We start from the raw sequence: 56,749 nt of genomic DNA, 5'->3' as shown, positions 1-56,749 counted from the left end.
GGCGGCGGCACCGCCCGCCGCGTGGCCGTCCGCGCCGTCGCCGACAGCGCCGTCACCGGCATCCGCCTCGTCGTCACCCGGCTTGCGGTAGGGGTCGGCGTCCCCCGCGTACGTCTTGCCGGTCGACACCTCGCGGACCTCGGCGTCCTTGGCGCGCGCCTTGTCGAGGAGGTCCTCGATGGTGCGCGCGTTGTCCGGCAGGGCGTCCGGCACGAACGCGAGCGTCGGGGTGAACCTGACGCCGGTCTGACGGCCCACCTCGGAGCGCAGGACGCCCTTCGCGCTCTCCAGGGCCGCCGCGGAGGCCGCGCGCTCCTCGTCGTCGCCGTAGACCGTGTAGAAGACCGTGGCCTCCCGCAGGTCGCCGGTGACGCGGGCGTCCGTGATGGTCACGAAGCCCAGCCGCGGATCCTTGATGCGCCGGTCCAGGGTCTCCGCGACCACGACCTGGATGCGATCGGCCAGCTTGCGGGCCCGCGCGTTGTCGGTCACCGGTCGTCACTCTCTTCTTCTCGGTTGAACGGTTGGTTCGGTCGGGCGGGGACGGCAGACGCGGGAGCCGGCGGACCGCGCGCGGCGCGCTCAGTCGTCGTCGCCGTGCAGCCGCCGCCGCACGGACAGCAGCTCCACCTCGGGACGGGCCGCCACCAGGCGCTCGCAGCGGTCCAGTACGTCCGTGAGGTGGGCCAAGTCCCCCGAGACGGCCGCGAGGCCGATCTCGGCCCTGCGGTGGAGGTCCTGGACGCCCGTCTCCGCGACGCTCACCGCGAACGTGCGGTGCAGCTCCGCGACGATCGGACGGACGACGGATCGCTTCTCCTTCAGCGACCGTACGTCGCCGAGCAGCAGATCGAAGGACAGGGTCCCCACATACATGCGCGTCCGGATGTCCCGCCGGTACGGGTTCGTGAGTGCCTGCCGCCGTGGCGACGGCGTCGGCCGCCGCGCCGGGCACGGCCGCGATCACCTGAACCGTACACGCGGCGGCCGGGGCCGTTCGACGGGGTTTCCCTCCGCCGGACGGCCCCGGACCTCAGGTGCCGCGGGATGCCCGGGTCAGCCGCGCGGCTTCTCGCGCATCTCGTAGGTGGCGATGACGTCGTCGATCTTGATGTCGTTGAAGTTTCCGAGGTTGATACCGCCCTCGAAGCCTTCGCGGATCTCGGTGACGTCGTCCTTGAAGCGGCGCAGGCCCTCGATGTTGAGGTTCTCCGCGATGACCTTGCCGTCGCGGATAACCCTCGCCTTCGTGTTCCTGCGGACCTCGCCGGACCGGATGATCACACCGGCGATGTTGCCCAGCTTGGACGACCGGAAGATCTCGCGGATCTCCGCCGTGCCGAGCTCGGCCTCCTCGTACTCCGGCTTGAGCATGCCCTTGAGGGCCGACTCGATCTCCTCGATCGCCTGGTAGATGACCGAGTAGTACCGGACGTCCACGCCCTCGCGCTCGGCCATCTGCGCGGCACGCCCGGCGGCGCGCACGTTGAAGCCGATCACGATGGCGTCGGAGCCCATCGCCAGGGAGATGTCGGACTCCGTGACCGCACCGACGCCGCGGTGCAGGACCCGGATGTCGACCTCCTCGCCGACGTCGAGCTGGAGCAGCGAGGACTCCAGGGCCTCGACAGAACCGGACGCGTCGCCCTTGATGATGAGGTTGAGTTCCTGCACGAGGCCCGCCTTGAGCGCCTCGTCCAGGTTCTCCAGGGAGAACCTGACACCCCTGCGGGCGAAGTTCGCGTTCCGCTCGCGGGCCGCGCGCTTCTCGGCGATCTGGCGTGCCGTGCGGTCCTCGTCGACGACGAGGAAGTTGTCGCCCGCACCCGGCACGTTGGTCAGACCGAGCACGAGGACCGGCGTCGACGGGGGCGCCTCCTCCACGTTGTTGCCGTTGTCGTCGAGCATCGCCCGGACACGGCCGTACGCGTCGCCCGCGACCATCGTGTCGCCGACGCGCAGCGTGCCGCGCTGGACGAGCACGGTGGCGACGGCGCCGCGGCCGCGGTCGAGGTGGGCCTCGATCGCGATGCCCTGCGCGTCCTGCTCCGGGTTGGCCCGCAGGTCGAGCGAGGCGTCCGCGGTCAGGACCACGGCCTCCAGCAGGCTGTCGATGTTCAGGCCCTGCTTGGCGGAGATGTCGACGAACATGGTGTCGCCGCCGTACTCCTCGGCCACCAGACCGAACTCGGTGAGCTGGCCGCGCACCTTGGTCGGGTCGGCGCCCTCGACGTCGATCTTGTTGACCGCGACCACGATCGGCACGTCGGCCGCCTTGGCGTGGTTCAGCGCCTCGATCGTCTGGGGCATCACGCCGTCGTTGGCCGCGACCACCAGGATCGCGATGTCCGTGGACTTCGCACCGCGGGCACGCATGGCGGTGAACGCCTCGTGGCCCGGGGTGTCGATGAAGGTGATCTTGCGGTCTTCACCGTTGACGTCCGTCGTGACCTGGTAGGCACCGATGTGCTGCGTGATGCCGCCGGCCTCGCCCGCGACCACGTTGGTCTTGCGGATGGTGTCGAGCAGGCGGGTCTTGCCGTGGTCGACGTGACCCATGACGGTGACCACCGGCGGGCGGGAGACCAGGGCCTCGTCGCCGCCCTCGTCCTCGCCGAACTCGATGTCGAAGGACTCCAGGAGCTCCCGGTCCTCCTCCTCCGGGCTGACGATCTCCAGCACGTAGTTCATCTCGTCGGCGAGCAGCTGGAGCGTCTCGTCGGAGACCGACTGGGTGGCCGTGACCATCTCGCCGAGGTTCATCATCACCGCGACGAGCGACGCCGGGTTGGCGTTGATCTTCTCGGCGAAGTCGGTGAGGGACGCACCGCGCGACAGGCGGACGCTCTGCCCGTTGCCGCGAGGCAGCATCACACCGCCGACCGACGGGGCCTGCATGGCCTCGTACTCCTGGCGCCTCTGCCGCTTCGACTTGCGGCCGCGCCGCGCGGGACCGCCGGGACGGCCGAACGCGCCCTGCGTGCCACCGCGGCCACCGGGGCCGCCGGGACGACCGCCGAAGCCGGGACGACCGCCGCCGAAGCCGCCGCCGCCCGGACGCCCGGGAGCGCCGCCGCCACCGCCGGGACGGCCGGCGAAGCCGCCGCCACCGCCACCGGGACGACCGGCGAAGCCGGGACGGCCACCCCGTCCACCGCGGCCGCGACGACCGCCCCGGCCGAGACCGCGGCCGCCGCCGGGGCCGCCGCTGGCCCGCGGGCCCGCTGCCGGACGCTGCGGCATCATGCCGGGGTTCGGACGGTTCCCGCCGCCGGGGCGGGGACCGCCGGCCGCGCCCTGGGGACGCGGCATGCCGCCTGGTGTGGGCCTGCCGCCCTGGCCGCCGGGGGCCTGGGGACGGGGACCGCCCTGACCCGCGCCCTGCGGACGGGGGCCGCCGCGAGGACCGGCGCCGCCGGGTCGCGGCGCGCCGCCGGGACGGGGCGCCTGCGGGCGCGCCATGCCGGTGGAGCCGCCGGACGTGAACGGGTTGTTGCCGGGACGCGGGCCCGCGGGCCGCGCACCGGGCCTGGGACCGCCCTGGCCGGGGCGCGGGGCGCCGGGACGGCCGCCCTGGCGCTGGTCGCCGCCCTGGCGCTGGTCGCGCTGGCCGGGGCGGGCGCCGGGGCGCGCACCCTGCGCAGGGGACGGCGCGCCCGGCCGCGGCCCGGAGGCCGGGGGCGCGGGCGGCGCGGTGAACTCGGGCGCGGCGGGCGCCGGCTTGGGGCCGGGGCGCGGGCCGGGAGTCGCGGGCCGAGGGGCCGCGGGGGCCGGTGCCTGGGGGGCAGGGGCGCTGCGCCGGGGGGCCTCGGCGGCGGCCGGCTTGGGGGCCGGGGCGCCGGGCTTCGGGGCGGCGGGCCGCTCCCCCGCCGGCTTGGCGCCGCCGGTCTGCGCCGGGGAGGGCGCTGCGGGCTTCGCCGGCGTGCTCTTGCGCGGCGCGGCGGGCTTGGCTGCGGACTTGCCGTTGCCGTTGCCCGACGGGCCCTGGAGCGCGTCGGTCAGTTTGCGTACTACGGGCGCCTCGATCGTCGACGACGCCGAACGGACGAATTCACCGAGTTCCTGGAGCTTGGCCATGACGACCTTGCTCTCCACACCGAACTCCTTGGCGAGTTCGTATACCCGGACCTTAGCCACTTCGCTCCTTTTAGGTCCGGGTTACCGCCGGACCGTCGCTACTTCATGGGCGTACTCATCGCGTACTCATCGAGTGCTCATCGCAATCTCGACCTACTTCCGACTCGCGAGGTACCTGAACCGCACGGGGTTCCGTGCCGTACTTCATTGCTTCTTCCCTGACGTGCCGTCCGTGCCGCCGACCGCTTCGACGGTCCCGCGCAGCCGCGCGGTGTCGAGCGGTCCCCGAACCCGGAAGGCCCGTGGGAAGGCCCGGCGGCGTACCGCCAGATCAAGGCATTCCGAAACGGGATGCACGTACGCACCCCGGCCGGGCAGCGTACCGCGAAGATCCGGGACGCAGTGTCCCTGGACCGCCACGATCCGCAGCAGATCGTCCTTGGCCGCTCGCTCCCGGCACCCCACGCAGGTTCGCTCGGGGCAGGATCGGGCGCTCGTCCGGCCAGACACAGTCAAGTCTACCTCCCCACACCGATCTCATCCCTACGGGGCGGCCTTGCGCACGGTGGCGGACCGCCGCAGGCCCGGAGCCGTTCAGCCGCGGTCCGCGGGCCCCGGCTCCGCGCCCTGCCCCGACGGGGTCCGTGCGCCCTCCGGCTGCTCGGTGTCCGGCCTGATGTCGATGCGCCAGCCGGTGAGGCGGGCGGCGAGGCGGGCGTTCTGGCCCTCCTTGCCGATCGCCAGCGAGAGCTGGTAGTCGGGGACGGTGACCCGGGCGCTGCGGGCGGCGAGGTCGACGATCTCGACCTTGCTGACCCGGGCGGGCGACAGGGCGTTGGCCACCATCTCCGCCGGGTCGTCCGACCAGTCCACGATGTCGATCTTCTCACCGTGCAGCTCGGCCATCACGTTGCGCACCCGGGTGCCCATCGGGCCGATGCAGGCGCCCTTGGCGTTGAGGCCCGAGCGGGTGGAGCGCACGGCGATCTTGGAGCGGTGGCCGGCCTCGCGGGCGATCGCGGTGATCTCGACCGAGCCGTCGGCGATCTCCGGGACCTCCAGCGCGAACAGCTTCTTGACCAGGTTCGGGTGGGTGCGGGAGAGCGTGACCGAGGGGCCGCGCACCCCCTTGGCGACCCGGACGACATAGGTGCGCAGCCGCAGGCCGTGGGTGTACTCCTCGTCGGGCACCTGCTCCTGCACCGGCAGGATGGCCTCCAGCTTGTCGTCCAGCTTGACCAGGACGTTCTTCGGGTCCTTGCCCTGCTGGACCTGGCCCGCGACGATGTCGCCCTCGCGGCGCGCGTACTCGCCGAAGGTGACGTCGTTCTCCGCGTCCTTCAGGCGCTGCTGGATGACCTGGCGCGCGGTGGTCGCGGCGATCCGCCCGAAGTTGGACGGCGTGTCGTCGAACTCCGCGGCCTCCTGGCCCTCCTCCAGGTCGGCCGGGTCCTCCGTCGCCCACACGGTCACATGGCCGGTGTCGCGGCTGAGCTCGACCCTGGCGTGCCTGCGGCTGCCCTCGGTGCGGTGGTACGCGATGAGGAGGGCCGACTCGATCGCCTCGACCAGCAGCTCGAAGGGGATCTCCTTCTCATGTGCCAAGCCCCTCAGGAGCTTCACATCGATGTCCACGGCTACGCCTCCTCTGTGCTCTTGTCCTTGCGGTTGAACTCGACCTCCACGCGCGCCTTCGCGATCTCGGCGAAGGCGAGGCGGCGGGCGGTGGCCTTGCGGCCCTTCACGCCCGGCACCTCGGTGTCGAGTCCCTCGTCGTCCACGGAGAGGATGCGGGCCACGACCTCGCCGCCCTCCTGGAGCCTGAACCGGGCGAGCCTGCCGACGGCGCGCTCGTAGTGGCGCCGCTCGGTCAGCGGGCGCTCGGCGCCCGGCGAGGTCACTTCCAGCTGGTACTGCTCGTCGCCCAGCGGGTCGGCCTCGTCGAGCCGGGCGGAGATGGCGCGCGTCAGCTCGGCGACCGTGTCCAGGTCCACGCCCTCGTCCGAGTCGACGACGACCCGCAGCACGCGGTACCGGCCGGCCCTGGAGAGTTCGATCTCCTCCAGGTCGAGGCCCTCGGCGCCGACGAGGGGTTCCAGCAGACCCCGCAGCCTGTCGCTCTGAGTGGTGCTCATCCGGGTGACTCCTCGGCCGCGTGTGCTGTTGTCGTACGTCCTGGGGCCGGAACCGTGCCGGACCTGTCCGTCCCAAAGGGTATCCGGTCCGCAAGGGTGTTGCTGCCCACCCGCCCCCTGCCGCGGGTACGCTCGCCTGCGAAGATCACCCGGGCCCGTGCGGCGGGGCGGTCGTCCGCGACCCTCCCCGCGGCCTCGGCGGGCCCGACGAGAGCGCCCGGACCGGGCACTGGAGGCATACGTGGGGCGTACGGGCACGACGCGCAGACGGGCCCTCACGGGCGCGGGAGCGGCCACCGCGGCCGCCCTGCTCGCGGGCTGCACCGGCCCGGGGGACGGGGACGGGTCCACCGGGACGGGGCGCGGAACGGGCGCGGCCGCCGCGCGGGCCGCGGCCCTGCGCACCCGCTCTGCGGCGACCAGCAGGTCGCTGCTCGACCAGTACGACGCGGTGCTGGCCCGCCACCCCGCCGAGTCCGCCCGGCTCGCGCCGCTGCGCGCGGCCGTGGCCGAGCATGTGAAGGCGCTGGCCCCGGGCTCGCCGTCGGCCGCGCCCTCCGCCTCCGGGACGGGCAGGCCGGCGGTGGCGGGCGCGGAGCACCCGGTCTCCGTGCCCGCGGACCCCGCGGCGGCGCTCAGCGGCCTCGCCACCGCGGAACGGCAGGCGGCCAAGGAGCAGTCAGCCGCCCTGTTCGAGGCGCCGCCCGAGCTGGCACGGCTGCTGGCGTCGATCGCCGCGGCCTGCGCCGTCCACCAGTACCTGCTGTCCACGGGAGCCCGCCGATGAGCCGTGCACGCGGCGCCGCCGCCCAGAAAAACCCCCAGGGCTCGGAGGACAAGGCCCTGCTCGACGCCACCCAGGCCGCGCTGGACGCCGAGCACGCGGCCGTGTACGGCTACGGCGTCGTGGGCGGCCGGGTGGCCGCGGACCGCAAGGCCGAGGCGAACGCCGCCTACACGGCGCACCGCGCCAGGCGGGACGCGCTCGTCAGGGCGGTGCGCGACCTCGGCGGCACGCCCCGGGCCGCGGCCGCCGCGTACGCGCTGCCGTTCCCTGTCACAGGCGCCGACTCCGCGGTGCGCCTCGCGGCGCAGCTGGAGGACAGGGTGGCGGACGTCTACGCGGACCTGGTCAGGGCGGGCCAGGGGGACGTACGGGCCGACGCGGCGGGCGCGCTGAGCGGGGCGGCCGTGCGCGCGGCCCGCTGGCGGGGCTCCGGCGTAGCCTTTCCGGGTCTCGCCGAACGGGCGTGACCGGCGCCGGCGCGGACCGGCAGGACTGCGGGGACGTATGGCTCTCGAACCGCCTCGGCGGCTGGTGGACACGCTCACCGAGCGGTACGGCGCGCCCCGCGCGAACGCCTGGCTGGGGCGGCTGCCCGGGCTCGCCGCCGACGCGGTGGCCGCGCGCGGCCTCACGGTGGAGCGGCCGGTGGCGCCGGGCGGCCGGGACAGCCTCCTGCTGCTCGTGCGGCGGCCCGACGGCGCGCCGGCCGCGCTGAAGATCGCCCCGCCGTTCGCCGGCCCCGGCGCCGAGCGGGCCGCGCTCGCCCACTGGAAGGGCTGGGGCGCGGTCGAGACGTACGACACCGCCGGTGGCGTGCAGGGGGCCGAGGACGGCTCCGTGCTCCTCGAGCGGCTGCGCCCCGAGGTGTCGCTGCGGTCCCTGCCGGACGCGAAGGCGCTCCTCGAAGCGGCGGGCACGATCCGCAGGCTCTGGGTCGACCCGCCCGGGGGCCACGGCTTCGAGACGGTCGAGGAGCGCACCGGGCGGCAGGCAGGGCCGATGCGCGCGGGCCGGGCGCCCGCGGTGCTCGTGGAGGCCGCGCTCGACGCGCGCGCCGCGATGGTCGCATCGGCCCGCGAGGAGGTGCTCCTGCACGGCGCGTTCCGGCAGGGCAAGGTCCTCGCGGGCGAGCGGGCGCCCTGGCTGGCCGTGGGTCCTGAGCCGCTGGTCGGCGAGCGCGCCTACGACCTGGCGCGGCCCGCGCGTGACCGAGTGGAGGACCTGGTCGCGTCGGAGTCGGGCGCGTCGTCGGCGCGGCGGCGGATGAACCGCCTCGCCGACTCGCTCGACGTGGACCGGGACAGGCTGCGGGCGTGGGCGCTGTTCCGCGCGGTGGAGTCGGCCACGCGGGCGCTGGACGCGGGCCGCGGGGCTGCGGCGGAGGTCCTGCTGGAGTTCGCGAGCTGGCTGTGACGCCCGCACCGGGCGACCCGACCGGGGCTCAGGCCGTCAGGGCGGCGACGGCCTCGGCGACCGTGAGCTCCTCGCGCTTCCCGGTGCGGCGGTCCTTGAGCTCGACGACGCCCTCCCCCGCGCGGCGGCCCGCGACCAGGATGGCGGGCACGCCGATCAGCTCGGCGTCGGTGAACTTCACGCCGGGCGAGACCCCGGCGCGTTCGTCCACCAGGACGCGCAGGCCCCGCGCGGCCAGCTGCTCGGCCGCGTCGAGCGCCAGCTCGGTCTGGGCCGCCTTGCCCGCCGCGACGACGTGGACGTCGGCGGGGGCGACCTCGCGCGGCCAGCACAGGCCCTGGGCGTCCGCGGTCTGCTCGGCGATCGCCGCGACGACGCGGGAGACCCCGAGGCCGTAGGAGCCCATGGTGACCCGCACGGGCTTGCCGTCCTGGCCGAGCACGTCGAGCTTGAAGACGTCGGCGTACTTGCGGCCGAGCTGGAAGATATGGCCGACCTCGATGGCCCGGTCGAGCGTGAGGCCCGCGCCGCAGTCGGGGCACGGGTCCCCGGGCTCGGCCACGACGACGTCCAGGTAGTCGTCGACCTCGAAGTCGCGGCCGCACACCACGTCGCGCGCGTGGGTGTCGGGCTTGTTGGCGCCGGTCACCCAGGCGGTGCCTGGCGCGACCCGGGGGTCGGCGATGTAGCGGATGCCGAGGCCCTGCGGCCCCACGTAGCCGCGCACCAGGTCGGGCCTGCCCGCGAAGTCCTCGGCGGTGACCAGCTCGACCCCGGCGGGGGCGAGGTGCTCGCCGAGCTTGCCGAGGTCGACTTCGCGGTCGCCCGGCACGCCCACCGCGACGATCTCCCCGTCGACCTTCACCAGCAGGTTCTTCAGCGTCGCCGAGGCGGGCACACCGAGGTGCGCGGCGAGCGCCTCGATGGTCGGGGTGCCGGGGGTGTCGAGTTCCTCGACGGGCCCCGGGGCCTCGGCCGCGGTCACGGCCGCGGTGAACCGCACGGCCTCGGTGTTGGCGGCGTAGTCGCAGGCGGGGCAGTCGGCGAAGGTGTCCTCGCCCGCGGCGGCGGGCGCGAGGAACTCCTCGGAGACGGAGCCGCCCATCGCGCCGGAGACGGCGGAGACGATCCGGTAGTCGAGGCCGAGGCGGGCGAAGATCGCCTGGTAGGCCCCGCGGTGCAGCGCGTACGAGGCGGCGAGGCCCTCGTCCGTGGTGTCGAAGGAGTACGAGTCCTTCATCAGGAACTCGCGGCCGCGCAGCACGCCGGAGCGGGGGCGGGCCTCGTCGCGGTACTTGGTCTGGATCTGGTAGAGCACGACCGGCAGGTCCTTGTAGGACGTGCACTGGTCCTGGACGACCTGGGTGAAGACCTCTTCGTGGGTCGGTGCGAGGAGGTACTCGCCGTCCCTGCGGTCCCTGAGGCGGAACAGCAGGTCGCCGTACTCCTCGTAGCGGCCGCTCGCCTCGTACGCCTCCTTGGGCAGCAGCGCGGGCAGCAGCACCTCCTGGGCGCCGAAGGCGTCCATCTCCTCGCGGACGATCCTGGTCACGTTCTCCAGGACCCGCTTGCCGAGCGGCAGCCAGGTCCAGATCCCGGCGGAGCTGCGGCGCACGTACCCGGCCCGCACCAGGAGCTTGTGGCTGAGCGTCTCGGCGTCGGCCGGCTCCTCGCGCAGTGTCTTGGCCATCAGACGGGACATGCGCTGGACCTGGGACCGGGACATGAGGGGTTCTCCTGCGGTGCGGGGTTGCGGGACTGCGTCGCCGTGGGACCCCGGCGGCCTGCCGGGCGTCCGGCAGGAGCCTAACCGCGCGCCGCCGCCCGGCGTTAATCCGATTCCACGGGCGGCTGGGGCCGTCTGCGCAGCGGGAGGTGGGCCCCCATCACCGCGTACGGGCGGGGCGCGCCGGGGAAGTGGACCTGGCGGGCGAGGTCGCGGTAGCCGAGCGAGCGGTAGAGGCGGCGCGCCGGGCTCTCGATGTCGATCGCGGAGAGGATGGAACGGGGCTGGGGTACCGCGTCGGTGATGGCGGTGATCAGTTCGCGGCCGATGCCGCGGGCCTGGAACGAGGGGTGGACGTGCAGCTCGGTGATGGTGAACGAGTCGTCGAGCCAGCCGTCGAGCCCCTCGCGGCGCAGGTACGGCTCGACCACGGTGGACCACCAGTGGGCGCGGTCGTTGGGCATGCCGTACACGAACCCGGCGAGCCGGCCCTCCGGGGTGGTGGCGCCGAGCGCGCGGCAGCCCGGGTACATCAGGTGGCGCAGCACGATGTGGTGCCGTACGCCGATCTCCTCCTCGCTGAGGCCGAAGGCGAGTGCCTGCACGGCCAGCGCGTCGTCGACCCGGGCGACGAGGTCGATGGGGCCCACCTGTGCGTCCGGGGTCCTGGGGGCGTCCCCTGGGGTGATCGGCATGGACGGAAACCTACCGTCAGAACAGCACGCTCATGAAGGCGCCCACCTCGCGGAAGCCGACCCGCCGGTAGGAGGCGCGCGCGGGGACGTTGAAGTCGTTGACGTAGAGGCTGACGACGGGGGCCACGTCCGCGAGGGCGTAGCGCACGACGGCGGCCATGCCGGTCTCGGACAGGCCGCGGCCCCGGTAGGCGGGGTCGACCCAGACGCCCTGGATCTGGCAGGCGCGGGGCGTGGCGGCGCCGATCTCGGCCTTGAAGATCACCCGGCCGTCCTCGACGCGGGCGAAGGCCCGTCCTGAGCCGACGAGTTCGGCGACGCGCGCCTGGTAGAGCAGGCCGCCGTCCCCGGCCAGCGGGGAGACGCCGACCTCCTCGGTGAACATGGCGACGCACGCGGGCATCAGCGTGTCCATCTCGTTCTTGCGGATCCTGCGCACGTACGGGTCGGGCGCGACCTCGGCCGGGAGTTCCTCGGTGAGCATCAGCGGCTGGTTCTCGCGGACCTCGCGCGCGGGGCCCCAGCTGGGTTCGAGCAGCCGCCAGAGCTGGGCGGTGGGCCCGGCGGGGCCGACGATGGAGGAGCAGCGGCGGCCCGCCCTGCGGGCGCGGTCCGCGAAGGCGCGCACGGCCTCGGGGGTGGCGCAGACCGGTACCAGGTTGGCGCCGGAGTAGCACAGGGAGCGGAGCCTGCCGCCCTGGTACCAGCCCCACATCTCGCCGCCGAGCCGCCACGGGTCGAGGCCCGCGACGAGCACGCGCGAGGTCACGAACGCGTTCTCGACGGGCTCGCTCTCCAGGAGCTCCAGGGCCTCGGGGAGTTCGCTGGGTTCGAGGACCCGGGTGGTGGTCTGCGTCAACACGTGGGGCCTCACCGTACGGTCTGCTTGTCTGCGCACTGTACCCGGCGGGCGGTGCGGCCGCCTCCCGCCGCCGGGGGCGGCCGTGACGCGGACGAGTCCCGCGACCGCCCTCGGCCGAGGGGGTGCACGGGACTCGCGGATGAGCGCCGCTGCGGGCGCCGCCGGGCGGGCGGTCAGCTCACGGAGACCTCGGGCTCGCCTGAGGCGACGCCGTCCTTCTCCATCTGCTCGGCCATCCTCATGGCCTCGTCGATCAGCGTCTCGACGATCTTGGACTCGGGCACGGTCTTGATGACCTCGCCCTTGACGAAGATCTGCCCCTTGCCGTTGCCCGAGGCGACGCCGAGGTCGGCCTCGCGGGCCTCGCCGGGGCCGTTGACGACGCAGCCCATGACGGCGACGCGCAGCGGCACCTCCATGCCTTCGAGGCCCGCGGTCACCTGGTCGGCGAGCTTGTACACGTCGACCTGGGCGCGGCCGCAGGACGGGCAGGACACGATCTCCAGGCGGCGCTGGCGCAGGCCGAGCGACTCCAGGATCTGCGTGCCGACCTTGACCTCCTCGACCGGCGGCGCGGACAGGGAGACGCGGATGGTGTCGCCGATGCCCTCGCTGAGCAGGGCGCCGAAGGCGACGGCGGACTTGATGGTGCCCTGGAAGGCGGGGCCCGCCTCGGTCACACCGAGGTGCAGCGGGTAGTCGCACTGCTGCGCGAGCAGCCGGTAGGCGTTGACCATGACGACCGGGTCGTTGTGCTTGACGGAGATCTTCAGGTCGCGGAAGTCGTGCTCCTCGAAGAGGGACGCCTCCCAGAGGGCGGATTCGGCGAGCGCCTCGGGCGTGGCCTTGCCGTACTTCTCCAGCAGCCGCTTGTCGAGGGAGCCGGCGTTGACGCCGATGCGGATCGGGGTGCCGGTCTCCTTCGCCGCCCTGGCGATCTCCTTGACCTTGTCGTCGAACTGCTTGATGTTGCCCGGGTTGACGCGGACCGCTGCGCATCCGGCGTCGATCGCCGCGAACACGTACTTCGGCTGGAAGTGGATGTCGGCGATGACGGGGATCTGGGACTTCTTCGCGATGGCGGGAAGCGCGTCCGCGTCGTCCTGCGTGGGGCAGGCGACCCGGACGATCTGGCAGCCGGACGCCGTGAGCTCCGCGATCTGCTGGAGCGTCGCGCCGATGTCCGAGGTACGGGTGGTGGTCATCGACTGGACGGACACCGGCGCGTCGCCGCCGACCGCGACAGAACCGACGTGGATCTGACGGCTGACCCTGCGGTCGGCGAGCTTGACAGGAACGGAGGGCATTCCGAGAGAAATCGCAGTCATCTGCTGTGCAACCCCAAGTGTGGACCTGGTCCCGAGATCGGCGGGCTCCAGCACCTGAGATTACGCCACCGGATCCTCGGCGGTCACACCGCAGGGAAGTGTCACGGCGGCGGTGCGGCGGCCGGGTGTACGGCCGCCGCACGGCGGGTGAACGGGCCCGCGGGCCCGTTCATCACGTGATCTTGACGGGGTTGACCACGTCGGCGATCAGGACGAGCGCGGTGAAGCAGACGAACACGCCCGCCACCACGTACGCCACCGGCATGAGCTTCGCCACGTCGAAGGGGCCCGGGTCGGGCCGGGAGAAGACGCGGGCGACGTTGCGCCGCAGTGCCTCCCACAGGGCGCCCGCGATGTGCCCGCCGTCGAGCGGCAGCAGCGGGACCATGTTGAACAGGAACAGCGAGAGGTTGAACCCGGCGAGCAGGAACAGCATCATCGCGATCTGGCTCTCGGCCGGGACGTGGAGCGTCATCACCTCGCCGCCGATGCGGGCGGCGCCGACGACGCCGACCGGCGAGTCCGCGTCGCGCTGCTTGCCCTCGAAGGCGGCGCCCCACAGGCCGGGGATCTTGCTCGGCAGGTCGACGAGGCGGTCGACGCTGTCGCCGATCATGCCGCCCATCCGGTCGACCGACTGCCCGAACGTGAGCGGGACGATCTTCGTCTGGGCGGCGAAGCCGAGGTAGCCGGCGGCCTGGAACTTGCCGGGGACGACGTCTCCGTTGGAGTCCTTCCGAGCCACTATGTTCTTCAGCAGGTCGGCGTGGAGCACCTGCTCGTGGCCGTCACGGCGGACCGTGACGGTGGCGGGGCCGATGGTCTTGCGGATCTTGTCGGAGAGGGTGTTCCAGTCGTCGACCTTCTGGCCGTTGAAGGCGACGATCGTGTCGCCCTTGCGCAGCCCGGCGGCGGCGGCGGGCGAGACCGGGTCGCCCTTCTGGCAGGTCTGGCGCTTCTCGCTCTGCGAGATCACGCACTTCTGGACGCCGCCGACCTCGGTGGTCTGGGTCTGGAAGCCGTAACTCATCGCGACACCGAAGAAGATCACCGCCGCGAGTACCAGGTTCATGAACGGACCCGCGAACATCACGATCACGCGCTTCCACGGCTTGCGGGTGTAGAAGAGGCGGTCCTCGTCGCCCTCCTCCAGCTCCTCGAAGGCTGCGGAGCGCGCGTCCTCGATCATGCTGCGCCAGGGCGAACTGGAGCGGGCCTCGATCCGCCCGTCGGGCCCCGGCGGGAACATCCCGATCATGCGGATGTAGCCGCCGAGCGGGATGGCCTTCACGCCGTACTCCGTGTCGCCCTTCTTGCGCGACCAGACGGTCGGGCCGAAGCCCACCATGTACTGGGGCACCCTGATGCCGAACATCTTCGCGGTGGACAGGTGCCCGAACTCGTGGAAGGCGATGGAGAACAGCAGGCCGACGGCGAACACCAGGATGCCGATGACCGTCAGAAGAATCGTCATGCGCGGGCCTCCGCCGTGGCCTTCCGTACGAGTTCCGTCGCCCGGGCGCGCGCCCAGGTCTCTGCTTCCAGGACGTCCGGGAGGGTCAGGTTCGTTCCGCCGCCGGCGCCGCCGTGTTCACCGACGACCGCGGTGACCGTGTCCATGATGCCGTTGAACGGCAGCCGTCCGGCGAGGAACGCGTCGACGCACTCCTCGTTGGCGGCGTTGAACACGGCGGGCGCGGTGCCGCCCAGGGCCCCGACGTGCCGGGCGAGGCCGACCGAGGGGAACGCCTCCGTGTCGAGCGGGAAGAACTCCCACGTCGACGCCGCGGTCCAGTCGAAGGCGGGGGCGGCGTCCGGGACGCGGGCGGGCCAGCCGAGGCCGATCGCGATGGGGCCGCGCATGTCGGGCGGGGTGGCCTGGGCGAGGGTGGAGCCGTCGGTGAACTCCACCATCGAGTGGACGTACGACTGGGGGTGCACGACGACCTCGATGCGCTCGAAGGGGATGTCGTACAGCAGGTGGGCCTCGATGACCTCGAGGCCCTTGTTGACGAGCGTCGCGGAGTTCACGGTGATGACCGGGCCCATGGCCCAGGTCGGGTGGGCGAGCGCGTCCTTGGGGGTGACACCGGCCAGCTCGGCGCGGGTGCGGCCGCGGAACGGGCCGCCCGACGCGGTCACCACCAGCTTGCGCACGTCGGCCCTGGTGCCCGCGGCGACGGCCTGGAAGAGGGCCGCGTGCTCCGAGTCGACGGGGATGATCTGGCCGGACTTGGCGAGGGCCTTCACCAGCGGCCCGCCGACGATGAGCGACTCCTTGTTGGCGAGCGCGAGGGTGCGGCCCGCCTCCAGCGCGGCGAGGGTCGGCGCGAGACCGATGGAGCCCGTGATGCCGTTGAGGACGGTGTGGCAGGCGGACGCGGCGAGTTCGGTGGCCGCGTCGGGGCCCGCGAGGATCTCGGGCAGCGGCTCACCGGTCCCGTACTCGGCCCGCAGGGCCTCTCTCAGCGCGGGTACGGCGTCCTCACGCGCGACGGCGACCGCGGCGGGCCGCAGGCGGCGGGCCTGTTCTGCCAGCAGGGCGACGCGCCCGCCCGCGGCGGACAGCGCGGTGATCCGGAACCGGTCGGGGTTGCGCAGCACGAGGTCGATGGCCTGGGTGCCGATGGATCCCGTGGAGCCGAGGACGACGACGTCCCGGCGGCCTTCGGCCGGATCGAAGGCGATGTGGGGGTCCGCGAGGGGGGCTGGACTGTCGCTCATGGCACCCATTCTTGCCCCATTCGCCGCGCCCGCCGACAACCGAGGGGCGAGTGCCACCCGATCCGGGCCGTTCCCGGTGGTCAGCGGGGCGCGACCCGCTGCACCACCGGGTCGCGGAGGTGCGGCACCGCGGGGTCAGGTCCCCGCGGGCGGCTCGGCGGCCCAGGTGTCGCGCAGCGCCGCGAACGCCTCGTGGAAGCCGGGGAAGGTCTTGCGGACGCAGCCGGGGTCGTCGTACGTCATGCCGGGCGCGCGCAGTCCCGTGACGGCGAACGACATCACGATGCGGTGGTCGCCGTGGGTGGTGATCTCGGTGGCGCGCGGTGCGCCCGGGCGGATCTCGATCCAGTCGGGCCCTGTCGACACGTCGACTCCGAGCGCGCGCAGGTTCTCGGCGCAGGCGTCGAGGCGGTCGCACTCCTTCACCCGGGTGTTGGCGACGTCCTCGATGCGGACCGGACCTTCGGCGTACGGGGCGACGGCGGCGAGCGTCGGCATGGTGTCGGAGATGTCGCGCATGTTGACGGTGAGGCCGCGCAGCCTCCGGGGGCCGCGCACGGTGGTCGCGCCGTCCGCCCTGACGACCTCGGCGCCCATGCGTTCCAGCACGTCGACGAAGGCGGTGTCGCCCTGGAGGGCGTGGCGGCCGAGGCCGGGGACGGTGACCTCGCGGCCCGGGGAGAGGGCGGCGGCCGCGAAGAAGTAGCTCGCGGTGGAGGCGTCGGGCTCGATCGCGTACTCCACGGCGCGGTAGCCGCCCGGCGGGACGGTGAACCTGTCGCCCTCGCGCACCACCTCCACGCCGAAGTCGCGCATCATCGCGAGTGTGATGTCGACGTAGGGCGCCGACACCAGCCGGGTCACGTCGATGGTCAGCCCCTCCTCGGTGAGCGGGCCGAGCATCAGCAGCGCGGTGAGGTACTGCGAGGACTCCCCCGCGTCGAGGACCAGGTGGCCGCCCTTTATGCCGTGGGCGTCGATCCGCAGCGGGTGGTGGCCCTCGCGCTCGCCGTGGGTGACGTCGACACCGAGGTCGCGCAGGGCCCGGGTGAGCGGCCCGAGCGGCCTGCGCCGCATCTGCGCGGAGGCGTCGAAGCGGTACGAGCCGGAGGGCGCGGCGGCGACCAGCGCGGGCAGGAAACGCGCGGTGGTCGCGCCGTCCCTGCAGTACACGTCGGCTTCGGCCTCGCCGGGCCCTTCGGGGCGGCCGGCGATCCGCCAGACCCGGTCCCCGTCCTCCCGCACGACGGCGTACCCGAGCCGGGAAAGACCCTCGGCGAACCCCTCGGAGTCGTCGGAGCGCAGGGGCCGCCGCAGGACCGTCTCGCCCCGCGCGGCGGCGGCGAGGAAGAGGGCGCGGGCGGTCACGGACTTGGAGCCGGGGATCTCGATGACGGTCACGTGCCCATTATTCCGCGCGCGGGGGCGGACCCGCCCGGGTGGGGCGGGTCCGCGGGCCGGCGGCTACAGGGCGAGGCCGGTGAGCACCAGGACGCGCTCGTAGGTGTAGTCGTCCATCGCGTAGCGCACCCCCTCGCGGCCGACGCCGGAGAGCTTGGCGCCGCCGTAGGGCATCTGGTCGGCGCGGTAGGACGGGACGTCGCCGACGATCACACCGCCGACCTCCAGGGCGCGGTGGGCCCGGAACGCGGCCTGCAGGTCGTGGGTGAACACCCCTGCCTGGAGCCCGTACTTGGAGTCGTTGACCGCGGCGAAAGCGGCCTGCTCGCCGTCCACCCTGCGCAGGGTGAGGACCGGCCCGAAGACCTCCTCGCGGGCGAGTGCGACGTTTTCGGGCACGTCGGCGAGGACGGTGGGCGCGTAGGCGGCGCCGTCCCGCTTGCCGCCGGTCAGCAGAGTGGCGCCCTCGCGTACGGCCTCGTCGACCCAGCTCTCCACCCGCTGGGCGGCGTCCTCGCTGATCAGCGGCCCCACGTCGGTGGCGTCGTCGGCCGGGTCGCCGGTGACCTGCGCCTCGACGGCCGCGACGACCTTCTCGGCCAGGCGGTCGTAGACGGCGGTGTCGGCGATGACGCGCTGCACGGAGATGCAGGACTGGCCGCCCTGGTAGTTGGAGAACGTCGCGATCCGGGACGCGGCCCGGTCGAGGTCCTCGTCCGAGGCGTAGTCGGCGAGTACGACGGCCGCGCCGTTGCCGCCCAGCTCCAGGGTGCACTGCTTGCGGGGCACCGAGTCCATGATCGAGTAACCGACCTTCTCCGAGCCGGTGAAGGAGATGACGGGCAGGCGCTCGTCCTCGACCAGGGCGGGCATCCGGTCGTTGGGCACGGTCAGCACGGACCAGGACCCGGCAGGCAGGTCGGTCTCCGCGAGCAGCTCACCGAGCAGAAGGGCGGACAGCGGGGTCGCGGGCGCGGGCTTGAGGACGATCGGCACACCGGCGGCGAGCGCGGGCGCGACCTTGTGGGCGCACAGGTTCAGCGGGAAGTTGAACGGCGCGATGCCGAGCACCGCGCCCTTCGGGAAGCGGCGCGTCAGCGCGAGCCGCCCGGTGCCGCCCGCGTCGGTGTCCAGGCGCTGGGCCTCGCCGCCGTTGAAACGGCGCGCCTCCTCCGAGGCGAAGCGGAAGACGGAGACGGCCCTGCCGACCTCGCCGCGCGCCCACTTCACGGGTTTGCCGTTCTCGTCGGAGATCAGCCGGGCGATCTCCTCGGCCCGCTCGCCGAGGCGGCGCGCGACGTGGTCGAGCGCGGCGGCCCGCACGTGCGCGGGCGTCGCGGCGAAGGAGGCCACGGCCGCGTGCGCGGCGGCGACGGCCTCCTCGACCTGCGCGTCGGTCGGCACGGAGACGGCAGCGACCGTGCGGCCGTCCCACGGGGAGGTGACGTCGAACGTGTGGTCGCCGGTGGCCCGGCGGCCCGCGAGCCAGAAGGCGTGAGTGGAGGTCGACATGGAGTCCCGGCCCTTCCGAGTGGCGTGCGGCGGGCGGCGTGCGGGCCGCCCGCCCGACCTGACAGGCGGGCGTCCGGTGGACGCCCCCGCCACACCGTAGGCCCGCGCGGGGACGCGGTCGCTTGGCCGCGGCGTAGTAGTGGACCTGACGGCTTCTACGGTTTGGCAGGCCGCGGGCACGACGGGCGGGTCTTCACGCCCGGGGCGGGCCTTGGTCCGCGCCGGGCGTGAACGCAGGCGCGGAGGCGGGCGCGGAGGTGGGCCGACTGGCCGACGGGCTGCGCGGGGTCCGGCGGGGGCGGGGGCCCGGTCCGTCCGCCCGTACCGCTTCCGGCGGCGCGGGCGGCGTGACGCGCGGGTGTGTGTGCGCCGACACCGCCTCCGCGCTGGGGCGGGGCGGCGGGGCGGCGGCTCAGCCGGTGCCGCGGGCGGCGGGCGCGGTGTGCAGGGCGGCGGCGTCGTACGGGGCTCCCGGCAGGGTTACGGGGCTCCCGGCAGGGTTGGGGGCGCGCCGCCGTCCCGGCCCGGCTCCCCGCGGGTGCGGCGGCCCTCGTCGGTGCGCAGTCCGTCGAGGAGGAGGGCGAGGAAGCGGCGCCGGGAGCCGGACCGCGCCGCCTCGGCCGCGGGGACGGCGCGGCCGAGCGCGGCGAGCGCGAACAGCACGTCCTCCAGCGTCGCGTCGGCCCGTACCGTGCCCTCGGCGCGGCAGCGCGCAAGCAGCAGGCCCACGGTCCGCGCGTTGTGCTCGTGCACGCGCTCCAGCGTGGGCACCCGGGCGATCCGGGTGGTCATCAGGTCGGTGATCCCCCGGTCGACGGCGAGCCCTGCGAAGACATGGCCGAGATAGCCGACGAGGCCCGCCAGCGGGTCCGCGGCGGCGCGGGCCTCCTCGCCGACCCGCGTGGTGGCCGCGAGGTCGTCCTGGAAGACCGCCTCGATCAGGGCCGCGCGGTCGGGGAAGCGGCGGTGATCGTCTCGCTGGCGTCCGCCACCGCGACCCCGCGCGCCTCCGCGACCCCGGCGCCTTCGGCATCCGCCGCGACGGCGCCGAGACCCGGGCCCACCTGGCGTTCGGCCACGGCATCCACCACTGCCTCGGCGCGCCCCTGGCGCAGCTTGAGGCGCCCGTCGCGCTGCGCGCCCTGCTGGAGCGCTGCCCTGGCCTGCGGCGGGACCCGGACGCGCCACCCGCCGCCTGACGGCCGAGCCTCCTGCGCGGGCTCGCGACGCTGCCGGTGCGGTGGTGACGCGAGACGGCAGGCGCTACGCGGGGTCCTGCGGCACGGCGGGGGCGTGCGCGGTGTGGCCCGCCGTGGCCTTGAGGGCGAGCCAGAGCTCCATCCGCACGTCGGGGTCGTCCAGGGAGCGGCCGAGGATCTCCTCGACGCGGCGCATGCGGTACCGCAGGGTGTGCCGGTGGACGCCGAGGTCGGCGGCGGCCGCGTCCCACTGGCCGTGGCGGGACAGCCAGGCGCGCAAAGAGTCGACGAGGTCGCCGCGGCCCTTCGCGTCGTGCTCGCGCAGGGCGCGCAGCATGCCGTCGGCGAAGGCGCGTACCGCCTCGTCGGCGAGGAGCGGCAGCAGGGAGCCGTCGGCGAGGTCCTCGTGCTCGACCAGCGCGCGGCGCCGCCGCCGCGCGACGGTGAGCGCCGCCTCTGCCTGCCGGTAGGCGGTGCCCGCCGCGATGGGTCCTGTCGGCGCGGACAGGCCGGTGACCACGCCCTCGTCCTCGGCCGACCGGTCCGCGTAGCCGGCGCACAGGGCCGCGGCCGCGCCCCCGTCGACCACGATGGCGACCAGCCGCCCGGCCCCGTCGGGCACGAGGAGCACCGGCTCGCCCGCCCGGGCCGCCGCCGTGTCGAGGCCCCGGGCGAGCACGTCGAGCGGCGCGTCGCCGCCCGCCTCGGCGACCGCCTCCACGGCCTCGGCGGCCAGCAGCCTGAAGGGGGCGTCGAGCAGGGCGCCGTACAGGTCGCCCGCGACCGTACGGGCGTGCTCCGACTCGCCCGCGAGGAGCATCCGCAGCACGGCGGCCCCGAGCCGCTGCTCCGCCTCGCGCAGCGACCTGCTGCGCTCCGTGGTGAGGGTGAGCAGGGCGATGGCCGAGTGCACGGCGTAGCGCGCGGCGGTGCCGGGGGCGCCCGCGGTGCCCACGGCGAGGACGCCGCCGGGTCTGCGCCCGCTGCCGAGTGTCTGGAGCTCGACCCGGTCGCCGCTCTCGCCGTCCTCCGCGTCCGGGTCGCCCACGACGGAGCTGGTGTGCGGGCCCCGCAGCGCGAGCAGGGCCGCGTCCTCGCAGAGGCGGGCGGCGCGGCGCGCGGCCCAGGCGGGCTCGGCCGCGACGACCGCGCCCGCCGGGTCGTACAGCGCGGCCCAGCCGTCGACGTGCGCGGCGAGGCGGGCGAGGAGTTCGGCTGGGCCCTCGGCGAGCGCCGCGCGCGTCAGGTCGCGCTGGGCCTCGAAGCCGTCGGTGACCGCACGGTACTGGTCGGCCGCGACGGCCTCGGACACCGCCTTGCCGATGGCGATGAACGGCGTGCGGCGCGGCACTTCCAGCAGCGGCAGGTTCTCGGCGCGCGCCGCGTCGACCAGCGCGGCGGGCACGTCGTCGTAGTTGACGCCGACCGCGAAGCCGAGGCCCGCGACGCCCGCGGCGGCGAGCCGCCGCACATAGCGGCGCATGGCGTCGGCGTCCGAGGCGGCCAGGTTGGTGGCGGTGACGAGCAGCAGCTCGCCGCCCTCCATGTACGGCACCGGGTCCACCAGCTCACTGGCGTGCACCCAGCGCACGGGCACGTCGAGCCGGTCCTCCCCGGCGCGCACGGAAAGCCTGAGCGCCGAGTGCTGAACGAGCGAGGCGAGCGTGGGCGGCATGTCCCGAATGCTACGGCCTGTATGAAGGGCCTCGCCCGTTTGGGCCGCGGTGTATGAAGAACCCGGTGGTCGGGGGGCGCGGAGGCAGTCGCGAGGCCGCGGGGGCCGGCGGGCGAGGAACATGCCCGTACCCGGTTGCAGGTCGCTCCGGCGCCCCCGTGGCGGGCCCGGCCCGAAGCGGGCCGCAGGGGCGCGGCCGAAACGGCCCGGATCCCGCCGAGGGCCGACCCTCGGCGGGACGGGCGGGGTGCGGCGGGCGGCCCGGTGGGGCAGGCGGCCCGGTGGGGCGGGGTCAGCGCTCGGCCCGGTGCAGCAGCCGGCCCGGTGCAGCAGCCGACCGGCCCGGTGGGGCGGGGTCAGCGCTCGGCCCGGTCCTCCGGGGCTGGTGCGTGCTCGGCGGGGGTGTCGGTGAGGCGGCGCAGGACCGCGGCGAGGGCCAGGAGCAGCAGGCCGCACAGGGCGCCGCTCGCGAGGACGTCCAACGGCCAGTGGTAGCCGCGGAGCACGAGGCCCGCCGCCGTGGCGGCCGTGAGCAGCGCCGCCACGGGGACCGTGGCGCGGCGGCCCGCGTACGGCAGCAGCACGAGCGCCGCCGTGCCGTAGGCCGCCATCGCCGTGGCCGTGTGGCCTGACGGGTAGTAGCCGGTGGCCTCCGTGAGCGGGCCGCGGCGGTCCGTCCAGATCTTCAGCGGCACGACGAGCGCGGGCACCGCCGCCATCGTCAGCGCGCCCGCGACGACGGAGGCGCGGGCGCCGCGCCACAGCGCCCAGGCGAGCGCCGCGGCGAGCACCGGCAGCGCGACCGGCATGGACCCGAGGTCGGAGAGCGCCTCCGCGAGGGCCCGCGGGCCGTGACCCACGACGGCGCGGTCGAGCCGCTCGTCGGCGTCGAGGAGCGGCCCGCGCACCAGGACCTGCCAGGTGCTCAGCGCGAAGACCACGGCGTACAGCGCGGCGACGGTGGCCCGCAGCCGCCCGGCGGACACCGTGAGGGCCGCGGCGAGTGCGGAGAGGAAAGAGGTCGGCCGTCCCGGAACAGGGGGGGTGGTTCCGGGACGGCCGACGGGACCGGTACGCCGCGCGCCCCGGGGGGGTTGGAGCGCTCGGCCGTCCGATCGGTGAGGAGATCCGGGGCTCTCGGCCCCGGACACGTGCGCGAACGCACGCCCGGCCCTGGACTGGGGATGCCCCTGACCGGATTCGCCCGCGGTCTCCCGCGGGCGGGGTGTTTCTCTCATCTGCGGGAACAGTACGCCGCCCGCGTCACGCGGGACAGCCGCACCCCCATCCCGCCATCGCCCCCGCACACCTTCTTCACAGCGGTCACCCGCACGGGGGAAGGCCGCCGGGCCTCAGAGCTCCGCGAGCGCCTGCTCGATGATGTCGAGGCCCTCGGCCAGCAGGTCCTCGCCGATCACGAGCGGCGGCAGGAAGCGCAGGACATTGCCGTAGGTGCCGCAGGTCAGCACGAGCAGGCCCTTCTGGTGGCAGGCTTTGGCGAGGGCCGCGGCGGCCTCGGGGGCGGGCTTCTTGGTGGTCCGGTCCTCGACCAGCTCGATCGCGATCATCGCGCCGCGCCCGCGCACGTCGCCGATCACGTCGTACTTCCCGGCCATCGCCGAGAGGCGGCCCTTCATGACCTCCTCGATGCGGCGTGCGCGCGCGGGCAGGTCGAGCTCCCTCATGGTCTCGATGGCGCCGAGCGCGGCGGCGCAGGCCACCGGGTTGCCGCCGTACGTGCCGCCGAGGCCGCTCGGGTGCGCGGCGTCCATGATCTCGGCGCGCCCGGTGACCGCGGCGAGCGGCAGGCCGCCGGCGATCCCCTTCGCGGTGGTGATCAGGTCGGGGACGACGCCCTCGTCCTCGCAGGCGAACCACTGCCCGGTGCGGCAGAAGCCGGACTGGATCTCGTCCGCGACGAACACGATCCCGTTGTCCTTCGCGAACCGCGCGAGCGCGGGCAGGAAGCCCTTGGCCGGCTCGACGAAGCCGCCCTCGCCGAGGACCGGCTCGATGATGATCGCGGCGACGTTCTGCGCGCCGACCTGCTTGCTGATCTGGTCGATGACCTGTGCGGACGCCTCCGGCCCGCAGTTGTCCGGCCCGGTCGGCCAGCGGTACGGGTACGCCATCGGCACCCGGTAGACCTCGGGCGCGAACGGGCCGAAGCCGTTCTTGTACGGCATGTTCTTCGCGGTCAGCGCCATCGTGAGGTTCGTACGGCCGTGGTAGGCGTGGTCGAAGACGACGACGGCCTGCCGCTCGGTGTACGAGCGGGCGATCTTCACCGCGTTCTCGACGGCCTCGGCTCCTGAGTTGAACAGCGCGGACTTCTTGGCGTGGTCCCCGGGCGTGAGCGCGGCGAGTTCCTCGCAGACCGCCACGTACTCCTCGTACGGGGTGACCATGAAACAGGTGTGGGTGAAGTCCGCGAGCTGCGCGGAGGCGCGGCGTACGACGGCCTCGGCGCTCGACCCGACGGTCGTCACAGCGATGCCGGAGCCGAAGTCGATCAGCCGGTTGCCGTCCACGTCCTCCAGCACGCCCCCGGCGGCGCGGGCCGCGAAGACGGGCATGGTCGAGCCCACGCCGGCCGCGACCGTGGCCGCGCGCCTGGCCTGCAACTCCTGCGACTTCGGCCCCGGGATGGCGGTGACGAGGCGGCGCTCCTGCGGAAGGGCGGTCATGCGGGCTCCTGTGGGTCTGTCCCGACGCTGCGTGGTGCTGGTCCGGGTTCGTGAGCAGATCCGTGTCTTGTCCGCAGGCTAGGGGCGCGGCGGCGCGGTGGGCATGCTCCGTTCGGTAGTGCTCGGCGCGTGTCGTTGTCCGCGGCGTCCATGGCGGTCTCCGCCCCGCCGCCCGGCCCCCCTGGACCGGTGCGGAGGGGCGGCAAAGCGGCAGGTGGGACACCTCCCGGCGCGCGGAACGGTGAACTGCCCGTGCAGGGGCACTAGATTGACGGGTGCACAGAGCGGTCCTGGCTGGTCAGGGGGCAGGGTGAGTATGGAATCCGACGGCACGCACGACCCACGGGGCACACGCGCCACGCCCGTGCCCCGTCCGGCGGCGCCTCCCCCGCCGCTGCCCATCGGCCCGCCGGCCGCGGGCGGCATGCCCCCGCAGGGCGCCGCCCACCTGCCGCCCGCGCCCGGGTACGCCCCGACCACGGGCCCCACGCTGCGGGACTGGCTGCACACACCGCGCCGCTCCGACGGCCCCGGCACCTGGGCGTACGGACACCGGCCGCGGCCCGCGGTGGAGCCGGAGCTGACGCCGGTGCGGCAGCTCGCGGTGGGGGCGGTGATCTCGCTGCTTGTGGGGGTCCTGCTGTGGTCGCTGCTCTGGAACCGCTACCTGGGGGGGTTCTGGCTCTGGCCGCTTGAGGCCCTCACCCCTGATTCGTGGTTCACGGACGGCTCGTCCACCACCGCGACGGTGGTCGCCTACCTCTACTACGCGATCGTGATCGCGATCCTCGCCGTCGTCTTCGGCCGCCTGGGCCGCTGGCCCGAGCTGCTGCGGCGGGTCTTCGGGCGGCGGCCCGGGCCGCGGGGCGAGGAGGCGCAGGCCGACGCGCCGCCGACGCCCGAGCGCGACCTCGCCGAGTGGCCCGAGCTGCGGGCGGCGGGGCAGGGCGAGCTGGCGGGGCGGCTGGCGGCCGAGGTGCGGGAGGGGCGGATGAACGACGTCGACTTCACCCGCATCCGCCGGGCCTGGACCTCGGTGCGGGTCGACCCGTCCCGCCTGGCCGCCTTCGCCGAGGCGGTGCGGCGGGACGGCGCCGCGGCCTGCGTGCACCCCTCGGGCGGGCGGGACCTGCCGGTGAGGGCGGCGCGGCACGACCTGCTCACCCGTCAGGTGCGGCTGGGCACGGTCCAGGACGGCGAGCGCAACCCGTACGCGAGGCGCGGCACGGGCCTCGCGCTCGACCCGGGGCTGCTCGGCACCTCGCTGCTCGCGGTCGGCCCGCCGGGCGCCGGCAAGACGCGGGCGCTGGTGCGGCCCGTGGTGGAGTCGCTCTCCCTCCAGGCGCTCGCCGGGCAGGCGGCCGTCGTCGCGGTGGGCGCGGCGGGCACGCGGCTGGGCGCCGACGCGGCGTTCGACGTCGTGGTGAAGCTGGGCGACCCGGACTCGGTGTACGACCTGGACCTGTACGGCGGGGCCACCGACCCGGACGAGGCGGCCGCCGTGCTCGCCGAGGGCCTGGTCGGGGATCTGCCGGACACGGACAGCAGGCGGGCGGCGACGGCGCTCGCCCAGTTGCTCGGCCCGTTCGGGGCGGCTCACGGCCGCCTGCCGACCGTGCCGGAGCTGCGGGAGCTGCTCGACGGGGGGCCCGAGGCGCCGGCCGCGCTGCGCGCGGCGCTCGACGCGGGCGGCCACCGGGCCATGGCGCGCGAACTGGACGCGCGCGAGCGCCAGTCCGCCGCGCCCGGCGATCCCGGGCGGGCGCTCGCTGACCGTGTCGCGCTGCTGGACCGGCCCGCGTTCGCGGAGTTCTTCGACACGACGGGCAGGACGAGGCTGTTCTCGCTGCGGACGCTTGAGCACCCGCTGCGGGTCAGGATCGACCTGCCCGAGCGTGGCCACGCGGAGGCGTCGCGGCTGCTCGCGCGGCTGGTGCTGGCGCAGTTCACGGCCAGTGCCGCCGCGCGCACGGACCACTCGCTGTTCGCGTGCCTCGTCCTCGACGACGCGACGCGCACCCTCACGGCGGAGACGCTGCGCGGGGTGCAGCGGCTGCGGTCGGTGAACGCGGGCGCGGTGCTGACGCTGCGGACCCTCGACGACGTGCCGGAGTCGCTGCACACGGCGCTGCTCGGCGCGGTCGGCTGCCGGATGGCGTTCGCCGGGGTCACGACCTGGGACGGCAAGCGGTTCGCCGAGGCGTGGGGCACCGAGTGGGTGGAGACCAAGGTGGTCACGCAGCGCACGGTCTTCGCGGACCAGCCGCTGACCCGGGCCATCCACTCGTTCCGCAAGATGGTGACGGGCAAGGCCGTCACCACGGACGCGGTGACGGTGCGCCAGGTGGAGCGCGAGCGCTGGTCGGCGTCGGACCTGGCGCACGCGGTGCCCGCGGGGCACGCCGTGCTCTCCCTGCGCACGGTCGGCGGGGAGCACGCGCCGCCGCTCCTGGTGGACCTGCGGGGCTGAGCGCGGCGCCAGGGCGGTGGCCCGCACCGCCGCCGCGCTCAGCCCTGGGCGGTCACCCGAAGTACGCGTCGAAGGTGTCGGCGAAGGTGTTGTCGCCGAAGACGTCCCAGTTCACCGACCAGGCCATCAGCCCGCGCAGGTCGGGCCAGGTGCCGTGCGGGGTGTACGAGCCGCAGGAGGTGCCCTTGGTCAGGCAGTCGAGGGTGCTCGTGACGGCGGAGGAGTCGATGTAGCCGCCGCCGGCGTTGACGGAGGCGGGCAGCCCGATCGCCACCTGGTCGGGGCGGAGCGCGGGGAAGACCCGCGAGGTGTCGCCGGCCACCGGGAAGCCGGTGAGCAGCATGTCCGTCATCGCGATGGGGAAGTCGGCGCCGCCCATGGAGTGGTACTGGTTGTCAAGACCCATGATGGGCCCGGAGTTGTAGTCCTGGACCGTGAGCAGGGTGAGGTCGTCGCGCAGCGCGTAGATGACGGGCAGGTAGGCGCCGGAGCGCGGGTCCTGGGTGCCGGAGGCGCCGGCGCCGTAGAACTGGTGGCCGAGCTGGACGAAGAAGGTCTCCGGCGCCATGGTCAGGGTGAAGCCGCTGCCGTACGTCGACTTGAGCGTCTTCAGCGCGGAGATGAGGTTGACGATCGCGGGTGTCGTCGGGGCGCGGAAGTCATTGTCGCCGGGGTCGAGGGAGAGCGAGTCGTTCTCGAAGTCGATGTCGACGCCGTCGAGTCCGTAGGTGTCGATGATCTTCGACACGGACGCGACGAAGGCGTCTCTGGCCGCGGTGGTGGTGAGCTGCACCTTGCCGTTGGCGCCGCCGATCGACACGAGCACCTTCTTGCCCTCGGCCTGCTTGGCCTTGACCGCCGCCTTGAAGGCGTCGGCGGACTCGACGTTGGGGCACTCGCTCGTCGGGCAGAGGCTGAAGTCGATCTGCCCCGAGGTGGGCGAGGTCGGCTCGGCGAAGGCCAGGTCGATGACGTCCCAGGAGTCGGGGACGTCGGCGAGCGGGATGTAGCCGGAGCCGTTGGCGAAGCTCGCGTGCACGTAGCCGACGAGGGCGTGGGAGGGGAGGTCGGCGGCGGGGGCGGCCTCGGCCCGCGCGGGCGCCGCCGCGTCGGCGGTCTGGGACGCGGCGACGAGGCCGCCTGCCGTGAGCAGCGCCGTGGCGAACGCCGCGACAAGCAGGGTGTAGGGGGAGCGCCGCTTGGTGGGGTCCACGAGTGCCTCCGGAGGAGCGGGTGGGGGGACGGAGCGGCGCCGGGCACGGGACGCGTGTCCGCGCGGGAGCCACTCATGACATGATCCCGACAAGATGGTCCAGACCAATCGCCTTGTCAAGACTCCCCGTTGCCCCACGGCCCGGCGCCCTGCCCCTCCCCTCGGCCGGCGGGCCGGCCCCGCGCCCCCTCCTCCGGGGCCTCGGTCCCTGCCGACTCGGCGAGGCTCGCCGCGGCCTCGTGCATGGCGAGTTCGAGCACGGCGGGGTCGGTGAGTGTGCCCGAGCCGTCCGGTACGACGAGCCAGCGCATCCCCGCCGACCCGCGGCCCGGGTGCGGGACGACGATCCAGGTGCCGCGGCCCGCTCCGCGCACCCCGGTGCCGAGCCAGCGTGCGGCCGTGCCCGGCGGCACGAAGAACCAGGTGCGGTCCTCGCCCGGGTCGGTGAGCACGGGTCCGGGCCGCGGGACCAGCCGCGCCAGCACGTCGAGCGTGCGGCGGCCGAGTTCCGAGGGGAGCATCAGCACGTCCCAGCGGCGCCCCGCGGGCAGCAGCGCCACGCCCGCCGGATTGCGCTCCCACTCCCAGCGGCACACCGCGGGATCGGGTGCCGCCGACGCGAGCCACTCCACCGCGCTCCTCGTGCCAGAGGTCCCACCCGAGTCAGCCATCCGCCCCGTCTCCCCTTCTCGTCTCTCGTCCGGTACGGGCACCGCGCGGTCGGCGCGGTGCCGGACACCGTGTCCACCAGGGGAGAGCGGGGTGGGGCGCCGTTATGACGCGGGTTCCGCGACGGATGACGGATTGTTTCCGGTGATCTGGATCACGCGCGCGGCGGTACGGGCCCCGTGCGGGAGCCGGCGCGCCGGAGGCGGGCCCTGACCGCCGCGGGGCCGCGACCGGGTCCGGCCGGGCCCCCGGCGAGCGGGCGCCCGGTGGGCCGGCGTCCGGTGGGCCGGCGTCCGGTGGGCCGGCGTCCGGTCCGCCTCAGCTGTCGAAGCCGAGGCCGAGCCGGTCCAGGGCGCGCAGCCACAGGTTGCGCCGGCCGCCCGTCGCGTCCGCGCGGGCCATCGACCACTTGGTGAGGCCGATCCCGGCCCACGCGAGGGGCTCGGGCGGGAAGGGCGCCGGCCTGCGCCGCACCATCTCCAGCGAGGTGCGCTCGGTGGGCTCGCCGCAGAGCAGGTCGAGCATGACGTCGGCGCCGAACCTGGTCGCGCCGACGCCGAGGCCGGTGAAGCCCGCCGCGTAGGCGACGCGCCCCTGGTGCGCGGTGCCGTAGAAGGCGGCGAAGCGGGTGCAGGTGTCGATGGCGCCGCCCCAGGCGTGGCTGAAGCGGACGCCTTCGAGCTGCGGGAAGCAGTGGAAGAAGTGCGTGGCGAGCTTCAGGAAGGTCTCGGGGCGCTGGTCGCGGTCGGCGTCGAGCCGCCCGCCGAAGGGGTAGACGGCGTCGTAACCGCCCCACAGGACACGGTTGTCCGCGGTCAGCCGGAAGTAGTGGAACTGGTTGGCGCTGTCGCCGAGCCCCTGCCGGCCGCGCCAGCCGACCGAGGCGAGCTGCGCGGGCGTGAGGGGCTCGGTCACCAGCGCGTAGTCGTAAACGGGCACGGTGTACGGGCGGACGCGGCGCAGCAGCGAGGGGAAGACGTTGGTGCCGAGCGCGGCCTGCCGCGCGCCGATCGCGCCGTACGGGGTGCGCACGGCGACGCCCTCGCCGGAGCGCGCGAGGGCGAGACCGGGCGTGTTCTCGTAGATCCTGACGCCGAGTCCGCGGCAGGCGCGCTTGAGGCCCCAGGCGAGGGCGGCCGGGTTGACGAGGGCGACGCCCTCGCGGTCCCGGAGTCCGCCGAGGAAGGTGGGCGAGTCGACCTCCGCGCGTACGGCGTCCCGGTCGAGGAGTTCGAGCCCGGTGACGCCGGCCGCCTCCGCCGCGTCCTTCAGCGCGGCCAGCTCGGCGAGCTGGTGGGGTGCGGTGGCGACGTCGATCTCGCCGGTGCGCTCGAAGTGGCAGTCGATGCCGTGGCGGGCGACGGCGTCCTCGATCGCGTCGAGGTTGCGTGCCCCCAGCTCCTCCAGGGTGCGCAGTTCGCCGGGCCAGCGGGCGAGGCCGTTGGGCAGGCCGTGGGTGAGGGAGGCGGCGCAGAAGCCGCCGTTGCGGCCGGACGCCGCCCAGGCCACCTCGCGGCCCTCGATGAGGACGACGTCGCGTCCCGGGTCGCGCTCCTTGGCGATCAGCGCGGTCCACAGGCCGCTGTAGCCGCCGCCGACGACCAGCAGGTCGCACTGCTCCGTGCCGGTGAGCGCGGGGAGCGCGGCGGGCCTGCCGGGGTCGTCCAGCCAGTACGGCACGGGCCTGGCGCCCGCGAGGGACGCGGCGGCCGAGCGGGCGGCGTGCGGGGTGTCCGTGGCTCCCTGGGGCATCTCTGGCAGCTCCTTCCTGGCGCCGGCGGTCAGGACGCGGCCCTGCCGCGCCGGCGGCTGACGGCCTGGCCGGTGACGACGACCAGTACGGCGATGATGAACATCGCCGTGCCGATCACGTTGATCTGCACCGGCGTGCCGCGCTGCGCGGAGCCCCAGACGAACATGGGGAAGGTCACCGTGGAGCCGGCGTTGAAGTTGGTGATGATGAAGTCGTCGAACGAGAGCGCGAAGGACAGCAGCGCTCCCGCCACGATGCCGGGCGCCGCGATCGGCAGGGTGACCCGCAGGAAGGTCTGCGCGGGGCCCGCGTACAGGTCGCGCGCGGCCTCCTCGAGACGCGGGTCCATGGACATCACGCGTGCCTTCACGGCGACGACGACGAAGCTCAGGCAGAACATGATGTGGGCGATGAGGATGGTCCAGAAGCCCAGCTGGACGCCGAGGTTGAGGAAGAGGGTCAGCAGCGAGGCCGCCATCACCACCTCGGGCATGGCCATCGGCAGGAAGATCAGCGAGTTGACCGGGCCGCGACCGCGGAAGCGGTGCCTGACGAGGGCGAAGACGATCATCGTGCCGAGCAGGGTCGCGCCGATCGTCGCGTACACGGCGATCTGGAGGGAGAGGCCGAGCGAGCCGCAGAGGCCCGCGGCGCCGCACGGCGACGTCCACGCGTCGAGGGAGAAGTGGTTCCACGAGTAGTTGAACCGGCCGGTGGGCTTGTTGAAGGAGAAGACCAGGACGACGACGTTGGGCAGGACCAGATAGGCCAGGGTGAGCAGGCCGGCGATCACCACCAGGTGCCGCCGCAGGGCGCGCAGCGCGGTCGTCACAGCAGTTCCTCCGTTCCCGCCCGGCGGATGTAGAGGGTGACCACGAGGAGGACGACCGCCATGAGGATGAAGGACAGCGCGGCGGCGGCCGGGTAGTCGAGCACGGTGAGGAACTGCGACTGGATGACGCTGCCGATCATCTTGGTGTCGGCGGAGCCGAGCAGCTGCGCGTTGACGTAGTCGCCGCTCGCGGGGATGAACGTGAGCAGGGTGCCGGAGACGACGCCGGGCAGCGACATCGGGAAGGTCACCTTGCGGAAGGTGGTCAGCGGGGTCGCGTACAGGTCGCCCGCCGCCTCGTGCAGCCGGTGGTCGATGCGTTCGAGCGAGGTGTAGAGCGGCAGGATCATGAACGGCAGGAAGTTGTAGGTGAGTCCGGTGACGACGGCGAGCGGGGTGGCGAGCAGCCGGTCGCCGCTGGTCCAGCCGAGGGCGTTGGTCAGGTCGAGGACGTGCGCCGAGTTCAGCAGCGCCACCACGGGCCCGCCGTCGGCGAGGATCGTCTTCCACGCCAGGGTGCGGATCAGGAAGCTGGTGAAGAACGGCGCGATGACGAGGACGAGCAGCAGGTTGCGGCAGCGCCCGCCCCGGAAGGCGATGAGGTACGCGAGCGGGTAGCCCGCGGCCAGGCACAGCAGGGTCGCGACGGCGGCGTACAGCAGGGAGCGCAGGAACTGCGGGTAGTACAGCTGGAGCGCGTGCCAGTACGTCTGGACGTGCCAGGTGACGCGGAAGCCCGCTTCGAGCGAGCCGGTCTGCACGGACGTGGACGCCTGGTAGACGAGCGGGACGACGAAGAAGACGAGGAGCCACAGGACGCCGGGCAGCAGCAGCCAGTACGGCACGAGCCGCTTGCGGCGCGGTGTGCGGCGCGCGGCCGGCTCCCCGGCTTCGGGCGCCGCCTGCGCCGGGGGCGCGGTGGCGGCGCTCATGCGGCTTCCCCCTCGCCCGCGGTGATGTCCTGGTCGGCGCCGAGGCCGAAGGTGTGGTCGGGGTTCCAGTGCAGGACGACGTCGGCACCGGGCACGAGGCGGCCGTCGCGCTCGATGTTCTGCGCGTACACCTCAAGACCCCGGCCGGCAGGGCTGTCGACGACGTACTGGGTGGAGACGCCGATGAAGCTCGCGCCCGTGATGCGTCCTGGCACGCGGTTGCGGCCCTCGGGCACGGTCTCCGCGTCGTCGGCGTGGGTGAGGGCGATCTTCTCGGGCCGCACGCCGACGAGGACCTTGCCGCCCGTGGCGGTGGGGGCGGTGCACCGGCCGGCGGGCAGGGTGAGCCTGCAGCCGCCGCCCGAGACCGTCAGGCCCGTGCCGTCGGCGCCGAGGACCTCGGTCTCGATCAGGTTGGACGTGCCGAGGAAGTTCGCGACGAACGTCGTACGCGGGTTCTCGTACAGCTCGCCCGGGGTGCCGAGCTGTTCGACGCGGCCCGCGCTCATCACCGCGATGGTGTCGGCCATCGTCATGGCCTCCTCCTGGTCGTGGGTGACGTGGACGAAGGTGACGCCGACCTCGGTCTGGATGCGCTTGAGTTCGAGCTGCATCTGTCGGCGCAACTTGAGGTCGAGGGCGCCGAGCGGCTCGTCGAGCAGCAGCACCTGCGGGCGGTTGATCAGGGCGCGGGCGACGGCGACGCGCTGCTGCTGGCCGCCGGAGAGCTGCTGCGGCTTGCGGCGCGCGTAGCCTCCGAGCTGTACGAGGTCGAGCATCTCGCCGACCTGCTTCTTCACGGACGTGATGCCGCGCCTGCGCAGTCCGAAGGCGACGTTCTCGTAGATGTCGAGGTGCGGGAAGAGTGCGTAGCTCTGGAAGACGGTGTTGACGGGGCGCTTGTGCGGGGGCAGGTCGGTGACGTCGCGGTCGCCGAGGAAGACGGTGCCCGTGGTGGGGTCCTCCAGGCCCGCGATCATCCGCAGGGTGGTGGTCTTCCCGCAGCCGGAGGCGCCGAGCAGCGCGAAGAACGTCCCCTGGGGCACGGTGAGGTCGAGGGGCCTGACGGCCTGGAAGGTGCCGTACTTCTTGCTGATCCCGGTGAGGCGGACGTCGCCGCCGGCCGGCGCGGTGGATGCGGTCTCTGTCATCGGTTCCGGTCCCGTGGCTGGTGGGTCGAGGGGCGGCGGGCGCGCCGGCTAGGCGCCGATGAGCCGGGAGAACTTCTGCTCGAGGGCGGTGTCCTCCTTGTTGCTCAGGGCGCGGAAGGAGTGGGATGCGGCCTGCATCTTCGCGTCCGGGATGATCAGTACGTTGGCCGCGGCGTCCTTGTCGAGCTTCGCGAGCTCCGGCCTGACGTTGTCGCAGGGGCAGACGTAGTTGATGTAGGCGGCGAGCCGCGCGGCGGCGGGCGGCTCGTAGTAGTAGTCCATGAGGCGCTCGGCGTTGGCCCGGTGCCTGGCCTTCGCGGGGACCATCATGTTGTCGCTGGAGATCATGTAGCCGGCCTTGGGCACGGCGTAGCGGATGTCGGGGTTCTCCGCCTGGAGCTGGACGATGTCGCCGGCCCAGGCGACGCACGCGGCGATGTCGCCCTTGTCCAGGTCGGACGTGTAGTCGTTGCCGGCGAAGCGGCGGATCTGGTTGCTGTCGACCCCCTTCTGGAGCCGGGCGATCGCCGCGTCGTAGTCGTCGGTGGTGAAGGTGGCGGGGTCCTTGCCCATGTCGAGCAGGGTCATGCCCATGGTGTCGCGCATCTCGGTGAGGAAGGCGACCCGCCCTCTGAGCCGGGGGTCGTCGAGGAGCTGGGAGACGGAGTCGACCTTCCGGCCGCCGGTGGCCTTGACGTTGTACGCGATGACGGCGGGGATGCCGGCCCACGGGTAGGAGTGCGCGCGGCCGGGGTCCCAGTCGGGGCTGCGGAACTGGTCGATGAGGTTGGCGTAGGCGTGCGGCAGCCGCTCGGCGTCGAGGGTCTGCGCCCAGCCGAGGCCGATGATGCGGCCGACGAGCCAGTCGGTGAGCACGATGATGTCGCGGCCGATGTCCTGGCCCGCGGCGAGCTGCGGCTGGATCTTGCCGAAGAACTCGTTGTTGTCGTTGATGTCGGTGCTGTAGGCGACCTTGACGCCGGTGCGCCGGGTGAACTCCTCCAGCGTCGGATAGTGCTTGCCGTCGTCGGTGACGTCGATGTACTCGGTCCAGTTGGAGAAGACGACCTTCTTCTCGCGCGCCGAGTGGTCGGGGTCGCCCCCGGGCCCGGTCTCCTTCCTGGCCGCCGGGATGCCGCAGCCGGTGAGCGCGGCGAAGCCGCCGAAGGTCAGGGCGCCGAGCCCGCAGGACCGCAGCAGGGAGCGGCGGGTGAGGGCGCCCCTGCCCGTGGTGAGGTGCCGCCGTATCGCCGCGAGCTGGACCGGCGAGAGGCCCTCGGGTTCTTCGTCTGCCATGGCCTGTGCCCTCCCGGAAGTTTCCGTCACGTCCTGTCCCCGAAGACCGTGCGGTGCCAGTCCTTGGCCGCGGTCGCGGTGTTGTCGTACATGACATGCTTGACCTGCGTGTACTCCTCGAAGGAGTACGCCGACATGTCCTTGCCGTAGCCGCTGTGCCGGTAGCCGCCGTGGGGCATCTCGCTGATGATCGGGATGTGGTCGTTGATCCAGACGCAGCCGGCCCGCAGTGCGCGGGTGGCGCGCCCCGTGCGGTAGACGTCGCGGCTCCAGGCGGAGGCCGCGAGACCGTAGGGGGTGTCGTTGGCGAGGGCGATGCCCTCGTCGTCGGTGTCGAAGGGGACGGCGACGAGGACGGGACCGAAGATCTCGGCCTGCACGGCCTCGCTGTCCTGCGGGGCGTCCGCGATGAGCGTGGGCAGGTAGTAGGCGCCGCCCGCGAGGTCGCCGGCGGGCGCGGCGCCGCCGGTGACGACGCGGGCGCGGGCGCGGGCCCGGTCCACGAAGCCGGCGACCCGGTCGCGGTGGGCGTGGGAGATGAGCGGCCCGATGTCGGTGTCCTCGGCGAAGGGATCGCCGACGCGTACGCTCTCCATCAGCGCGGCGACGCGTGCCACGAACGCGTCGTACAGCGGCCGCTGTACGTAGGCGCGGGTGGCGGCGGTGCAGTCCTGGCCGGTGTTGATCAGGGAGCCGGCGACGGCGCCGCGCGCCGCGGCCTCCAGATCGGCGTCGTCGAAGACGAGGAAGGGCGCCTTGCCGCCGAGTTCGAGGTGGAGCCGGGTGACGGTGGCGGCGGCGAGTTCCGCGACGCGCCTGCCGACGGCGGTCGAGCCGGTGAAGGACGTCATCGCGACGTCCGGGTGGGCGACGAGGTGTTCGCCCGCCTCGGGGCCCGTGCCGCACACGACGTTGACGACCCCGTCGGGGATCCCGGCGTCCCGGGCGGCCTGCGCGAACAGCAGCGAGGTCAGGGGCGTGGTCTCGGCGGGCTTGAGCACGATGGTGTTGCCCGCGGCCACGGCGGGCAGCACCTTCCACGCGGCCATCTGGAGCGGGTAGTTCCAGGGCGCGATGGAGCCGACGACGCCGATGGCCTCCCGCCGTACGTACGAGGTGTGGTCCGCGCTGTACTCGCCGGCCGCGGCACCCTGGAGGTGGCGGGCGGCGCCCGCGAAGAACGCGGCGTTGTCGACGGTGCCCGGCACGTCGAAGCCGGTGGAGAGCTTCAGCGGCTTGCCGCACTGGAGGGACTCGGCGTGCGCGAGGTCGTCGGCGCGCCCGGCGAGCACGGCGGCGAAGCGGTGCAGGGCGTCGGAGCGCTCGCCCGGGGTGGCCGAGGACCAGGCGGGGAAGGCGGCGACGGCGGCGGCGACCGCCGCGTCCACGTCGGCGGCGGAGGCGAGGTGGTAGGAGAACACCGTCTCGCCGGTGGCCGGATCCACCACGTCCTGGGTACGTCCCGAGGTGCCGTGCGTGAGCCGCCCGCCGATGAACTGCGCCCCGTCGACGAAGCGTTTCTCTGCCTGGAAGCGGTCCCTCATGAACGTTCTCCGTTGTTCCAGCTTCGATTGAGTGCCGATCCTGGCAGAGCATCGCCCATGCAACAAGGGATTCCGTTGTTTCCTTTTGGTTACGCAACGGAATCGGTCGACCACTCGGGACCCGGGGACGCGTCCGCCGCGGGCGTCACGGGGCCCGCTGCCAGACCGGCCGCACGGACCCGGAGGCGGACGGCCCGGCGGCGGACCCGGCCGAGCGGACACGGCGGTGCGGCTGGTGCGCGGCATCGACGAGGAGGTCTGGCGGCGGGAGCGCTTCGCCCTGGTGGTGGCGACGGCCCGCGTGCACGAGTTCGGCCGGGGCCCGGCGCTGCGGGCGTTCCTGCCGGGGACGGGCGGGCGGGTCCTGGTGGAGGCGAGCCCGGTGGACCGGATCTGGGGTATCGGCCTCTCCGCGGACGCCGGGCGCGCCCCGGACCCGGCACTCCGGCGCGGCCCCACCCCCCTGGACTCGCCCTGATGGAGGCCCGCGCCCGGCTCGCCGCCACGGCCTGAGCCGGGCCCCGCGGCCCGGCATGACATGAGGGGGAGCGCCGCGAGACCGGGTGTGAGGAGCCGCCGCGAGGCCGCCGGGCACGGCCGCTGCGGGGCCGTCAGGCGCGCGGGCTCAGGCTCGACGGTGAACTCGGCGACATGATCGCCCCGAGCCGGCCGTCAGGCGCGCGGCTCAGGGGTTGACCGTCAGGGATGTGGCGAAGGGGTCGCCGTCCGAGAACGGGTCGTCGTCGTGGCGGTGGTCGGAGCGCACGCCGATCACGATCGCCACGATCAGGAAGGCGATCACCAGGGCCCCGATCACCGTGCCGATCCACCCCAGGATCAGCCCGGCCGTGGCGGCGCCGCGGTTGGTCGCCTCGCCCCTGTCGGCCTTGCGGCGGCCCTTGACGCCCAGGACGATCGCGACGATGCCGGCGATCATGCCGAAGATGCCGTACAGGCAGAACCCGACCACGGAGATGATGCCGAGCACCATGGCCGCGGTGCCCAGGCCGTTGGACGGCATGGGCGTGCCCGTGCCCCAGGCCGCGCCCGGGTAGGGCGCGGGCCCGCCGGGGTAGGGCGGGTAGCCGTAGGGGCCCGGGGGATAGCCGGGGGCCTCGCCGTAGCCGGGCGGGGGCGGGTATGGCCCGGGGCCCTGGGCGGGGCTCCCCGCAGGCGGCTGCCCCGGGTATCCGTAGGGGCCGGGAGCGGGCGGCGGCGGGGGCACGGCGCCCGGCTGCCCCGCGACCGTCGGCTGGTCGTGCACCGAGCCGCCCTGCGGCGGGGCGGCCGGCTTGTCGAGCGACGGCCGCTGCCCGGGCGGCGCCCACGGGTCCCTCGGCCGCTCGCCGTCCGGCTGCTGCCCGTTCTCGTCTGGCATCGCGATTCCCCCTCGTCCGACCGGCCATGCTACGGCCTCGGCCGCCGCACCGGCCTCCCGGGTTTTCCCGCGCCCGCTCCGCATACGATGATCCGTCGACGCCCGGCCGCGCCGCCCGCCAGGCCCCGCCCCGACCGCGCCGCTTCACTGGAGGAGCCATGTCCGATCTGCACCCGTTCATCGCGGGGCTGCCCAAGGCCGAGCTGCACGTGCACCACGTCGGCTCCGCGTCGCCGCGCATCGTGGCGGAACTGGCCGGGCGGCACGCCGACTCGAAGGTGCCGACCGACCCGGACGCCCTCGCCGACTACTTCACCTTCACCGACTTCGCCCACTTCATCGAGGTGTACCTGTCGGTGGTCGACCTGGTGCGCACGCCCGAGGACGTCAGGCTGCTGACGTTCGAGGTCGCCCGCGACATGGCGCGGCAGAACATCCGCTACGCCGAGCTGACGGTCACCCCGTCGAGCTCGACCTCCCGCGGCATCGGCGACCGCGCCTTCCTGGAGGCCATAGAGGACGCCCGCAAGGCCGCCGAGTCCGAACTCGGCGTCGTCCTGCGGTGGATCTTCGACATCCCGGGCGAGGCGGGCCTCGCCGCCGCCGAGGAGACCGCGCGGCTCGCGGTGGACCTGCGGCCCGAGGGCCTGGTCGGCTTCGGCCTCGGCGGACCCGAGATCGGCGTGCCGCGCCCGCAGTTCAAGCCGTACTTCGACCGGGCCGTCGCGGCCGGGCTGCACTCGGTGCCGCACGCGGGCGAGACCACGGGCCCCGAGACCGTGTGGGACGCGCTGCGCGAGCTGCGCGCCGAGCGGATCGGGCACGGCACCAGCTCCGTGCGCGACCCGGAGCTGCTGCGGTACCTCGCCGAGCACCGCGTCCCGCTTGAGGTCTGCCCGACGAGCAACATCGCGACCCGGGCCGTCGCGACGCTGGACGAGCACCCGATCGCGCTGATGGTGGAGGCGGGCGTGCTGGTGACCGTGAACAGCGACGACCCGCCGATGTTCGGCACCGACCTCAACCAGGAGTACGGGGTCGCCGCGCGTCTCCTCGGCCTCGACGAGCGGGGCGTCGCGGACCTGGCGAAGAACTCCGTGGAGGCGTCCTTCCTCGACGCGGCGGGCAAGCAGCGCATCGCCGCCGAGATCGACGCCTACACCGACGCCTGGCTCGCCCGGTGACCGGGCGGGCCACCGCCGCGCCGGGGCGCACGGTCGTCGCGGTGGCGCACCGCGGGGACCCCTACCGGGTGCGGGAGAACACGCTCGCCTCGATCCGCTCGGCCGCCGCGCGCGGCGCGGGCGCCGTCGAGACCGACGTGCGGCTCACCCGCGACGGGGTGCCGGTGCTGCTGCACGACGCCTCGCTCAAGCGGCTCTGGGGCCACCCGCGGCAGCTCGCCGACCTGAGAGCGGCGGACGTGGCCGAGCTGACCGGCGGCGGTGTGCCGGCGCTGCGGGAGGTGCTCGCGGCCACGGACTGCCGGCTCCAGCTCGACCTGCCGGGCGCGACCCCCGAGGCCGTGCGCACCATGGTGGGCGTGGTCCGCGAGTGCGGCGCTGCCGGGCGCGTCTACTGGACGGGCGCGCCGTCCACGATGCTCGCGGTGCGCGCGGAGGACGCGGCGGCGGAGATCGCGATGACCTGGAAGACGGTGGTGCCGCCGCCGCCCTCGCTGCTCGCGGCGGTACGCCCCCGCTGGGTCAACTACCGCTTCGGCGTGGTGACTTCCGAGGTCGTGGCGCGCGGACACCGGGACGGCGTGCTGGTGTCGGCGTGGACCGTGGACACCGCGCACACGATGCGCCGGCTGGTGCGCGGCGGGATCGACGCGCTGACCACCAACCGGGTCGACGTCCTGGTGCGGCTGCTGTCGCGCTGACGGGCTGACGGGCTGCGGGGCGCGGGGCGCGGGGCCCCGCCGCCCGGGAACCGCATGCGCACGACATCTGAACTTTCTTCCTCTTTTGCGGTATGGCTAGTATCGAAATCGCCAGACCTCCCAATGGTTTTGACCGGTTGTGCGCGACCGGTCCCACGCAAGGAGCGAGTCCTGCGCAGCGTTGTGTCCCGGCGGTCCGACACCACGAGCCTTTCGCTGCGGGCGGCCCTCCTGATCCTGGCGTTCGTGCCGGGTGTCGCGCTCACCGCCCTGTGGGCGGTCACCAGCGGCCAGACGTACGCCCAGTTCCAGCGCGAGCAGGCGCACAACCGGCTGGTGCAGCGGGCCGGGCTGCCCGCGGTCGCCGTCTACGCGGACCTGCAGGCGGAGCGCGCGCTGAGCGCGGGCGCGCTGGCCGGTGCCCGGGGCGCTGCCGATGCCCTGGGCGCACAGCGGGCCCGCACGGACGCGGCGGTGGCCGCGTTCGCCGGGCCCGCCGCCGAGACGGCGGGCGTGCCGGGCGAGATGCGCGACGCGGTGGCGAAGGCGCGCCAGGCGCTGCGCCAACTGCCCGCGCAGCGCGCCCTGGTGGACCGGGGCAGCGCGGCGGACCAGGCGTCCGTGTACCGCTCGTACACGAACCTCATCACGGTGGACCTGCACCTGTTCACGGCGCTCAGCCACGCAGACGACAGCCGGGTCAACTCGGTGGCGCAGCCGCTGATGGACCTGTTCTGGGCCGAGGAGATGCGCTCGCGTTCCGACGCGCTGCTCGCCCGCGGCTGGCCGAGGCGCGCCCTGGCTCCCGACACCGTGCAGCAGGTCAGGGACGCGGTGGCGCAGGAGTCGTTCGAGTTCGAGGTGAAGGTGCTGCCCTACCTCCCCGACGACGAGCGCGACGCGTGGGACGGGCTGATGGCGGGCGAGGACTGGCAGGCGAAGACCGCGGTGGAGCAGAGCCTGCTGGTCCCGGTGGCGGCGGGCCCCGACGGCCTGGTGCCGCTCACCGCCGACGGTGCGTCCTGGCGCCGCTCCATGGACGCGCTGACGCCCCGCATCGGGGAGTTGGTGCGCCGGCGCACCGCCGACGTGGTCGCCACCGGCGACGACACCGTGCGCGCGCTGCTGTGGCGGATGGTGCTGACCTCGGCGGTCGGCCTGGCCGCCGTGGTGGCCGTGGTCCTCACCACGTGGCGCCTGACCAGGTCGCTGCGGCGCAGGATCGGCGCGCTCCAGGAGCGCGCCGAGGAGCTGGAGCGGACACTGCCCGACGTCGTGGAGCGGCTCGCGCAGGGCGAGGCGATCGACGTGGACGCCGGGGCAGGCCCCGGCGAGGACGCCGAGGGCGGCGACGAACTGGCCAGGCTCGGACGGGCGTTGGACCTGGCGCGGGCGAGCGCGCTGGGCGCCGCGGTCCGCCAGGCCGAGCTGCACAGGGGCTTCGAGCGGCTGCTCCAGCGCATCGCGCGCCGCACCCAGCGGCTGATCGGCCAGCAGCTGAGGAAGCTGGACGAGCTGGAGCGCCGCCACGACGACCCCGAGGTGCTCGAAGGGCTTTTTGACCTGGACCACCTGACGGCGCGGCTGCGGCGGTACGAGGAGAACCTCGTGATCATGTCGGGCGGTTCGCCGCACCGGCGCTGGCGCAGGCCCGTGCCGCTGCTCGACGTGCTGCGCTCCGCGCAGGGTGAGGTGCACGACTACCGGCGGGTGGTGCTCGACCCGGGCGACGGCGGGTGGCTGGCGGCGCATGCGGTCGGCCCCGTCGGGCACGTGCTGGCCGAACTGATCGAGAACGGGCTCGCGTTCTCCCGACCGCCGAGCCCCGTCGAGGTGCGCGCCGCCCGGGTGGGCAGGGGCGTCGTGATCGAGGTGGAGGACCAGGGCCTCGGCCTGGACGAGGACCAGCGCGCCGAGGCCAACGAGCTGATGCTGAGCGCGCCGCGCCCCGACGTGCTGGCGCGCGCCGAGGACGTGCGGCTCGGCCTGCACGTCGTGGCACGCCTCGCCGGCCAGTACGGGCTGCGCGTGGAGTTCCTGCCCTCGGCCTCCGGCGGCACGCGCGCCGTGGTCTTCGTACCGGACGAGCTGACGGCCGCCCCTCCCCCACCGCCTGCGGCGGGCCCGCCGCCCCCGCCCGACCCGGCCGAGCTGCTGGGCCCCGCGGGTCCCCGCCCGCCGCCGGCCGGCGGGGACCGGGCGTACGCCTCAGGTGGTGCGGGGCCCGTCGACGCGCCCCTGCCGCGCCGGGTGCGGCAGGCCGCCCTGGCGGACGGGCTGCGCGGCGCCCCCGGCGGCGGCCCTGCGGGGGACCCGCCGCCGCCCCCTTCGGCCCGGCACGCGGGCGCCGCCATCGGCGCCTTCCAGCGGCAGTCCCGCGCCCGCAGGGCAGCGGCGGAGCCGCGCGCGCAGCAGCCACCCCCCGTCCCCACCCCTCCGGACACGAGAGAAGAACGGCCATGACGCGTACGACCGCCCCGCACCAGGACCTGGACTGGCTCCTCGACGGCCTCGTGGACTCCGTGGCCGGGACCAGGCACGCCGTCCTGCTCTCCGACGACGGCCTGGTGATGGCCGCGTCCGCCACGATCGGTCCGGCCGACGCGGAGCGGCTCGCCGCGATCTGCACCGGGCAGCAGAGTCTCGCCCGCGGGGTGGGCCGGCTGTTCGACGGAGGCACCGTGCACCAGGTGCTGGTGGAGCTGGCGGACCTGTGGCTGTTCATCGTCTCCGCGGGCGAGGGCGCCCACCTGGCGGTGGTCGCCTCTCAGGAGGTGGACGCCGAGGTGATGTCGCTCGCCATGCACGAGCTGGTGCAGCAGGTCGGCAGGAAGCTGGGGGCGCGCGCCCGCGACGCGTTCGGCGCCGAAACGCCCGCAGGCGGCCCCGCCGGGACCGCGCAGGGCGCGCACGGGGCGTGAACCGCCACGTGTACGGCGCGGCGGACCCCGCGGGCGGCGGCACAGGCCGCGAGCCGCCCGCGGACCCCGGGCTCCCCGGGGACGGGGATCCCGACGGCGAGGACGACGGCGCGGGCACCATGGTCCGCCCTTACACCATCACCGCGGGCCGCACCGCGCCCGAGTACGCGGACCTCACTCTGATCACGGTGCTGGCCACGGTCCCCGACCCACGGGGCGGCGCCGTGGAGCCGGCCGGGCTCCAGCCCGAGCACCGCCTGATCCTCCAGCGGTGCCGGCACGCGACGGCGCTCGCCGAGGTGTCCGCCGCGCTCGGCCTGCCGGTCTCGGTGACGAAGGTGCTCGCGGGGGACCTGGTGGCGGCGGGGCTGCTCCTCGCGCGCCCCCCGCTGACGGTGGCGGGCGCCGGGCACCTCGGCCTGCTGGCCGCCGTGCGCGACGGGCTGCGCAGGCTCTGACCCCCGCCGCCCGCGGCCCGGGGCGTTGGCGCCGGGTCAGTCCTCGATGGCGGTCATCACGTGCTTGACGCGCGTGTAGTCGTCGAAGCCGTACGAGGAGAGGTCCTTGCCGTAGCCGGACTTCTTGAAGCCGCCGTGCGGCATCTCGGCGACCAGCGGGATGTGGGTGTTGATCCAGACGCAGCCGAAGTCGAGGGCCTTGGACAGCCGCATGGCACGGGCGTGGTCCCTGGTCCACACGGAGGAGGCGAGGGCGTAGTCGACGCCGTTGGCGTACGCGAGCGCCTGGGCCTCGTCGGTGAAGGACTGGACGGTGATGACGGGCCCGAACACCTCGTTCTGGATGATCTCGTCGTCCTGCCTGAGGCCGGAGACGACGGTCGGCGCGTAGAAGTAGCCGCGGTCGCCGACGCGGTGGCCGCCCGCCTCGACCTTGGCGTGCGCGGGCAGCCGGTCGATGAAGCCGGCGACGCGCTCCAGCTGGGTGGCGTTGTTGAGGGGCCCGTACAGCACGTCCTCGTCGTCGGCGGCGCCGGTCTTCGTCTCGGCCGCCGCCTTGGCGAGCGCGGTGACGAAGTCGTCGTGGACGGACTCGTGGACGAGGACGCGGGTGGCGGCCGTGCAGTCCTGGCCCGCGTTGAAGAACCCGGCGACGGAGATGCCCTCGACGGCCTTGGCGATGTCGACGTCGCCGAAGACGATGACGGGTGCCTTGCCGCCGAGTTCGAGGTGGACGCGCTTGAGGTCCCTGGCCGCGGCTCCCGCGACCTCCATGCCGGCGCGGACCGATCCGGTGATGGAGGCCATCGCGGGCGTCGGGTGCTCGACCATGGCGCGGCCGGTGTCGCGGTCGCCGCAGATCACGTTGAACACGCCGGCGGGCGCGACCGAGCCGATGATCTCGGCCATCAGGACCGTGGAGGCGGGCGTCGTGTCCGAGGGCTTGAGGACGACGGTGTTGCCCGCGGCGAGCGCCGGGGCGAACTTCCACACGCCCATCATCATCGGGTAGTTCCAGGGGGCGACCTGCGCGCAGACGCCGAGCGGCTCGCGGCGCACGAAGGACGTGAGGCCGTCCATGTACTCGCCGGCCGAGCGGCCCTCCAGCATCCGGGCGGCGCCCGCGAAGAAGCGGATCTGGTCCACCATCGGCGGGATCTCCTCGGTGCGGGTGAGGCCGAGGGGCTTGCCGGTGTTCTCCGACTCGGCGGCGATCAGCTCCTCCGCTCGCTCCTCGAAGGCGTCCGCGATCTTCAGCAGGACCTTCTGGCGCTCGGCGGGCGTGGTGTCGCGCCAGGCGGGGAAGGCCGCGGCGGCGGCCTCCATCGCGGCGTCCACGTCCGCGGGGCCCGACAGGGGCGCCGTCGCGTAGACCTCGCCGGTGGCCGGGTTCACCACGTCGGTGGTGCGCCCGTCGGCGGCGTCCCGGAACTCTCCGTTGATGTAGTTGCGCAGACGGCGCGGCTCGGTGGTCACTGCCACCCCTCCTGTCGTTCCGTTGTCCGATACGTGAGACACCCACCCTAGCCAGGAGGGCGACGCTTTCGACAGGCCCGACGCCCCGTAACTTCGGATTCGGTTTATTTCAGGCCTCAGAACAACGAATTTCATCGGCAGAGGGTTGCGGGACGGACGAGGAGCAAGGCAGAGTGAGGAGCGTGGTCAGTCGCAGCGCAGAGTTCAGGAACGGGAACGGCTCCGCCCACGGGCTCGACGCCGTCTCCCTCGCCATCATCGAGCAGCTCCAGGAGGACGGGCGCCGCCCTTACTCGGCGATCGGCAAGGCCGTGGGGCTCTCCGAGGCAGCGGTGCGCCAGCGCGTGCAGAAGCTGCTCGACCAGGGCGTGATGCAGATCGTCGCGGTCACCGACCCGCTCACCGTGGGCTTCAGGCGGCAGGCGATGGTCGGCGTCCGCGTCGAGGGCGACATCGAGAGCGTGGCCGAGGCGCTCACCGCGATGTCCGAGTGCGAGTACGTGGTGGTGACCGCGGGCTCCTTCGACCTGATGGTCGAGGTCGTCTGCGAGGACGACGACCACCTGCTCGACGTGATCACCAAGCGGATCCGCACGCTCCCCGGCGTGCGCTCCACCGAGAGCTTCGTCTACCTCAAGCTGAAGAAGCAGACCTACATGTGGGGAACCCGATAGCCGTGAGCAAGGACCTCTCCAAGACCGCGTACGACCACCTGTGGATGCACTTCACCCGCATGTCGTCGTACGAGAACGCACCCGTGCCCACCATCGTGCGTGGCGAGGGCACCTACATCTACGACGACGCGGGCAAGCGCTACCTGGACGGGCTCTCCGGCCTGTTCGTGGTCAACGCGGGCCACGGCCGGCACGAGCTGGCGGAGACCGCGTACAAGCAGGGCCAGGAGCTCGGCTTCTTCCCCGTCTGGTCGTATGCGCACCCCAAGGCGGTCGAACTCGCCGAGCGGCTCGCGCACTACGCGCCCGGCGACCTCAACAAGGTCTTCTTCACGACGGGCGGCGGCGAGGCCGTGGAGACGGCGTGGAAGCTGGCGAAGCAGTACTTCAAGCTCACCGGCAAGCCGACCAAGCACAAGGTCATCTCCCGCGCCGTGGCTTACCACGGCACCCCGCAGGGCGCGCTGTCCATCACCGGACTGCCCGCGCTGAAGGCGCCGTTCGAGCCGCTGGTCCCCGGCGCGCACAAGGTGCCCAACACCAACATCTACCGGGCGCCGATCCACGGCGACGACCCGGAGGCGTTCGGCCGCTGGGCCGCCGACCAGATAGAGCAGCAGATCCTCTTCGAGGGCCCCGAGACCGTCGCCGCGGTCTTCCTCGAACCCGTGCAGAACGCGGGCGGCTGCTTCCCGCCGCCTCCCGGCTACTTCCAGCGGGTCCGCGAGATCTGCGACAAGTACGGCGTGCTGCTCGTCTCCGACGAGGTGATCTGCGCCTTCGGCCGCCTCGGCACGATGTTCGCGTGCGACAAGTTCGGCTACGTGCCGGACATGATCACCTGCGCGAAGGGCATGACGTCCGGCTACTCCCCGATCGGCGCCTGCATCGTCTCCGACCGGCTCGCCGAGCCGTTCTACCAGGGCGACAACACCTTCCTGCACGGCTACACCTTCGGCGGGCACCCGGTCTCCGCCGCGGTCGGCCTCGCCAACCTCGACATCTTCGAGCGCGAGGGCCTCAACCAGCACGTGCTCGACCAGGAGTCCGCGTTCCTGACGACGCTCCAGAAGCTGCACGACCTGCCGATCGTCGGGGACGTCCGCGGCAACGGCTTCTTCTACGGCATCGAACTCGTCAAGGACAAGGCCACCAAGGAGACGTTCACCGACGAGGAGACCGAGCGGGTCCTGTACGGCTTCCTCTCGCACGCGCTCTACGACAACGGCCTGTACTGCAGGGCCGACGACCGCGGCGACCCGGTGGTCCAGCTCGCGCCGCCGCTCATCTCCGACCAGGCGGTGTTCGACGAGATCGAGGGCATCCTGCGCCAGGTCCTCACGGAGGCCTGGACGAAGCTCTGAGCACGCGGGGGTGCCCGTGGAGCCCGGGGCTCCACGGGCACCCCCGAAGGCCACCGCGCCGCGGGTGCCACCGATCGGGTGAGAGAGGGGCACCCGCGCCGCGTACCTCTCCCCCGGCCCGCGCCCCGCCTCCTACCGTGCCCCTGACGATCTGCTCCGAAGCCCGCCGCCGCGGCGGCTGCGGGCCGTCCGATCAGAACCGAGGTGTACGCCATGGTGGCCCCGCCCGACAACGACGTCCTCCAGGCTCGTTCCCTGCACTGCTCACCGGGGGGCTTCCCCGCGCTCACCGGGGTCTCGCTCGGGGTGCGCGAGGGCGACATCCTCGCCGTCCTCGGCCCGCGCGGCAGCGGCAAGACCACGCTGCTGCGCTGCCTCTCCGGGCAGCAGGTGCCGCACGAGGGCGAGGTCTGGTTCGACGGACACCCGATCCACACCCTCAGCGCGGCCCGCCGCGAGCGGCTGCGCGCCGACAGCTTCGCCTGGGTGGGCGCCGAGCCCTCGCTCGTGCCCGAACTCAGCGGCTGGGAGAACGCCGCGCTGCCGCTGCTGCTGCGCGGCACCCCGCACCGCGCCGCGCGAGCCGCCGCCATGGACTGGCTCGAACGCCTCGACGTCGCGGACTGCGCACGCGCCAGACCCGACCGGATGCCCCGCGACCAGCGGCAGCGGATCGCCGTCGCCCGCGCCCTCGCCGCGGCCCCCACGGTCCTCTTCGCGGACGAGCCGACGGCCGCGCTGCACGCGGGCGACCGCACCCATGTGCTGCGCACGCTGACCACGGCCGCGCGCTCGCACCACATCACCGTCGTGCTCGCCTCCGTGGACGAGGAGGCCGCCGAGTTCGCCGACCGCGCCGTCCGGCTGGTCGACGGCCGCCGCGCGGATTCCGCCACCGGCTCGGACGAGGGGCAGGAAGCGTGCTCGCTCTCCGTCTAGCGCGCGGTTCGCGCCCGCTGGTCCAGCTCCGCCGCCTGCTGGTCGCCACCGCGTCGGCCGGGGTCGGCTTCCTGCTGCTCGCCACCCTGATGTGGGCGATCGGGCACCCCGAGGGCGCCGTGGTGCGCCTGGTGTGGTGCGTGATCCCGGCCGCCGCCGTCGTGCAGCTCGCGGTGGCGGTGGCCCGCACCGACCCCGGCACCACGCCGCGCCCCGGGCTCTCCGCGATCGGCCTCGGCCCGGTCAGGCTGACCGCGTACGCCTCCGTGACGACCGCGGCCTCCTCGGCCGCGGGCTCGCTCCTCGCGCTGCTGGTCTTCTGGCACCTGCGCGGCGACGGCAGCGGGCTCCCCCTGGACGGCGCCGCGGGCGACCTGCTGGCCGCCGACCGGCCGCTGCCGGCGGCGGCGGTGGCGCTGCTGCTCGCCGTGGTGCCGGTGCTCGCGTCGGCCGCCGCCGCGTTCGCGCTGCGCCCCGCGGCCCGCGCCCGGTACGCCAGGGCCACGGGTGAGGCGCCCGCGCCGGTCGGGCTGCCGTGGGGCGTGGCGCTCACCGCGGCGGGCCTCGCCGTGGAGACCTACGCGAGCCGGGGCCACGGCGCCCCCGTGCCGCTGCCCGGTCACTTCGACGGCAGCCCGGCCGGGGTGCTGGCGGGCTGGGCGCTCACCGCGGTCGGCCTCGCGCTGGTCGGGCCGGGCGTCAGCCACCTGTGCGGGCGGCTGCTCCAGGCCGCGCGGCCCGGAGCGGTGCGGCTGCTCGCGGGCCGGGCGCTGATGAGCCAGGCGGCGCGGATCGGCCGCCCGCTCGGCGTGCTGTGCGCGGTGGTCTCGGGCGCGTTCGCGGCCGCCGCGCTCTACGGGCCCGGCGACGAGCGCCCGTACGGCACGCTGACCGGCCTGGGCGCCGCCGTCGTCACCGGCTGCGCCGTCGCGACGCTGCTGACCGCGGCCGTCGAGGCGGTGCAGGCCAGGGAGGACACCTCGCGCTCGCTGCTCGACCTGGGGGCGCCCGCGACGGTGCTGCGCACCGCGGCGGGTGTGCGCGTGCTCGTGCTCGCCGCCGCCTTCGCCCCGCTGACCTGGCTGGTCGCCGCGCTGGCCGCGGCTCCGCTCGGCGCCTGACGGGGCGGCGGCCGGGGCCTTCCGCGCCACCGCGCCGCACTACGATGGCGCGGTGGCGATACCGCAGCAGAGACAGGACCCTGGCGAGGCCGGCGGCTCGGGGCTCCCCGAGGACCGCGAGATCGAGACGCTCAAGGAGTTCGACCGCAGGGCCGCGGGGGGGCGCGCTGGCCGGCTTCCGGGTACAGTCCGTCGACCTGACCGGCCGCACGCGGCAACTGCTCGGCCTGGACACGGCGGGCGCCGTCTTCCTCGGCTGCCCGATGGAGCCCGGGGCGCTCGCCAAGGTCCGCGCGGACGGTGCGCTGGTCTTCCCGCCCGTGCCGCACCTGCCGTTCGACCCGTACCGCGGCCTGCTCTACACCCCCGACCAGCTCTTCGAGAACCTCGACGAGGGGTACGAGGCGACGCCGGACGCCCTCGCCCACGCCTGGTCCCTGCGGACGCACGGCAGCGGCGACGTCTTCGCGTCGATGCTGCGGGCCGTGCACGACGACGCGATCTCCGACGCGCTCGACGAACACCTCGCGGGCGCGCGGGTGGTGGGCGTGATGGGCGGGCACGCGACGGAGCGCGGCACCGACGCGTTCGCGGGCGCGGCCCGCCTCGGCAGGACGCTGGCGCGCTCCGGCCTCACCGTGGCGACCGGCGGCGGACCCGGCGCGATGGAGGCCGCCAACCTCGGCGCGTACCTCGCGGGCGCCGGGCCCGAGGTGCTGGCGGAGGCGCTCGAACTCCTCGGCAAGGCTCCGTCGTTCCGCCCGTCGGTGACCGACTGGGCGCGCGCCGCCTTCGAGATCAGGCAGCGGTGGCCGCACGGCGGCGCCTCGGTGGGCATCCCCACGTGGTTCTACGGGCACGAGCCGCCCAACGCGTTCGCGAGCCACATCGCGAAGTACTTCGCCAACGCGCTGCGCGAGGACGGGCTGCTGGCCCGCTGCACCGCGGGCGTGGTCTTCCTGCCGGGCGCCGCGGGCACCGTGCAGGAGGTCTTCGACGACGCGACGGCCAACTACTACGGTTCGCGCGGCGAGCCGACCCCGATGGTGCTGGTCGGCGAGGAGCACTGGACGCGCACCCTGCCCGTCTGGCCGCTGCTGACGGCGCTCGCCGCCGGGCGCCCGATGGCGGAGCGCATCGCGCTGGTCGCCACCGTGGACGAGGCCCCGGCGGCCCTGGCCGGGCTCACCCGGCGGGCGGCCGGCGTCTGATGGCCGCCCCCGGGGACGTGGGGACGGCGCGCCTGGTGCTGCACGCGCTGACGCCGGACGAGGCCGAGCGGGTGGTGGCGGGCGAGCCGGGGCCCGGGGACCGCTGGGCGCCCGGCTATCCGGACGCGTTCGACGTGAAGGGCGTCAGCTCGTACCTCGCGGTGTGCTCGATCAGCGGTGATCCCGCGCCGTTCGGCACGTACGAGATCCGCCGCAGGTCCGACGGGTGCGCGATCGGCGGCCTCGGGCTGCACGGGCCTCCGGCCGCCGACGAGACGGTGACGGTCGGCTACAGCGTCATCGCGTCGCAGCGCGGCAACGGCTATGCCACCGAGGCCCTGCGCGGTCTCGTCGCACGGCTGCGCACGCTCGGCGTGACGGGCGTACGGGCCGACACCGACCTGGACAACACCGTGTCGCAGCGCGTGCTCAAGGCCGCGGGGCTGCGGGTGATCGGCGAGGACGCGAGGCTGCGCTACTACGCGCTGCTGTTCTGACGCCGGGCCCGCCGGGCCCTACCTGCCGGGCGCGTCGGGCAGGACGAGCACGTCGGCCGGGCCGAACGCCGCGCTGACCGCGGCGCCTTCGGCCGGTGCCTCGGCCAGCGCGCATTCGGCGTCCAGCGGGGGCGAGCCGTCCTCGGGGCGCAGGAGCACGGCGACCCGACTGCCCCGGAACGTCCTCGCCCCGACGGTGCAGCGCAGCCCCTCCGCGCCCTCCCCCGTGCCGGCGAGCCGCACGCCGGCCGGGCGCACCAGCACGGTCCGCTCGCCCTGCGGGGAGCCCGGCGCCACCGGCAGCTTGCCCCACGGGGTGTCGGCGACCTCGCCGCTCACGGTGGCGGGCACCAGGTTGTCGAAGCCGAGAAAGCGGGCGACGAAGGCGGACGCCGGGCGCTGCCAGACGTCGGCGGGCGTGCCGGTCTGCGCGATCCGGCCGCCGCCCATCACCACCACCCGGTCGGCGAGGGCGAACGCCTCGCCCTGGTCGTGCGTGACGGCGAGCACCGTGGTGCCGAGCCGGTTGAACAGGGCACGCAGCTCGACCACGAGCCGTTCGCGCAGCCCGCGGTCGAGCTGTCCGAGCGGCTCGTCCAGCATCAGCAGGCGGGGCCGCGGCGCCAGCGCCCGGGCGAGCGCGACCCGCTGCTGCTCGCCACCGGAGAGCGCCGCCACGGCGCGCCCGCCCGCGTCCGGCAACCCCACCAGGTCGAGGAGCTCGGCGACGCGGGCCGCCTGGTCGGCGCGGGAGGCGCCCCGCATCCGCAGCCCGAAGGCGACATTGCCCGCGACGTCGCGCTGCGGGAACAGCTGGTGGTCCTGGAACATCAGGCCGACGCCCCTGCGGTGCACCGGCACCGCCGCCTGGTCGGCGCCGTCGAGCAGCACCCGCCCGGCGTCCGGCGCGCCGAGGCCGGCGACGACCCGCAGCAGCGTGGACTTGCCGCTGCCGCTCGGCCCGAGGACGCTGACGATCTCGTGTTCGGCCACGTCGAGCCGTACGGCGTCGAGCGCGGTGTGCGACCCGAACCGCACGGTCACTCCGTCCAGGGTCAGCAGCGCCATCAGAACTCTCCCGAGCGGTCGGTGCGGATGCGTTCGAGCAGCAGCAGCGAGACGGCGCACACGGCCATCAGGACCGTGGACAGGGCCATCGCCTCGCCGTAGGTGAGGTCGCCCGGCCTGGCGAGCAGGCGGGCGACGGCGACCGGCAGGGTCGGGCTGTCCGGCCGCGCGATGAACACGGTGGCGCCGAACTCGCCGAGCGAGACGGCGAACGCGAAGCCCGCCGCCACCAGCAGAGCCCGCCGCACCAGCGGCAGGTCCACCTCGCGCAGGACCCGCAGCGGCGAGGCGCCGAGCACCGCCGCCGCCTCCCTGAGCCTGCCGTCGACCGCCCGCAGGACCGGCAGCATCGTCCTGACGACGAACGGCACCCCGACGAGCGCCTGCGCGAGCGGCACCAGGATCCACGAGCTGCGCAGGTCGAGCGGCGGCGTGTCGAGGCTGATCAGGAAGCCGAAGCCGACGGTGACCGCGGACACGCCGAGGGGCAGCATCAGCAGCGCGTCGAAGGCGCGCACCACTCGCCCGGCCCTGCGGGTCAGGGCAGCGGCGGCGAGCCCCCCGACGACGAGGGCGATCGCCGCGGCGACGACGGCGTACCGCACGGAGTTCCACACGGCGTCCAGCGGCGGCACCAGGAACGTGCCGCTGGTGTCGACGGCGGTGAGCGCCCGGTAGTACGCGAAGCCGTACCCGCCCGGGGTGTCGAGGGACCGCTCGACCAGCACCCCGAGCGGCAGCAGGAGCAGCAGCGCGACACTGGCGAGCACCCCCGCGAGCAGCGCCCACTGCCCCGCGCCGCGCGGCCTGCTCGCGGTGCGCGCGGGATCGACCAGGCGCAGGGCGCTCTCCCTGCGCCGTACGGTCCAGGCGTGCACGGCCAGCACCGCGCCGACCGCCGCGAACTGGACGAGGGTGAGGACCGCGGCGGTCGGCAGCTGGAGCAGCTGCGCGGTCTGCCGGTAGATCTCCACTTCGAGCGTGGCGAAGCCGGGCCCGCCGAGGATCTGGATGACGCCGAAGGAGGTGAAGGTGAACAGGAAGACCATCAGCGCGGCCGCGGCGACCGCGGGGCCGAGCGCGGGCAGGGTGACGCGGCGCCAGGCGGCGAAGCGGGTCGCGCCGAGCACCCGTGCCGCCTCCTCCTGCCGCGGGTCGAGCTGCGCCCACAGGCCGCCCACGGTCCGTACGACGACGGCGTAGTTGAAGAAGACGTGGGCGAGCAGGATCGCCCAGACCGTCGTGTCGAGCCGCACGCCCCACAGCTGGTCGAGGAGGCCGCCCCGGCCGAGCAGCGCGAGGAACGCGGTGCCCGCGACGACCGTCGGCAACACGAACGGCACGGTCACCACGGCCCGCAGCACCTGCTTGCCGGGGAACGCGAACCGCGCGAGGACATACGCGCCGGGCAGCGCGATCAGCAGGGTGAGCCCCGTCGAGGCGAGCGCCTGCCAGAGCGTGAACCACAGGATGTGCAGGATGTCGGGGCGCCCGAGCACCTCGCCGAGCGCGGCGAACTGCCAGCCGCCCGCGGTCCTGAGGCCGCGTCCGACGATCGCGGCGACCGGGTAGGCGAAGAAGACGGCGAAGAACGCGAACGGCACGGCCATCAGCGCGAGCCGCACCGCCGCCGGCCGCAGAGCCCGGCGCCGGGGCCCTGCCGGGCGCGGTTCGCGGGGCGCGGGGGCGCCTCCCGCGGGCCCGGCGCCCGTCACGTCGTGCGGAGCGAGGGACACGTCACTTCACCAGGAGCGAGGTCCAGGTCCGGACCCACTGGTCGCGGTGCGCGGCGATCCGGGAGGGCGCCATGGTCTCGCCGTGGGCGACCTTCGCGCCGAACGTCCTGAACACCGCGGGCTCCTTCGCGTCGTCGACCACCGGGTCGACGAACATCTGGAGCGGCATGTCCTCCTGGAAGCGCTTGCCGATCATGAAGTCGATGAGCGCCTTGCCGCCGGCGGTGTTCTTCGCGCCGTCGAGCAGGCCGGCGAACTCGGTCTGCCGGAAGCAGGTCCCGGTCGCCACGCCGGTCGGCGCCTCTGCGGGCGTCTTCGGCCGCGGCTTGGCGTACAGGACCTCGGAGGGCGGGCTCGACGCGTACGAGACGACGAGGGGCCTGGTCGCCTTGGCCTTCTTGCCGCCGGCCGAGCCGGAGAAGTCCTCGTCGTACGCCTGCTCCCAGCTGTCGACGACCTGCACCCCGTTGGCCTTGAGCTTCTTCCAGTAGCCCTGCCAGCCGGAGTCGCCGTACGCGGCGACGGTGCCGAGAAGGAAGCCGAGGCCGGGCGAGGAGGTGGCGACGTTCTCGGTCACCAGCAGGTTCTTGTACTGCGGCTTGACCAGGTCGGCGAAGGTGTCGGGCGGTGCGAGGTGGCGCTTGGCGAAGTAGGCGCGGTCGTAGTTGACGCAGAGGTGGCCGCTGTCGATCGGCGTGACGCGGTGCTTCGAGCGGTCGAGCTGCGTCGACGGGTCGACCCGGTCGAGCCCCTTCGCGGTGTACGGGGTGAAGAGGCCGTTGTCGAGGGCGCGGCTGAGCAGGGTGTTGTCGACGCCGAAGAAGACGTCGCCCTGCGGGTCGCCCTTGGTGAGGACGGCCTTGTTGACGGCCTCGCCCGCGTCGCCGCTCTTGAGCACCTTGACCGTGTAGCCGGTCTCCTTGGTGAACTCCTTGAGCACGGCGGGCGAGGCGGCGAAGGAGTCGTGGCTGACCAGCGTGACGGTCTTCGTCCTCGTGGCGCCCGAGCCGCCGGACGGGCCGTCCGAGCCGCAGGCGGTGAGGGCGGCGGCGCCGAGCGCCGCGGCGACCACCGCGGCGGCGAGCTTGCGGGTGGTGGACACTTCTCGGTTCCTCCTGGGACGTCCAGTCCAGGAAGAGACGCGGCCCTGCCCGCGGCCGCCGGGCGGGCGGGTGCGGGCAGGGCGCAACAGCTTGAGCAACGACCGAACTTCCTACCCAGAATGACCTGGGCGAGGTTCAGAGGGTCTGCGGCCGCGGCCGGGCTGTCCCGGGCCTTCGCCGCACTCTCAGCGCTGTGGCGCTCCCCTGTCGGGTGAATACGGTATGGATGTGTGCCGTGCGTGCGCCCCCAGGGTACACACCGGGCGCGACGCCGCCCCGCGCGCGGGCGCGGGCCCCGCGGGTCCGCGGCCCCCGCGCTCAGCGCTCCGCCGCCGCCAGCTGGCCGCACGCGCCGTCGATCTCCTGGCCTCGGGTGTCCCGCACGGTCACCGGGACGCCGTGCGCGGCGATCGCCTCGACGAACGCCTTCTCGTCCTCGGGGCGCGAGGCGGTCCACTTCGAGCCGGGCGTCGGGTTGAGCGGGATCAGGTTGACGTGCACGCGCCGGTTCTTGAGCAGCCGGCCGAGCCGGTCGCCGCGCCACGCCTGGTCGTTGATGTCGCGGATCAGCGCGTACTCGACGGAGACGCGGCGGCCCGACCTTTCCGCGTACTCCCAGGCGGCGTCGAACACCTCCCGGACCTTCCAGCGGGTGTTCACGGGCACGAGCGTGTCGCGCAGTTCGTCGTCCGGGGCGTGCAGCGACACCGCGAGGCGGCACTTGAGGCCCTCGTCGGCGAGGCGCAGCATCGCGGGGACGAGGCCGACCGTGGAGACGGTGATGCCGCGCTGGGACAGGCCGAGTCCGTCGGGCTCCGGGTCGGTGAGCCTGCGGATCGCGCCGACGACCCGGTTGTAGTTGGCGAGCGGCTCGCCCATGCCCATGAAGACGATGTTGGAGAGCCTGGCGGGGCCGCCCGGCACCTCGCCGTCGCGCAGGGCGCGCATGCCGTCCACGATCTGGTGCACGATCTCGGCGGTCGAGAGGTTGCGGTCGAGCCCGTTCTGCCCGGTGGCGCAGAACGGGCAGTTCATGCCGCAGCCCGCCTGCGAGGAGATGCACATGGTCACCCGGTCCGGGTAGCGCATCAGCACCGACTCGACGAGCGTTCCGTCGTGCAGCCGCCACAGCGTCTTGCGGGTGGTGTCGTCGTCACAGGAGATGTGCCTGACCACCGACATCAGGTCGGGCAGCAGCGCGTCCGCGAGCCGCTGCCGGGACGCGGCGGGGATGTCGGTCCACTGGGCGGGGTCGTGCGCGTACCGCGCGAAGTAGTGCTGGGACAGCTGCTTGGCCCGGAACGGCTTCTCGCCCGCGGCGGCCACCGCCTCCCGGCGCTCGGCGGGCGTGAGGTCCGCGAGGTGCCGCGGCGGGCGCTTCGCGCCCTTGGGCGCGGCGAACGTCAGTTCCCCCGGCTTGGGCGCGGCCATCGGCGACAACTCCTCGGTACGACAGTGGTGTGGCGGATCCCGTCCGCCGCGGCGCGCCACGGGGGCGCGGGGCCCGGGGCCGCCCCGGCGGTCTCACGGGACGGCCGCCGCGGCGCGGGGCCGGGCGGGACGGGGCGGAGCACAAAGGGGTCCACCGCGTCACGCGGCGGACCCCATCAGCGTACCTGCTCGGGCCGGGGCACCCGCCCGGCCGAAGCGGCCCCGGCAGCCGGCGCGCGGCGCGGCCGGTGCGGTGTGCGGCCTGCGACGCGGTGCGTGCGGCCTGCGGCCCGTGCCCCCTGCGGCTAGTGGGACCCCACGAACACCACCATCAGCAGCCAGACCACCGGCGCGGTCGGCAGCAGCGAGTCCAGCCGGTCCATGATCCCGCCGTGTCCGGGCAGCAGGGTCCCCATGTCCTTGATACCGAGGTCCCGCTTGATCATGGACTCGCCGAGGTCGCCGAGCGTGGCGCTGACCGCGGCGCCGAGCCCCAGCAGCAGCCCCTGCCACCAGAGCCCGCCGTCGACGAGGAAGTGCATGCACAGCGCGCCCGCCGCCATGGCGAAGGCGATTGCGCCCGCGAGGCCCTCCCGGGTCTTGCCCGGGCTGATGCGCGGCGCCAGCTTGTGGCTGCCGAAGCGCCAGCCGACCGCGTACGCGCCCGTATCGCTGATGACGGTGAGGATGATGAAGGTGAGCACGCGCCAGGGGCCGTCGTGTGCCGTGAGCAGCAGTGCGACGAAGGTGGCGAGGAACGGCACGTAGAAGACCGCGAAGACGCCGGCGGTGACGTCCCGCAGATAGCCGTCGGGGGGCTGCGCCATCCGCCAGACCAGGACCGCGAGCGCGGTCAGCGCCATCGCGAGCCAGGCGCCCTGCGGGCCCCACACGTAGCCGGCGACGACCATCATGGCGCCGCCCACGGCGAGCGGGACGATCGGCGCCCTGATGCCCTTCTTCTCGTCGAGCCTGCTGGTCAGCTCCCACAGGCCGACCACGACCGCCGCCGCGATCACCCCGACGAAGACGGCCTTGACGACGAACAGTGCGGCGACGACGACGGCGCCGAGCCCGACGCCCACCCCTATCGCCGCGCGCAGGTCGCGCCCCGCGCGCTTCTTCTGCGGGGGCTCGCCCGGTTCCTGCTGCGGTGCGGGCTGCGGTGCCGGGTTCGGCGGCATGGGCTCCTGCTGCGTCTCGTCCCGGAACAGGGGGCCGGCCTGGAGGCGTCCCGCCTCCAGGCCTGCGGCCTCGTCCTCCGGGGGGCGTCGGTCCACGGCGCCCCGCGCGGTGTGCCCGGGCACCGCGGCATCCCGCGGACCGCCGTAGGGCCCGCCGGGCAGCGGGCCCGCGGGCCGGCTGACGGAGGCGCTGCGCAGGAACACATGACGCCGCGGCATCCA

At 74.2% G+C, this 56,749-nt stretch carries 48 protein-coding genes and 3 pseudogenes (1 of these 51 cut by a window edge); 17 read left to right on the top strand and 34 right to left on the bottom strand.

Going from position 1 to position 56,749, the window contains the following annotated elements; genetic code table 11:
- From rbfA to rimP, 6 genes are all read right to left on the bottom strand, one after another.
- Positions 1-492, bottom strand: the 5' portion of a protein-coding gene (gene rbfA, locus ABEA77_RS22855; protein WP_345650707.1) for a 30S ribosome-binding factor RbfA. 6 nt of this gene lie to the left of the window's left edge; 492 of the gene's 498 nt are visible here — the first part of the coding sequence; it begins with the start codon at positions 490-492; its stop codon lies beyond the left edge, outside the window.
- Positions 493-582: 90 nt separating this feature from the next.
- The gene (locus tag ABEA77_RS22850; protein ID WP_345650706.1) at positions 583-876 is read right to left on the bottom strand and encodes a DUF503 domain-containing protein; all 294 of its coding nucleotides are present in this window, start codon (positions 874-876) and stop codon (positions 583-585) included.
- Between the two features lie 180 nt (positions 877-1,056).
- Positions 1,057-4,137 carry a translation initiation factor IF-2 gene (infB, locus tag ABEA77_RS22845; RefSeq protein ID WP_345650703.1) on the bottom strand — a complete coding sequence of 1,027 codons (3,081 nt, stop codon included), beginning with the start codon at positions 4,135-4,137 and terminating at the stop codon, positions 1,057-1,059.
- 144 nt (positions 4,138-4,281) lie between these two features.
- Positions 4,282-4,587 carry a YlxR family protein gene (locus ABEA77_RS22840; RefSeq protein WP_345650700.1) on the bottom strand — a complete coding sequence of 102 codons (306 nt, stop codon included), beginning with the start codon at positions 4,585-4,587 and terminating at the stop codon, positions 4,282-4,284.
- 84 nt (positions 4,588-4,671) lie between these two features.
- Complete coding sequence (gene nusA, locus ABEA77_RS22835; RefSeq protein WP_345650697.1) at positions 4,672-5,712, bottom strand: transcription termination factor NusA; 1,041 nt, start codon at positions 5,710-5,712, stop codon at positions 4,672-4,674.
- 2 nt (positions 5,713-5,714) lie between these two features.
- Entirely contained in the window at positions 5,715-6,212 is a 498-nt protein-coding gene (gene rimP / locus ABEA77_RS22830) for a ribosome maturation factor RimP (RefSeq protein ID WP_345650694.1), read from the bottom strand.
- 241 nt (positions 6,213-6,453) lie between these two features.
- Here rimP and ABEA77_RS22825 point away from each other — a divergent pair, with 241 nt between their 5' ends.
- The 3 genes from ABEA77_RS22825 to ABEA77_RS22815 are packed head-to-tail and all read left to right on the top strand — an operon-like array spanning position 6,454 to position 8,412.
- The gene (locus tag ABEA77_RS22825; protein ID WP_345650692.1) at positions 6,454-6,999 is read left to right on the top strand and encodes a hypothetical protein; all 546 of its coding nucleotides are present in this window, start codon (positions 6,454-6,456) and stop codon (positions 6,997-6,999) included.
- Positions 6,996-7,466 carry a ferritin-like domain-containing protein gene (locus tag ABEA77_RS22820; RefSeq protein WP_345650690.1) on the top strand — a complete coding sequence of 157 codons (471 nt, stop codon included), beginning with the start codon at positions 6,996-6,998 and terminating at the stop codon, positions 7,464-7,466. The genes ABEA77_RS22825 and ABEA77_RS22820 overlap by 4 nt, the downstream gene beginning before the upstream one ends.
- Positions 7,467-7,503: 37 nt before the next feature.
- The gene (locus ABEA77_RS22815; protein ID WP_345650688.1) at positions 7,504-8,412 is read left to right on the top strand and encodes an aminoglycoside phosphotransferase family protein; all 909 of its coding nucleotides are present in this window, start codon (positions 7,504-7,506) and stop codon (positions 8,410-8,412) included.
- Positions 8,413-8,440: 28 nt separating this feature from the next.
- Here the strand turns inward: ABEA77_RS22815 and ABEA77_RS22810 are convergent, their stop codons facing one another.
- The 10 genes from ABEA77_RS22810 to ABEA77_RS22765 form a co-directional block, all read right to left on the bottom strand.
- The gene (locus tag ABEA77_RS22810; protein ID WP_345650686.1) at positions 8,441-10,138 is read right to left on the bottom strand and encodes a proline--tRNA ligase; all 1,698 of its coding nucleotides are present in this window, start codon (positions 10,136-10,138) and stop codon (positions 8,441-8,443) included.
- A gap of 104 nt (positions 10,139-10,242) precedes the next feature.
- Positions 10,243-10,833 (bottom strand): GNAT family N-acetyltransferase, encoded by a 591-nt coding sequence (locus tag ABEA77_RS22805; protein ID WP_345650683.1) that lies wholly within the window; start codon positions 10,831-10,833, stop codon positions 10,243-10,245.
- A 16-nt stretch (positions 10,834-10,849) separates the two neighbouring features.
- Positions 10,850-11,695 (bottom strand): GNAT family N-acetyltransferase, encoded by an 846-nt coding sequence (locus ABEA77_RS22800; RefSeq protein ID WP_345650681.1) that lies wholly within the window; start codon positions 11,693-11,695, stop codon positions 10,850-10,852.
- A 173-nt stretch (positions 11,696-11,868) separates the two neighbouring features.
- Positions 11,869-13,023 carry a flavodoxin-dependent (E)-4-hydroxy-3-methylbut-2-enyl-diphosphate synthase gene (gene ispG, locus ABEA77_RS22795; protein WP_345650679.1) on the bottom strand — a complete coding sequence of 385 codons (1,155 nt, stop codon included), beginning with the start codon at positions 13,021-13,023 and terminating at the stop codon, positions 11,869-11,871.
- Positions 13,024-13,195: 172 nt separating this feature from the next.
- Positions 13,196-14,497, bottom strand: a complete 1,302-nt coding sequence (locus tag ABEA77_RS22790) for a M50 family metallopeptidase (protein ID WP_345650677.1) — start codon at positions 14,495-14,497, stop codon at positions 13,196-13,198.
- Positions 14,494-15,747, bottom strand: a complete 1,254-nt coding sequence (dxr, locus tag ABEA77_RS22785) for a 1-deoxy-D-xylulose-5-phosphate reductoisomerase (protein WP_345650675.1) — start codon at positions 15,745-15,747, stop codon at positions 14,494-14,496. The genes ABEA77_RS22790 and dxr overlap by 4 nt, the downstream gene beginning before the upstream one ends.
- Positions 15,748-15,882: 135 nt before the next feature.
- Positions 15,883-17,148, bottom strand: a complete 1,266-nt coding sequence (gene aroA, locus ABEA77_RS22780; protein WP_345650673.1) for a 3-phosphoshikimate 1-carboxyvinyltransferase — start codon at positions 17,146-17,148, stop codon at positions 15,883-15,885.
- 63 nt (positions 17,149-17,211) lie between these two features.
- Positions 17,212-18,660 carry an aldehyde dehydrogenase family protein gene (locus ABEA77_RS22775; RefSeq protein ID WP_345650670.1) on the bottom strand — a complete coding sequence of 483 codons (1,449 nt, stop codon included), beginning with the start codon at positions 18,658-18,660 and terminating at the stop codon, positions 17,212-17,214.
- Positions 18,661-19,140: 480 nt separating this feature from the next.
- The gene (locus ABEA77_RS22770) at positions 19,141-19,524 is read right to left on the bottom strand and encodes an SbtR family transcriptional regulator (protein ID WP_345650742.1); all 384 of its coding nucleotides are present in this window, start codon (positions 19,522-19,524) and stop codon (positions 19,141-19,143) included.
- Between the two features lie 74 nt (positions 19,525-19,598).
- Positions 19,599-19,739 carry a hypothetical protein gene (locus ABEA77_RS22765; protein WP_345650744.1) on the bottom strand — a complete coding sequence of 47 codons (141 nt, stop codon included), beginning with the start codon at positions 19,737-19,739 and terminating at the stop codon, positions 19,599-19,601.
- Here ABEA77_RS22765 and ABEA77_RS22760 point away from each other — a divergent pair.
- Positions 19,692-19,859, top strand: coding sequence for a cytochrome P450 (locus ABEA77_RS22760; protein WP_345650739.1), 168 nt, complete (start codon positions 19,692-19,694; stop codon positions 19,857-19,859). The genes ABEA77_RS22765 and ABEA77_RS22760 overlap by 48 nt on opposite strands.
- A gap of 64 nt (positions 19,860-19,923) precedes the next feature.
- On the opposite strand, the gene ABEA77_RS22755 is transcribed toward ABEA77_RS22760, so the two are convergent.
- The 3 genes from ABEA77_RS22755 to gabT form a co-directional block, all read right to left on the bottom strand.
- A complete protein-coding gene (locus ABEA77_RS22755) occupies positions 19,924-21,534 on the bottom strand; it encodes a PucR family transcriptional regulator (protein WP_345650667.1) in 1,611 nt (536 codons plus the stop codon).
- A gap of 356 nt (positions 21,535-21,890) precedes the next feature.
- The gene (locus ABEA77_RS22750; protein WP_425588365.1) at positions 21,891-22,520 is read right to left on the bottom strand and encodes a phosphatase PAP2 family protein; all 630 of its coding nucleotides are present in this window, start codon (positions 22,518-22,520) and stop codon (positions 21,891-21,893) included.
- A 366-nt stretch (positions 22,521-22,886) separates the two neighbouring features.
- Positions 22,887-24,221: a 4-aminobutyrate--2-oxoglutarate transaminase gene (gabT, locus tag ABEA77_RS22745; RefSeq protein WP_345650662.1), complete on the bottom strand. Its 1,335-nt coding sequence runs from the start codon at positions 24,219-24,221 to the stop codon at positions 22,887-22,889.
- 316 nt (positions 24,222-24,537) lie between these two features.
- Here gabT and ABEA77_RS22740 point away from each other — a divergent pair, with 316 nt between their 5' ends.
- On the top strand, positions 24,538-26,691 hold the full coding sequence (locus ABEA77_RS22740; protein ID WP_345650736.1) for a type IV secretory system conjugative DNA transfer family protein: 2,154 nt from the start codon (positions 24,538-24,540) through the stop codon (positions 26,689-26,691).
- Positions 26,692-26,743: 52 nt separating this feature from the next.
- On the opposite strand, the pseudogene ABEA77_RS22735 reads toward ABEA77_RS22740, so the two are convergent.
- The 8 genes and pseudogenes from ABEA77_RS22735 to ABEA77_RS22700 form a co-directional block, all read right to left on the bottom strand.
- A pseudogene (locus ABEA77_RS22735) lies at positions 26,744-27,757 on the bottom strand (chitinase); the annotation flags it as partial.
- 263 nt (positions 27,758-28,020) lie between these two features.
- Positions 28,021-28,575, bottom strand: coding sequence for a bifunctional DNA primase/polymerase (locus ABEA77_RS22730; protein WP_345650659.1), 555 nt, complete (start codon positions 28,573-28,575; stop codon positions 28,021-28,023).
- A gap of 316 nt (positions 28,576-28,891) precedes the next feature.
- Positions 28,892-30,325 (bottom strand): NAD(P)/FAD-dependent oxidoreductase, encoded by a 1,434-nt coding sequence (locus tag ABEA77_RS22725; RefSeq protein WP_345650656.1) that lies wholly within the window; start codon positions 30,323-30,325, stop codon positions 28,892-28,894.
- Between the two features lie 29 nt (positions 30,326-30,354).
- Positions 30,355-31,146 carry an ABC transporter permease gene (locus ABEA77_RS22720; RefSeq protein ID WP_345650733.1) on the bottom strand — a complete coding sequence of 264 codons (792 nt, stop codon included), beginning with the start codon at positions 31,144-31,146 and terminating at the stop codon, positions 30,355-30,357.
- Between the two features lie 8 nt (positions 31,147-31,154).
- A complete protein-coding gene (locus ABEA77_RS22715; protein ID WP_345650653.1) occupies positions 31,155-32,090 on the bottom strand; it encodes an ABC transporter permease in 936 nt (311 codons plus the stop codon).
- Complete coding sequence (locus tag ABEA77_RS22710) at positions 32,087-33,241, bottom strand: ABC transporter ATP-binding protein (protein ID WP_345650650.1); 1,155 nt, start codon at positions 33,239-33,241, stop codon at positions 32,087-32,089. The genes ABEA77_RS22715 and ABEA77_RS22710 overlap by 4 nt, the downstream gene beginning before the upstream one ends.
- 48 nt (positions 33,242-33,289) lie before the next feature.
- A complete protein-coding gene (locus tag ABEA77_RS22705) occupies positions 33,290-34,537 on the bottom strand; it encodes an ABC transporter substrate-binding protein (protein WP_345650647.1) in 1,248 nt (415 codons plus the stop codon).
- Between the two features lie 26 nt (positions 34,538-34,563).
- Positions 34,564-36,081 carry a gamma-aminobutyraldehyde dehydrogenase gene (locus ABEA77_RS22700; RefSeq protein WP_345650644.1) on the bottom strand — a complete coding sequence of 506 codons (1,518 nt, stop codon included), beginning with the start codon at positions 36,079-36,081 and terminating at the stop codon, positions 34,564-34,566.
- A 205-nt stretch (positions 36,082-36,286) separates the two neighbouring features.
- On the opposite strand from ABEA77_RS22700, the pseudogene ABEA77_RS22695 reads away from it, so the two are divergent.
- Positions 36,287-36,594 (top strand): annotated as a pseudogene (locus tag ABEA77_RS22695) (NADAR domain-containing protein); the annotation flags it as partial.
- A gap of 172 nt (positions 36,595-36,766) precedes the next feature.
- Here the strand turns inward: ABEA77_RS22695 and ABEA77_RS22690 are convergent.
- A complete protein-coding gene (locus ABEA77_RS22690) occupies positions 36,767-37,459 on the bottom strand; it encodes a DUF4190 domain-containing protein (protein WP_345650642.1) in 693 nt (230 codons plus the stop codon).
- Between the two features lie 26 nt (positions 37,460-37,485).
- Between ABEA77_RS22690 and ABEA77_RS22685 the strand changes: the two genes are divergently transcribed.
- From ABEA77_RS22685 to ABEA77_RS22665, 5 genes are all read left to right on the top strand, one after another.
- Positions 37,486-38,643 (top strand): adenosine deaminase, encoded by a 1,158-nt coding sequence (locus tag ABEA77_RS22685; protein ID WP_425588363.1) that lies wholly within the window; start codon positions 37,486-37,488, stop codon positions 38,641-38,643.
- Positions 38,640-39,344, top strand: coding sequence for a glycerophosphodiester phosphodiesterase (locus ABEA77_RS22680; RefSeq protein ID WP_345650636.1), 705 nt, complete (start codon positions 38,640-38,642; stop codon positions 39,342-39,344). The genes ABEA77_RS22685 and ABEA77_RS22680 overlap by 4 nt, the downstream gene beginning before the upstream one ends.
- Before the next feature lie 183 nt (positions 39,345-39,527).
- A complete protein-coding gene (locus ABEA77_RS22675) occupies positions 39,528-41,807 on the top strand; it encodes a sensor histidine kinase (protein WP_345650633.1) in 2,280 nt (759 codons plus the stop codon).
- Entirely contained in the window at positions 41,804-42,265 is a 462-nt protein-coding gene (locus tag ABEA77_RS22670; RefSeq protein ID WP_345650630.1) for a roadblock/LC7 domain-containing protein, read from the top strand. The genes ABEA77_RS22675 and ABEA77_RS22670 overlap by 4 nt, the downstream gene beginning before the upstream one ends.
- Positions 42,262-42,723: a DUF742 domain-containing protein gene (locus ABEA77_RS22665; RefSeq protein WP_345650627.1), complete on the top strand. Its 462-nt coding sequence runs from the start codon at positions 42,262-42,264 to the stop codon at positions 42,721-42,723. The genes ABEA77_RS22670 and ABEA77_RS22665 overlap by 4 nt, the downstream gene beginning before the upstream one ends.
- Positions 42,724-42,759: 36 nt before the next feature.
- Here the strand turns inward: ABEA77_RS22665 and ABEA77_RS22660 are convergent, their stop codons facing one another.
- Complete coding sequence (locus ABEA77_RS22660; RefSeq protein ID WP_345650624.1) at positions 42,760-44,199, bottom strand: gamma-aminobutyraldehyde dehydrogenase; 1,440 nt, start codon at positions 44,197-44,199, stop codon at positions 42,760-42,762.
- Positions 44,200-44,381: 182 nt separating this feature from the next.
- On the opposite strand from ABEA77_RS22660, the gene ABEA77_RS22655 reads away from it, so the two are divergent.
- From ABEA77_RS22655 to ABEA77_RS22630, 6 genes and pseudogenes are all read left to right on the top strand, one after another.
- A complete protein-coding gene (locus ABEA77_RS22655; protein ID WP_345650621.1) occupies positions 44,382-44,873 on the top strand; it encodes an Lrp/AsnC family transcriptional regulator in 492 nt (163 codons plus the stop codon).
- A complete protein-coding gene (locus ABEA77_RS22650) occupies positions 44,858-46,237 on the top strand; it encodes an aspartate aminotransferase family protein (RefSeq protein WP_345650618.1) in 1,380 nt (459 codons plus the stop codon). Before ABEA77_RS22655 ends, ABEA77_RS22650 begins: the two co-directional genes overlap by 16 nt.
- A 213-nt stretch (positions 46,238-46,450) precedes the next feature.
- Complete coding sequence (locus tag ABEA77_RS22645) at positions 46,451-47,176, top strand: ABC transporter ATP-binding protein (protein ID WP_345650615.1); 726 nt, start codon at positions 46,451-46,453, stop codon at positions 47,174-47,176.
- Positions 47,158-48,297, top strand: a complete 1,140-nt coding sequence (locus tag ABEA77_RS22640) for a hypothetical protein (RefSeq protein WP_345650613.1) — start codon at positions 47,158-47,160, stop codon at positions 48,295-48,297. Before ABEA77_RS22645 ends, ABEA77_RS22640 begins: the two co-directional genes overlap by 19 nt.
- 58 nt (positions 48,298-48,355) lie before the next feature.
- Positions 48,356-49,508 (top strand): annotated as a pseudogene (locus tag ABEA77_RS22635) (LOG family protein).
- Positions 49,508-50,005 (top strand): GNAT family N-acetyltransferase, encoded by a 498-nt coding sequence (locus ABEA77_RS22630; protein ID WP_345650610.1) that lies wholly within the window; start codon positions 49,508-49,510, stop codon positions 50,003-50,005. The pseudogene ABEA77_RS22635 and the gene ABEA77_RS22630 overlap by 1 nt, the downstream one beginning before the upstream one ends.
- A gap of 18 nt (positions 50,006-50,023) precedes the next feature.
- Here ABEA77_RS22630 and ABEA77_RS22625 read toward each other — a convergent pair whose 3' ends face one another.
- The 5 genes from ABEA77_RS22625 to ABEA77_RS22605 all read right to left on the bottom strand — a co-directional run bounded on the left by ABEA77_RS22625 (position 50,024) and on the right by ABEA77_RS22605 (position 56,746).
- Complete coding sequence (locus tag ABEA77_RS22625) at positions 50,024-51,073, bottom strand: ABC transporter ATP-binding protein (protein ID WP_345650606.1); 1,050 nt, start codon at positions 51,071-51,073, stop codon at positions 50,024-50,026.
- Positions 51,073-52,698 (bottom strand): ABC transporter permease, encoded by a 1,626-nt coding sequence (locus tag ABEA77_RS22620; RefSeq protein WP_345650730.1) that lies wholly within the window; start codon positions 52,696-52,698, stop codon positions 51,073-51,075. The genes ABEA77_RS22625 and ABEA77_RS22620 overlap by 1 nt, the downstream gene beginning before the upstream one ends.
- Positions 52,699-52,810: 112 nt before the next feature.
- Positions 52,811-53,911, bottom strand: a complete 1,101-nt coding sequence (locus ABEA77_RS22615) for a thiamine ABC transporter substrate-binding protein (RefSeq protein ID WP_345650603.1) — start codon at positions 53,909-53,911, stop codon at positions 52,811-52,813.
- Positions 53,912-54,230: 319 nt separating this feature from the next.
- On the bottom strand, positions 54,231-55,343 hold the full coding sequence (rlmN, locus tag ABEA77_RS22610; protein ID WP_345650601.1) for a dual-specificity RNA methyltransferase RlmN: 1,113 nt from the start codon (positions 55,341-55,343) through the stop codon (positions 54,231-54,233).
- A gap of 305 nt (positions 55,344-55,648) precedes the next feature.
- The gene (locus ABEA77_RS22605; protein ID WP_345650727.1) at positions 55,649-56,746 is read right to left on the bottom strand and encodes a phosphatidate cytidylyltransferase; all 1,098 of its coding nucleotides are present in this window, start codon (positions 56,744-56,746) and stop codon (positions 55,649-55,651) included.
- Positions 56,747-56,749 lie beyond the last annotated feature (3 nt).

It is taken from the genome of Streptomyces tremellae, from assembly GCF_039540215.1.
Lineage (GTDB): Bacteria > Actinomycetota > Actinomycetes > Streptomycetales > Streptomycetaceae > Streptomyces > Streptomyces tremellae.
Note: the sequence above shows the minus strand (reverse complement) of the source record. Positions and strands in the feature narration are given on the sequence as shown.

Excerpts from the sequence above, each read along its gene's own strand:
- ABEA77_RS22850 (WP_345650706.1), bottom strand. The coding sequence starts at position 876 with ATGTATGTGGGGACCCTGTCCTTCGATCTGCTGCTCGGCGACGTACGG.
- rimP (WP_345650694.1), bottom strand. The coding sequence starts at position 6,212 with ATGAGCACCACTCAGAGCGACAGGCTGCGGGGTCTGCTGGAACCCCTC.
- ABEA77_RS22820 (WP_345650690.1), top strand. The coding sequence starts at position 6,996 with ATGAGCCGTGCACGCGGCGCCGCCGCCCAGAAAAACCCCCAGGGCTCG.
- ABEA77_RS22815 (WP_345650688.1), top strand. The coding sequence starts at position 7,504 with ATGGCTCTCGAACCGCCTCGGCGGCTGGTGGACACGCTCACCGAGCGG.
- ABEA77_RS22810 (WP_345650686.1), bottom strand. The coding sequence starts at position 10,138 with ATGTCCCGGTCCCAGGTCCAGCGCATGTCCCGTCTGATGGCCAAGACA.
- ABEA77_RS22805 (WP_345650683.1), bottom strand. The coding sequence starts at position 10,833 with ATGCCGATCACCCCAGGGGACGCCCCCAGGACCCCGGACGCACAGGTG.
- ispG (WP_345650679.1), bottom strand. The coding sequence starts at position 13,023 with ATGACTGCGATTTCTCTCGGAATGCCCTCCGTTCCTGTCAAGCTCGCC.
- ABEA77_RS22790 (WP_345650677.1), bottom strand. The coding sequence starts at position 14,497 with ATGACGATTCTTCTGACGGTCATCGGCATCCTGGTGTTCGCCGTCGGC.
- dxr (WP_345650675.1), bottom strand. The coding sequence starts at position 15,747 with ATGAGCGACAGTCCAGCCCCCCTCGCGGACCCCCACATCGCCTTCGAT.
- ABEA77_RS22775 (WP_345650670.1), bottom strand. The coding sequence starts at position 18,660 with ATGTCGACCTCCACTCACGCCTTCTGGCTCGCGGGCCGCCGGGCCACC.
- ABEA77_RS22755 (WP_345650667.1), bottom strand. The coding sequence starts at position 21,534 with ATGCCGCCCACGCTCGCCTCGCTCGTTCAGCACTCGGCGCTCAGGCTT.
- gabT (WP_345650662.1), bottom strand. The coding sequence starts at position 24,221 with ATGACCGCCCTTCCGCAGGAGCGCCGCCTCGTCACCGCCATCCCGGGG.
- ABEA77_RS22740 (WP_345650736.1), top strand. The coding sequence starts at position 24,538 with ATGGAATCCGACGGCACGCACGACCCACGGGGCACACGCGCCACGCCC.
- ABEA77_RS22730 (WP_345650659.1), bottom strand. The coding sequence starts at position 28,575 with ATGGCTGACTCGGGTGGGACCTCTGGCACGAGGAGCGCGGTGGAGTGG.
- ABEA77_RS22725 (WP_345650656.1), bottom strand. The coding sequence starts at position 30,325 with ATGCCCCAGGGAGCCACGGACACCCCGCACGCCGCCCGCTCGGCCGCC.
- ABEA77_RS22715 (WP_345650653.1), bottom strand. The coding sequence starts at position 32,090 with ATGAGCGCCGCCACCGCGCCCCCGGCGCAGGCGGCGCCCGAAGCCGGG.
- ABEA77_RS22710 (WP_345650650.1), bottom strand. The coding sequence starts at position 33,241 with ATGACAGAGACCGCATCCACCGCGCCGGCCGGCGGCGACGTCCGCCTC.
- ABEA77_RS22705 (WP_345650647.1), bottom strand. The coding sequence starts at position 34,537 with ATGGCAGACGAAGAACCCGAGGGCCTCTCGCCGGTCCAGCTCGCGGCG.
- ABEA77_RS22700 (WP_345650644.1), bottom strand. The coding sequence starts at position 36,081 with ATGAGGGACCGCTTCCAGGCAGAGAAACGCTTCGTCGACGGGGCGCAG.
- ABEA77_RS22690 (WP_345650642.1), bottom strand. The coding sequence starts at position 37,459 with ATGCCAGACGAGAACGGGCAGCAGCCGGACGGCGAGCGGCCGAGGGAC.
- ABEA77_RS22685 (WP_425588363.1), top strand. The coding sequence starts at position 37,486 with ATGCTACGGCCTCGGCCGCCGCACCGGCCTCCCGGGTTTTCCCGCGCC.
- ABEA77_RS22670 (WP_345650630.1), top strand. The coding sequence starts at position 41,804 with ATGACGCGTACGACCGCCCCGCACCAGGACCTGGACTGGCTCCTCGAC.
- ABEA77_RS22645 (WP_345650615.1), top strand. The coding sequence starts at position 46,451 with ATGGTGGCCCCGCCCGACAACGACGTCCTCCAGGCTCGTTCCCTGCAC.
- ABEA77_RS22630 (WP_345650610.1), top strand. The coding sequence starts at position 49,508 with ATGGCCGCCCCCGGGGACGTGGGGACGGCGCGCCTGGTGCTGCACGCG.
- ABEA77_RS22625 (WP_345650606.1), bottom strand. The coding sequence starts at position 51,073 with ATGGCGCTGCTGACCCTGGACGGAGTGACCGTGCGGTTCGGGTCGCAC.
- rlmN (WP_345650601.1), bottom strand. The coding sequence starts at position 55,343 with ATGGCCGCGCCCAAGCCGGGGGAACTGACGTTCGCCGCGCCCAAGGGC.
- ABEA77_RS22605 (WP_345650727.1), bottom strand. The coding sequence starts at position 56,746 with ATGCCGCGGCGTCATGTGTTCCTGCGCAGCGCCTCCGTCAGCCGGCCC.